43 protein-coding genes (2 of these 43 cut by a window edge) are annotated in these 57,671 nt (G+C 73.1%); 22 read left to right on the top strand and 21 right to left on the bottom strand.

Translation table 11 applies throughout. The features are described 5' to 3' along the window. From MLV88_RS09855 to MLV88_RS09830, 6 genes are all read left to right on the top strand, one after another. Window positions 1-1,759 carry the 3' portion of a TonB-dependent receptor domain-containing protein gene (locus MLV88_RS09855; protein WP_242334384.1) on the top strand. The gene continues 830 nt to the left of window position 1, outside the view, so 1,759 of the gene's 2,589 nt are visible here — the last part of the coding sequence; the start codon falls outside the window, past its left edge; the stop codon is at window positions 1,757-1,759. Between the two features lie 8 nt (window positions 1,760-1,767). Further along, the gene (locus MLV88_RS09850) at window positions 1,768-2,880 is read left to right on the top strand and encodes a hypothetical protein (protein ID WP_243337370.1); all 1,113 of its coding nucleotides are present in this window, start codon (window positions 1,768-1,770) and stop codon (window positions 2,878-2,880) included. Window positions 2,881-2,945: 65 nt separating this feature from the next. After that, window positions 2,946-3,236, top strand: a complete 291-nt coding sequence (locus MLV88_RS09845) for an ArsR/SmtB family transcription factor (RefSeq protein WP_242334377.1) — start codon at window positions 2,946-2,948, stop codon at window positions 3,234-3,236. After that, window positions 3,233-3,619 carry a VOC family protein gene (locus MLV88_RS09840; RefSeq protein WP_242334374.1) on the top strand — a complete coding sequence of 129 codons (387 nt, stop codon included), beginning with the start codon at window positions 3,233-3,235 and terminating at the stop codon, window positions 3,617-3,619. Before MLV88_RS09845 ends, MLV88_RS09840 begins: the two co-directional genes overlap by 4 nt. Window positions 3,620-3,877: 258 nt before the next feature. After that, the gene (locus tag MLV88_RS09835) at window positions 3,878-5,551 is read left to right on the top strand and encodes an HNH endonuclease (RefSeq protein WP_242334368.1); all 1,674 of its coding nucleotides are present in this window, start codon (window positions 3,878-3,880) and stop codon (window positions 5,549-5,551) included. Window positions 5,552-5,683: 132 nt separating this feature from the next. After that, window positions 5,684-6,685 carry a cupin domain-containing protein gene (locus MLV88_RS09830; RefSeq protein ID WP_242370761.1) on the top strand — a complete coding sequence of 334 codons (1,002 nt, stop codon included), beginning with the start codon at window positions 5,684-5,686 and terminating at the stop codon, window positions 6,683-6,685. A gap of 367 nt (window positions 6,686-7,052) precedes the next feature. Here MLV88_RS09830 and tpx read toward each other — a convergent pair whose 3' ends face one another. Beyond that, window positions 7,053-7,556, bottom strand: a complete 504-nt coding sequence (gene tpx, locus MLV88_RS09825) for a thiol peroxidase (protein ID WP_243337368.1) — start codon at window positions 7,554-7,556, stop codon at window positions 7,053-7,055. A gap of 174 nt (window positions 7,557-7,730) precedes the next feature. On the opposite strand from tpx, the gene MLV88_RS09820 reads away from it, so the two are divergent. Then, the gene (locus MLV88_RS09820) at window positions 7,731-11,162 is read left to right on the top strand and encodes an aminotransferase class V-fold PLP-dependent enzyme (protein WP_243337366.1); all 3,432 of its coding nucleotides are present in this window, start codon (window positions 7,731-7,733) and stop codon (window positions 11,160-11,162) included. 20 nt (window positions 11,163-11,182) lie between these two features. Here the strand turns inward: MLV88_RS09820 and MLV88_RS09815 are convergent, their stop codons facing one another. Continuing rightward, window positions 11,183-13,294 carry an ATP-binding domain-containing protein gene (locus tag MLV88_RS09815; protein ID WP_242352569.1) on the bottom strand — a complete coding sequence of 704 codons (2,112 nt, stop codon included), beginning with the start codon at window positions 13,292-13,294 and terminating at the stop codon, window positions 11,183-11,185. A 172-nt stretch (window positions 13,295-13,466) separates the two neighbouring features. On the opposite strand from MLV88_RS09815, the gene fdh reads away from it, so the two are divergent. From fdh to MLV88_RS09775, 8 genes are all read left to right on the top strand, one after another. Then, the gene (gene fdh / locus MLV88_RS09810) at window positions 13,467-16,751 is read left to right on the top strand and encodes a formate dehydrogenase (protein WP_243337364.1); all 3,285 of its coding nucleotides are present in this window, start codon (window positions 13,467-13,469) and stop codon (window positions 16,749-16,751) included. A gap of 2 nt (window positions 16,752-16,753) precedes the next feature. Beyond that, complete coding sequence (locus tag MLV88_RS09805) at window positions 16,754-17,686, top strand: 4Fe-4S dicluster domain-containing protein (protein WP_243337362.1); 933 nt, start codon at window positions 16,754-16,756, stop codon at window positions 17,684-17,686. Between the two features lie 53 nt (window positions 17,687-17,739). Further along, window positions 17,740-18,852 (top strand): NrfD/PsrC family molybdoenzyme membrane anchor subunit, encoded by a 1,113-nt coding sequence (nrfD, locus tag MLV88_RS09800; RefSeq protein WP_243337360.1) that lies wholly within the window; start codon window positions 17,740-17,742, stop codon window positions 18,850-18,852. Beyond that, window positions 18,836-19,894 carry a GTP 3',8-cyclase MoaA gene (moaA, locus tag MLV88_RS09795; RefSeq protein WP_242334344.1) on the top strand — a complete coding sequence of 353 codons (1,059 nt, stop codon included), beginning with the start codon at window positions 18,836-18,838 and terminating at the stop codon, window positions 19,892-19,894. Before nrfD (MLV88_RS09800) ends, moaA begins: the two co-directional genes overlap by 17 nt. A gap of 23 nt (window positions 19,895-19,917) precedes the next feature. Continuing rightward, window positions 19,918-21,258, top strand: a complete 1,341-nt coding sequence (locus MLV88_RS09790) for an OFA family MFS transporter (RefSeq protein ID WP_243337357.1) — start codon at window positions 19,918-19,920, stop codon at window positions 21,256-21,258. A gap of 155 nt (window positions 21,259-21,413) precedes the next feature. Continuing rightward, entirely contained in the window at window positions 21,414-22,388 is a 975-nt protein-coding gene (locus tag MLV88_RS09785) for a hypothetical protein (RefSeq protein WP_243337356.1), read from the top strand. Between the two features lie 22 nt (window positions 22,389-22,410). Next, entirely contained in the window at window positions 22,411-23,757 is a 1,347-nt protein-coding gene (locus MLV88_RS09780; protein WP_243337354.1) for a hypothetical protein, read from the top strand. Window positions 23,758-23,841: 84 nt separating this feature from the next. After that, a complete protein-coding gene (locus tag MLV88_RS09775) occupies window positions 23,842-26,706 on the top strand; it encodes a DUF748 domain-containing protein (RefSeq protein ID WP_242360106.1) in 2,865 nt (954 codons plus the stop codon). Window positions 26,707-26,757: 51 nt separating this feature from the next. Here the strand turns inward: MLV88_RS09775 and MLV88_RS09770 are convergent, their stop codons facing one another. Next, on the bottom strand, window positions 26,758-27,924 hold the full coding sequence (locus tag MLV88_RS09770; RefSeq protein WP_242334329.1) for a metallophosphoesterase: 1,167 nt from the start codon (window positions 27,922-27,924) through the stop codon (window positions 26,758-26,760). 181 nt (window positions 27,925-28,105) lie between these two features. Between MLV88_RS09770 and MLV88_RS09765 the strand changes: the two genes are divergently transcribed. Further along, window positions 28,106-28,984, top strand: a complete 879-nt coding sequence (locus MLV88_RS09765) for a DMT family transporter (protein ID WP_242334326.1) — start codon at window positions 28,106-28,108, stop codon at window positions 28,982-28,984. Between the two features lie 95 nt (window positions 28,985-29,079). On the opposite strand, the gene MLV88_RS09760 is transcribed toward MLV88_RS09765, so the two are convergent. From MLV88_RS09760 to MLV88_RS09740, 5 genes are all read right to left on the bottom strand, one after another. Beyond that, entirely contained in the window at window positions 29,080-29,505 is a 426-nt protein-coding gene (locus MLV88_RS09760) for a hypothetical protein (protein WP_242334323.1), read from the bottom strand. A 575-nt stretch (window positions 29,506-30,080) separates the two neighbouring features. Further along, complete coding sequence (locus tag MLV88_RS09755) at window positions 30,081-31,565, bottom strand: glutamate synthase subunit beta (RefSeq protein WP_242334320.1); 1,485 nt, start codon at window positions 31,563-31,565, stop codon at window positions 30,081-30,083. Between the two features lie 11 nt (window positions 31,566-31,576). Continuing rightward, a complete protein-coding gene (gene gltB, locus MLV88_RS09750) occupies window positions 31,577-36,187 on the bottom strand; it encodes a glutamate synthase large subunit (protein ID WP_242334318.1) in 4,611 nt (1,536 codons plus the stop codon). Between the two features lie 437 nt (window positions 36,188-36,624). Next, window positions 36,625-37,284 (bottom strand): hypothetical protein, encoded by a 660-nt coding sequence (locus tag MLV88_RS09745; protein WP_243337353.1) that lies wholly within the window; start codon window positions 37,282-37,284, stop codon window positions 36,625-36,627. Window positions 37,285-37,397: 113 nt separating this feature from the next. Beyond that, window positions 37,398-38,774, bottom strand: coding sequence for a sigma-54-dependent transcriptional regulator (locus MLV88_RS09740; protein WP_242334312.1), 1,377 nt, complete (start codon window positions 38,772-38,774; stop codon window positions 37,398-37,400). Window positions 38,775-39,038: 264 nt separating this feature from the next. Here MLV88_RS09740 and MLV88_RS09735 point away from each other — a divergent pair, with 264 nt between their 5' ends. Then, entirely contained in the window at window positions 39,039-39,569 is a 531-nt protein-coding gene (locus MLV88_RS09735) for an O-acetyl-ADP-ribose deacetylase (RefSeq protein ID WP_242334309.1), read from the top strand. Window positions 39,570-39,608: 39 nt separating this feature from the next. Here MLV88_RS09735 and MLV88_RS09730 read toward each other — a convergent pair whose 3' ends face one another. Genes MLV88_RS09730 through MLV88_RS09675 form a run of 12 tightly spaced genes read right to left on the bottom strand, consistent with a single transcriptional unit; the run spans window position 39,609 to window position 51,985 of the window. Next, window positions 39,609-40,007, bottom strand: coding sequence for a cytochrome C oxidase subunit IV family protein (locus tag MLV88_RS09730; protein ID WP_242334307.1), 399 nt, complete (start codon window positions 40,005-40,007; stop codon window positions 39,609-39,611). Window positions 40,008-40,016: 9 nt separating this feature from the next. Next, entirely contained in the window at window positions 40,017-40,652 is a 636-nt protein-coding gene (locus MLV88_RS09725) for a cytochrome c oxidase subunit 3 family protein (RefSeq protein WP_242334304.1), read from the bottom strand. Continuing rightward, window positions 40,642-42,309, bottom strand: coding sequence for a cytochrome c oxidase subunit I (locus MLV88_RS09720; RefSeq protein ID WP_242334301.1), 1,668 nt, complete (start codon window positions 42,307-42,309; stop codon window positions 40,642-40,644). Before MLV88_RS09720 ends, MLV88_RS09725 begins: the two co-directional genes overlap by 11 nt. Continuing rightward, window positions 42,284-43,339 carry a cytochrome c oxidase subunit II gene (coxB, locus tag MLV88_RS09715; RefSeq protein ID WP_242334298.1) on the bottom strand — a complete coding sequence of 352 codons (1,056 nt, stop codon included), beginning with the start codon at window positions 43,337-43,339 and terminating at the stop codon, window positions 42,284-42,286. The genes MLV88_RS09720 and coxB overlap by 26 nt, the downstream gene beginning before the upstream one ends. Beyond that, on the bottom strand, window positions 43,336-44,199 hold the full coding sequence (locus MLV88_RS09710; RefSeq protein ID WP_242334295.1) for an SCO family protein: 864 nt from the start codon (window positions 44,197-44,199) through the stop codon (window positions 43,336-43,338). The genes coxB and MLV88_RS09710 overlap by 4 nt, the downstream gene beginning before the upstream one ends. Continuing rightward, on the bottom strand, window positions 44,196-44,639 hold the full coding sequence (locus tag MLV88_RS09705) for a hypothetical protein (protein ID WP_242334293.1): 444 nt from the start codon (window positions 44,637-44,639) through the stop codon (window positions 44,196-44,198). Before MLV88_RS09705 ends, MLV88_RS09710 begins: the two co-directional genes overlap by 4 nt. Continuing rightward, complete coding sequence (locus MLV88_RS09700; RefSeq protein WP_242334290.1) at window positions 44,636-45,820, bottom strand: hypothetical protein; 1,185 nt, start codon at window positions 45,818-45,820, stop codon at window positions 44,636-44,638. Before MLV88_RS09700 ends, MLV88_RS09705 begins: the two co-directional genes overlap by 4 nt. Then, entirely contained in the window at window positions 45,817-46,389 is a 573-nt protein-coding gene (locus tag MLV88_RS09695) for a c-type cytochrome (protein ID WP_242334287.1), read from the bottom strand. The genes MLV88_RS09700 and MLV88_RS09695 overlap by 4 nt, the downstream gene beginning before the upstream one ends. 1 nt (window position 46,390) lies before the next feature. Beyond that, window positions 46,391-46,918, bottom strand: a complete 528-nt coding sequence (locus tag MLV88_RS09690; protein WP_242334284.1) for a DUF3341 domain-containing protein — start codon at window positions 46,916-46,918, stop codon at window positions 46,391-46,393. Beyond that, complete coding sequence (nrfD, locus tag MLV88_RS09685) at window positions 46,915-48,327, bottom strand: NrfD/PsrC family molybdoenzyme membrane anchor subunit (RefSeq protein ID WP_242334282.1); 1,413 nt, start codon at window positions 48,325-48,327, stop codon at window positions 46,915-46,917. The genes MLV88_RS09690 and nrfD (MLV88_RS09685) overlap by 4 nt, the downstream gene beginning before the upstream one ends. Beyond that, entirely contained in the window at window positions 48,324-51,347 is a 3,024-nt protein-coding gene (locus MLV88_RS09680; protein ID WP_242334279.1) for a TAT-variant-translocated molybdopterin oxidoreductase, read from the bottom strand. The genes nrfD (MLV88_RS09685) and MLV88_RS09680 overlap by 4 nt, the downstream gene beginning before the upstream one ends. Then, window positions 51,335-51,985 carry a cytochrome c3 family protein gene (locus tag MLV88_RS09675; RefSeq protein ID WP_242334276.1) on the bottom strand — a complete coding sequence of 217 codons (651 nt, stop codon included), beginning with the start codon at window positions 51,983-51,985 and terminating at the stop codon, window positions 51,335-51,337. Before MLV88_RS09675 ends, MLV88_RS09680 begins: the two co-directional genes overlap by 13 nt. Before the next feature lie 295 nt (window positions 51,986-52,280). Here MLV88_RS09675 and MLV88_RS09670 point away from each other — a divergent pair, with 295 nt between their 5' ends. The 5 genes from MLV88_RS09670 to clpA all read left to right on the top strand — a co-directional run bounded on the left by MLV88_RS09670 (window position 52,281) and on the right by clpA (window position 57,570). Then, a complete protein-coding gene (locus tag MLV88_RS09670; protein ID WP_242334273.1) occupies window positions 52,281-53,150 on the top strand; it encodes a sigma-70 family RNA polymerase sigma factor in 870 nt (289 codons plus the stop codon). 95 nt (window positions 53,151-53,245) lie between these two features. Beyond that, on the top strand, window positions 53,246-53,890 hold the full coding sequence (locus tag MLV88_RS09665; RefSeq protein ID WP_242334270.1) for a hypothetical protein: 645 nt from the start codon (window positions 53,246-53,248) through the stop codon (window positions 53,888-53,890). 89 nt (window positions 53,891-53,979) lie between these two features. Further along, complete coding sequence (aat, locus tag MLV88_RS09660) at window positions 53,980-54,687, top strand: leucyl/phenylalanyl-tRNA--protein transferase (protein WP_242334267.1); 708 nt, start codon at window positions 53,980-53,982, stop codon at window positions 54,685-54,687. A gap of 257 nt (window positions 54,688-54,944) precedes the next feature. After that, window positions 54,945-55,271 (top strand): ATP-dependent Clp protease adaptor ClpS, encoded by a 327-nt coding sequence (locus tag MLV88_RS09655; protein ID WP_242334264.1) that lies wholly within the window; start codon window positions 54,945-54,947, stop codon window positions 55,269-55,271. A gap of 10 nt (window positions 55,272-55,281) precedes the next feature. Then, entirely contained in the window at window positions 55,282-57,570 is a 2,289-nt protein-coding gene (gene clpA, locus MLV88_RS09650) for an ATP-dependent Clp protease ATP-binding subunit ClpA (RefSeq protein WP_243337351.1), read from the top strand. A 21-nt stretch (window positions 57,571-57,591) separates the two neighbouring features. Here clpA and MLV88_RS09645 read toward each other — a convergent pair whose 3' ends face one another. Beyond that, on the bottom strand, window positions 57,592-57,671 hold the 3' portion of the coding sequence (locus MLV88_RS09645; protein WP_243337350.1) for a methyl-accepting chemotaxis protein. Its footprint extends 1,783 nt past the window's final position; the window shows 80 of its 1,863 coding nt (coding positions 1,784-1,863); the start codon falls outside the window, past its right edge; the stop codon is at window positions 57,592-57,594.

The raw sequence follows: 57,671 nt of genomic DNA, 5'->3' as shown, positions 1-57,671 counted from the left end.
CGACACCCGCGTGTACGTGGACGGCGAGGAGGTGCCCGCGGTGTTCCACTTCGGCGGGCTCACCAGCGTCTACTCGTCCGAGCTCCTGAAGGACGTGGAGTTCGAGGCGGGCAACTTCGGCGTCCGCTCGGGGCGGGCGATCGGCGGCCGCGTGAACCTCGTCACGCGCGATCCCGGCGAGCGGACCCACACGCTCGCGGACGTGAACCTGTACCACGCGACCGCGCTCTACGAGGGCCGGCCGCGCGAGGATCTCGGGATCGCCATCGCGGCCCGGCGCTCCTACGCGGACGCGGTGGTGACCCGCGCGCTCGAGTCGATGGACGACGCGCCGGGCGTGAGCACCGCGCCCCGCTACTACGACCTGCAGGCGAAGGCCGCGTGGAAGGCGACCGCCGACGACACCGTCCGTCTCGACGTGTTCGGCTCGGACGACCGGATGGTCCTCACGGGCGTCGAGGACGATCAGTCGCTCGAGGACCTCGACTTCCTCGAGTACGGCACCCGCTTCTACCGGGCCGGGCTCCGCTGGGATCACCGCGCGAGCGAGGCGACCCGGCTCAGGCTCGCGCTCGGCGGTGGCTGGCAGGACATGGACATCGACGCCGACGAGCTGTTCCGGATGCGCCAGGAGCTCTGGAGCACGCACTTTCGCGCCGAGGTGAACCACGAGCTCACGCCGCGGGTGAAGCTCGTCACGGGCGTGGACGGGCAGTGGTATCCGCGGGTCAGGATCGAGGTGGACGCGCCGCCGATCCTCCCGCCCGGTCAGGTCCCGAACCCGAACGCCGAGACCCGCCGCTACGCCGCCACCATCGACGGGCTCGAGGCGGGCGCGTTCGTCGAGGCGACCCTCGAGCCGGTCGACGGGCTCTTCGTCGTCCCGGGCGTGCGCGCGGACGTGCACCGCGCGCTCGCGAACCTCTCCTGGGTGGACCCGCGCCTCGCGGTCCGCTGGCAGCTCAGGCCCGGGACCGCGCTCAAGGGCGCGGTCGGCCTCTATCACCAGGCGCCGCCGTTCCCGTACGTCACGGAGGAGTTCGGCAACCCCGACCTCCGCGAGGAGGGCGCCTGGCAGTACTCGCTCGGCGCGGAGCAGCGGCTCCTGCCGCGGCTGCTCCTCGACGCGCAGCTCTACTACAAGCGCCTGTTCGACCTCGCCCTCCCCTCCGACGCCGTGATCACCCGGGATGGCCAGCTCGTCTCCGAGCGCTACCGGAGCGCGGGGACGGGGCGGTCCTACGGCGCGGAGCTGCTCCTGCGCTGGGATCCCGACGGCCGGTTCTTCGGCTGGATCTCCTACTCGCTCTCGCGCGCGGAGCGGGGCGAGTCCGTCGCGGGCGGCCGGCTCGACAGCGAGGGAGACGCCTACGACCAGCCGCACAACGTGGTCGCGGTGGGCACCGTCGAGCTGCCCGAGGTCTGGCGGGGCCTCTCCGCCGGGTTCCGCGCCCGCTACACGAGCGGAAACCCCTACGAGCCGGTCCGCGCCGCCGTGTACGACGCCGACGCCGACCGCTACCAGCCGATCCAGACCGGCGCGCTCACCGGGCGCATGCCCCCGTTCTTCCAGCTCGACCTCCGCGTCGACAAGAAGTGGACGGCCCGCACCTGGACGTTCGCGGCCTACCTGGAGGTCCAGAACGTCACCAACCGTGAGAACCCCGAGGCCGCCGCGTACAGCTTCGACTACTCGCGGCGCGGCTGGTACTCCGGCCTCCCGCTCTTCCCCTCCTTCGGCCTGCGCGCCGAGTACTAGGACCGCCCATGAACCGCACGCTCGCCGCCCTCGTCCCCGTCCTCGCGCTCACGGCCGCCTGCGGGCCGGACTTCGATCCCGCCTCCGAGGTGCAGGGGTTCCGCGTGCTCGCGGTCCGCGCCGAGCCGCCCGAGATCGCCCCGCCCTCCGACGGCTCGGCCCCCGCCCGCGCGGACTTCGGGACGCTCGTCGTGGATCCGGCCCTCGTCGCGGACCAGGCCCGGCGCGCGGTGGTGCTCCACGTCGCCTGCACCCCGGCGCCGGGAGACCCGGGCCCCTCCCCCTGCACCCTGTTCTCCGAGCTGGCGGATCCCTCGACGCTGCTCGCGGGCGCCGATCTCGCGGCGGCCTGCGCCGCCCCGGGCGTCGGCGTCGCGGGAGGGATCTCCTTCGCCGGCCTCGAGGCGTGCGGACGCGACGGCTGCGGCCCGCTGGCGGTGAGGCGGGATCCCGCCGACCCGGGCTCCGCGGTGGCGCTGCCCGGGGCTGCCTACGAGCTCCCCGCGGACTACACGCTGTCGGCGCTGCCCGCGTCGTCTCCCGAGCGCGTCCTCGGCCTGGAGGTCACCGACCTCGCCCTCGCGCTCGACGCGACGCCGGACGAGCTCGCGCCTGCGAGCGCGGTGGGGAGCGACTGCGAGCTCCTCGGCGCCGTCGCCGCCCGCTTCGAGGCGGAGTGGTCGCGCCGCCCCCACGTCGCGGCGCTGAAGCGGATCCGGGTCCGCGGTCCGGCGGCGCCCTCCGCGCCCAACCACAACCCCGTCCTGTCAGGCGTGGCGCTCGAGGGCGCGGCGCTCCCGGCGCCCGGTGAGACGCCCGCGGCCGTGCCGCCGAGCGCGAAGGTGCCGCTCCTGCCGCTCCTGCCGGCGGGCTTCGAGGAGCTGCGCGAGACCTACGTCGAGAGCGACGCGGCGGGCCAGCCCATCGCGACGCGGAAGGAGGACTGGACCTTCTCCTGGTTCACGAGCGCGGGCGAGCTCGAGAAGCTGCACACGAACCACCCCGACGAGGCGGCGGAGCTCACCACGCCGGCAGCCGGGGCTCCCACGGTGTGGGTGGTCGCGCGCGATCTCGTCGGTGGCGTGACGTGGCGCGCGGGCTCGCTCGCCGTGACGCCGTGAGGGGGTCGGCCCGCCGGGCGTCTCGAGGTTGACAGGCAAGTCGTAGCTTGCCTATGTTCCGCCGGGTGGCCGACGTGTTCGAAGCGCTCGCCGCCCCGACGAGGCGGGCGATCCTCGACGAGCTCACCGATCGGGACGGTCAGTCGCTGTTCGAGCTGTGCACGCGGCTGACGATGAAGCACGGGCTCGCGATGTCGAGGCAGGCGATCTCGCAGCACCTCGAGGTGCTCGAGGCGGCCGGCCTCGTGACCACGCGGCGTGAAGGCAGGTGCAAGCTCCATCACCTCGACACCGCACCGCTGCGGAGTATCTTCGAGCGGTGGCCGGTCGAGGGGCTGAAAGGGACCCGGCGATGAAAATCAACCTGACGAGCGTCCTGGTCGATGACCAGGAGAAGGCCCTGAGGTTCTACACGGAGGTCCTCGGGTTCGTGAAGAAGACCGAGATCCCGCTGGGCGAGGTGCGCTGGCTCACCGTCGTGTCGCCCGAAGCCCCGGATGGCCCCGAGCTCGTGCTGGAGCCGGACGGGCACCCCGCGGCGCGCCCGTTCAAGCGGGCCCTGGTGGAGGACGGCATCCCGTTCACCTCGTTCGCCGTAGAGGACGTGCGTGCCGAGTACGAGCGGCTCCGCTCGGCAGGCGTTCGTTTCGTCCAGCCGCCCACCGAGATGGGCCCGGTGACGATCGCGGTGCTCGACGACACCTGCGGGAACCTCATCCAGATCGCCAGCCAGAAGTAGGTCGGCCCGGAAGCGGGTTCAAATCCGCGTTACCTGCGGTCCGTGGGTCGGGGAGGTGCCTCCCGCGTCCAGTGGCCCGCCTCCGGGCGCGAGGTCCCGCCACGTGGGGGCGGCGCGCTGGAGCCGGGGTGGGTGGAAGGCTCGGCGTCGGTCGTCGTGGTCGGGGTCGCGGTCGGGGTCGCGGTCACGTCTGATATTCACCCACCGTCGCGCTGGAGTCCGCCCGACCGTCAGACACAGATGGTATGGGTTCACTCGATGGACGTCGTGCCCCTGAGCCCTCCCGCTCCTCTCGCGATCGCCTCGGCGGCCGCGCTGGACGCGCTCGCGGCGGAGGCGTGGCTGCTCGAGCCGCCGCCGCCGCACGAGCGGAAGGGCATCCTGCGGGACGAGGCGGCGCTCCTCATCGACCGGCTCCTCAGCCGCGTCGCGCGTGGGCACGGCGCGCTCGAGATCGCCATCGGCCGCGGGCTCGCGGCGCTCGCCGACCGGGACGGTGCGATGCGGTTCGGGTACGCGAGCGTCGGTGACTACGCGCGCGAGCGGCTGGGCATCGCGGCCAGCACGGCGCAGAAGCTCGTGAGGCTCGCGCGGGCGCTCCGCGACCGCCCGCTCCTCGCCGACGCGGTCCGGCGCGGCGAGGTGAGCGCGCGCAAGGCCGAGACGGTCCTCCCCGTTGCCCGCGGTGAGGCGGAGGCGCGCTGGGTCTCGATCGCCCGCACCGAGACGGTGCGCGCGCTCGCGGCGGCGGTGCGGGCCGAAGCAGCCGCCGAGGCGAAGGCGGACGAGGAGCCGCGGGAGCGCGTGTCCCTCCAGCTCACGCCCGCGGGTCGCGCGAAGCTCGACGAGGCGATGGCGCTCGCGGGCAAGGTTCTCGGAGCGACCGCGCCGAGGTGGCAGCGGCTCGAGGCGATCTGCGAGGAGTTCCTCGGCGCCCATCCCGTGGAAGCGCTCTCGGACGGCGGGGACGAGGTCACGGACGAAGGCGTCCTGCGCGGGCCGGCCGCAGAATGGTTCGAGGCGGCGAGGGCGGGGCTCGAGGAGGAGTATGGCCGCTGGGCGTTCCTCGGAGCGGTCGCTCCGGTCGAGGCGGAGGTGAGCGCCGAGCTCGACGGCGGCGCGGACGTGCGCGTCGACGAGGAGCTGAGGCGGCTCGCGGCGATGCGCGATCGCTGGGACGCGCTCGTCGGGCACCTCGGCCTGCTGCTCCGGACGCTGCGACTGTGGCGCGACATGGGTTTCGCCTCGTTCGGCCACTACTGCGAGGAGCGGCTCGGAATGGCTACGCGCACGGTGCAGCAGCGGGTCCAGCTGGAGCGTAGGCTCTACGCGCTCCCCGCGCTCGAGCAGGCGATGCGCGACGGGCGCGTGTCCTACGAGCAGGCGCGGCTCGTGGCGGAGGTCGCGGACGATCTCACCACCGAGGACTGGATCCGCCGGGCGGAGGGTACGACCTGCATCGCGCTGCGCCGGGAGATCGAGGCGGAGCAGGAGGCGCAGATGTGCGCGCGGGCCGAGCTCGACCTGCGCGTGCCTCGGCGGGTCGGGCGCCTCCTCGACGAAGCGTTCCGGGCGGCCCGCGCAGCGGCCGACCGCTGGCTCACGCCCGCGGAGTGCCTCGAGCGGATGGCGGAGCACTTCATCTCGACCTGGAAACCCGCGCTCGCGGAGCGGAGCACGCCGCAGCGGCGGGCCCTCGCGCGCGACGGCGGACTCTGCCAGGTGCCGGGTTGCAGCCGGGCGGCCGTGCACGCGCACCACGTCGTCTATCGCTCGCGCGGCGGCGGTGACGACCCGGCGAACCTCGCATCGCTCTGCGCCGCCCACCACCTGCGGGGAGTACACGGTGGGCTCGTCGAGGTTCGCGGCGTAGCGCCGGACCGGCTCACGTGGCGGCTCGGCGCGCGGGATCCGACGCGGTCCCTGGACTGAGCTCCGTCGAGTGAGCGTCCATCGAGCGGCGGTGGGTGGGTCGGAGCAGCTCGATGTCGGGACCCACCGCCATGCCGCCGTGCACCCGCTTCGTCCCCTGGCGTCGCAGCCGTGCCGCGCTACGCTGCGGTCATGTCCGATGCATCCCTTCCCCGCACTCTCGTCCGCGCCAGCGAGCGCGGACAGGCCGAGTCGAGCGGCCACCCGTACAACCCGCGCTCGGAGATCCACGGCTGGATGATCTCCCGCGCCGCCGGCCTCGGCCGGATCGCGGTGAACCTCGCGTGGCTCCCTCCCGGCAAGGAGTCCGCCATCTTCCACGTCCACCACCGCGAGGAGGAATGGGTCTTCGTCCTCGAGGGGCGGGGCGTGATCGAGCTCGACGACGCCGAGCACGAGGTCGGCCCGGGCGACTTCGTGGCCCTCCCGCCGGGCGTGGCGCACCACGTCCGCAACGCCTCCGCCGATGAGCGGCTCCTCCTGCTCGAGGGCGGGGAGATCATCCCGGACGTCGAGGTGGCGGACTTCCCGCGCCTGCGACGCCGGATGGTCCGCCTCGGCAATCGTTTCGCGGTCTACCCCATGGACGCGGAGATCGAGTTCTTCCCGGGAGTGAAGGAGCTGCCGCGCGAGCTGGTCGGCCTCCCGCCGCCGGGAGAGCGGCCGCGCCTGCTCGTCCGCGCCGGCGAGCGCGGCGAGGCGCGCGTCTACCACCACCCGCAGAACCCGCGCTCGGAGGTCGGGCTCACCTGGCTCTCCCGCCCCGCGCTGAAGCGCATCTCGGCAGGCGTCGCCGCGGTGCCCGCCGGCAGGGAGTCCTTCGTGAAGCACGTGCACCGGCACGACGAGGAGTGGATGTACGTCCTCTCCGGGAGCGGCGTCGCGGTGATCGGCGACCGCGAGGAGCCCATCGGCCCCGGCGACTTCCTCGGCTTCCCCGCCGGCGACCCGGCACACAACGTTCGCGCCTCGCCGGAGGGCGAGCTCGTCTACCTGCTCGGCGGAGACGCCTGGTCGCGGAGCACGATCGAGATCGTCGACTTCCCGGAGCTCGGCTTGCGGAAGACGTTCGTGGGGACGCGCAGCTCCCTGACCTTCCCGCTGGACGCGGCGGTCGAGAGCAAGGGCACTTAGGACGGGCCACGGCGGACAAGGCGGGGGTCGGGTCGGGGTCGGGAAGTCACCTCCGGTATTCACCGCCAGTCGCTCCATCACCGCCGAGGACTGGAGCCGCCGGGCGGAGGGCAGGACCTGCATCGCGCTGCGCCGGAGATCGAGGCGGAGCCGCGCCGCCCACCACCTGCGGGGCGTGCACGGTGGGTTCGTCGAGATCCACGGCGCGGCGCCCGACCGGCTCACGTGGCGGCTCGGCTGCGGGCCATCATGAAGTCGCACACCGAGGCGAGCGCCTACGGCGCGCCGCAGGGCCTCGGCTGAGACGCCACGAGGCCAGCGGGTCGCCCCGCTGGCCTCGTGCCCGCTGCCTCGACGACGACGCCGTCTAGCCCTGCGCGGCCTTCAGGGCCGGGTCGTAGTCGGGCTCCTGCCCGATCTCCGGCACGAGCTGGCGGTAGATCACCTTGTCGTCCGCGTCGAGCACCACGACCGCGCGGCCGCAGAGGCCCGCGAGCGGGCCGTCCGTGAGGAGGATGCCGTAGTCCTGTCCGAACTTCTTGTCACGCATGAGCGAGAGCGTGACGACGTTCTGCAGCCCCTCGGTCGTGCAGAACCGCTTCGCCGCGAACGGAAGGTCCGCGGAGACGACGAGCACCACCGTGTTCGGGAGCTGACCCGCCTTCTCGTTGAACTTGCGGGTCGAGGTGGCGCAGACGGCCGTGTCGAGGCTCGGGACGATGTTCAGGATCTTGCGCTTGCCCTTGAAGTCGGCGAGCGAGACGTCCTTCAGATCGCCCCCCGTGAGCTTGAAGTCGGGCGCCTTGGCGCCGACGGCCGGCAGCTCGCCGCTGGTGTGGATCGGGTTCCCCTTGAGCGTCACCTGGGCCATGAATCCTCCGTTCGAGTTCGCGCGGTTTTAACCCACGCCCACCCGGAGCGCCGGGATTGTGGCCGCTCGTCCCCAGCGGGGACACACTCACCGTCGCGCCACCCGGCCGCACCCGGCGAGGCGGCTGGCCGCTACCCGACTCAGGCCGCATCCATCTCCGGACCGGAGGCGGAGATGGGAGCACCCGAGGCACGGGAGGCCAGCACGCGCGGGGCGCGCGGCGGCGTCCGGGTCCGCGACGGGCTGTGCGGCATCTGCCCCGCGGGCTGCTGGGTGCGCGCCCACGTGGAGGGGGACCGGCTCGTCGGGGTGGAGCCGCTCCCGGATCACCCGCTCGGCATGCTCTGCACGATCGGGCGCCACTCGCCCGAGATCGTCCACTCGCCCGACCGGGTGAACCGCCCCCTCCGCCGCACTGGCCCCAAGGGCAGGTACGACTTCGAGCCCATCTCCTGGGACGCCGCGTACGCGCTCCTGGCAGGCCGGCTCGCCAGCATCAAGCGGGAGCACGGCGCCGAGGCGACCGCGGTCTACACCGGCCGGGGCGCGTTCGAGCTCTCGCTCTGCGACGTGTTCCAGCCGGCCGGCGTGGCCGTCTCGTCCGCCTCGAGCGTCCTCTTCCCGTTCGGCTCGCCCAACGCGCTCGGGGTGGGGGCGCTCTGCTACGTCGCGTTCGCGATGATCGCGCCGCACGTCACCATGGGCGCGATGCTGCTCGGGCTCGACGCCGACCTCGACCAGGCCGAGCTCGTCGTGCTGTGGGGAGCGAACCCGGCCACCGACTCGCCGCCGACGGCGCACCACCAGGTCGTGCGCGCCCGCCAGCGCGGCGCCCAGGTCATCGCCATCGACCCGCGCCGGAACGACACCGCGCGGGCCGTCGACGCGGAGTGGATCCCGATCCGCCCCGGCACCGACGGCGCGCTCGCGCTCGCCCTCATCGAGGTGCTCCTCGAGGAGGAGCTCCACGACGAGGAGTTCGCGCGCGACTGGACCGTGGGGTTCGAGGACCTCGCGCGGCTCGCCCAGCACTACCGGCCCGAGCGCGTCGAGGGGATCACCGGTGTGCCCGCCGCCACCATCCGCAGCCTCGCGCGCCGCATCGCGGCCGCCCGCGGCGCGTGCCCCGTCACCTACACCGGCCTCGAGTACTCCGGGAACGGCGTGCAGGCGATCCGCGCGCTCCTCACGCTGTGGGGCCTCGCGGGACAGCTCGACGTCCCGGGCGGCCTCGTCTTCCGCATGCGGGACGGCGCGTTCCCGCAGAACCGCCGCCACCTCCAGCCGAACCCCGCCGTGGGGAAGGCGCTCGGGCGCGAGCGCTTCCCCCTCTACACGCGCTACCGCGGCGAGTCCCACGCGATCGCCCTGCCCCGCTCGGTGCTCGAGGGCGATCCCTACCGGATCCGGGCGCTCGTCGTGCACGGTGCGTCGATCCTCACCGCGTGGCCGGACCCGGACCTGTGGCGCCGGACCCTCGCCGGCCTCGACTTCCTCGTCTGCGTCGATCGCTTCCTCACCGCGGACGCGGCGTTCGCGGACCTCGTCCTGCCGGCGGCGACGGGGTACGAGATCACCTCGTACATGCGGTACGGCCCGCTCTTCAAGATCCGCGAGCCGCTCGTGCCGCCCGTCGGCGAGGCGCGCAACGACTTCCTCATCATGGCCGGGCTCGCCGACCGGCTCGGCTACGGGCACCTCTACCCGCAGACGGAGGAGGCGCTCCTGCGCCACGCGCTCGAGGGGACGGGCTTCACGCTCGAGGCGGTGCGGGCCGCGGGGGGAGAGGCGCGGGTGCCCGCCCCGTTCCTCCAGTATCGCAAGTGGGAGAAGGGCCTCCTCCGGCCCGACGGCGAGCCCGGGTTCGACACGCCCTCCGGCAAGTTCGAGATCGCCTCGTCGATCCTGGCCGAGCACGGCTACGAGCCCCTGCCGGTCTACGTCGAGCCGCCGGAGAGCCCGGCGAGCCGGCCCGATCTCGCGGGCAGCCACCCGCTCGTCTTCAACTCAGGCGCGCGCGGTTTCCACGACTTCCGCAGCCAGCACCACGGCGTGCCCGGCCTCGCGGCGCGCGCGCCCGAGCCGCTCGCGACGCTCAGCGCGGAGGACGCCGCCGCGCGCGGGATCGCGAGCGGGGATCCGGTCTGGGTCGAGACGCCGCGCGGGCGCGCCCCCTTCCGCGCGCACGTGACCACGGACCTCGTCCCGGGCGCCATCGACGCGAGCATGGGAGGCGGCGGGCCGCTGGGGAGCGAGTCCTGGCGCGCCTGCAACGTGAACGCCCTCACGGACCTCGCCCAGTGCGATCCGATCTCGGGCTTCCCCGTCTACAAGGCGCTCCTCTGCGAGGTGCGCCGCGCCGACGGGGCGGCGGCCGCGGAGCCGGCGGAGGGCGCGCCCGAGCGCGACGCGCCGAGGGGACCGCGGATCGAGGCGGCCCCGCTCCGCCCCATCTACCTCGACCATGCGGCGACCACCCCCGTCGCGCCGGCGGTCGCCGAGGCGATGGCGCCGTTCCTCGCGGGCGCGTTCGGGAACCCCTCGAGCGTCCACCCCCGCGGCGCCGAGGCGCGCGCCGCCGTCGAGGACGCGCGCCGCAAGGTGGCCCGCGCGCTCGAGTGCACGGCGCGGCGCGTGGTGTTCACGGGATCGGGCTCCGAGTCGGACAACCTCGCGGTGAAGGGCGCCGCGTGGGCGTGCCGCGCGCGCGGCCGCCACGTCGTCACCTCCGCCATCGAGCACCCCGCCGTGCTGGAGGCCTGCCGCGCCCTCGTGCCTCACGGGTTCGAGCTCACCGTGGTGCCGGTCGAGCGCGACGGGCACGTCTCGCCGGAGCGGGTCCTCGGCGCCCTCCGCGACGACACCGTGCTCGTCTCGCTCATGCTCGTGAACAACGAGGTGGGCACGATCCAGCCGGTCGCGGCGCTCGCGCCGGCGGTGCGGGCACGCGGCGCGCTCCTCCACGCGGACGCGGTCCAGGCGCTCGGCAAGGTCGCCCTCGACGTGGAGGCGCTCGGGGTGGACCTCCTCACGGTCTCGGCGCACAAGATCCACGGCCCGAAGGGCGTGGGCGCGCTCTACGTCCGCGCCGGCGTCTCGCTCGAGCCGCTCGTGCACGGCGGCGGGCAGGAGCACGGGCTGCGGGCGGGCACCGAGAACGTCGCGGGCGTCGTCGGGTTCGGGCGCGCCTGCGAGCTCGCGATGCAGCGACTCGGCGGCGGCGAGATGGACCGGCTCGCGGCGCTCCGCGAGCGCCTCGAGCCGGGCCTCCTGAGGCTCCTGCCGGAGGCGCGGCGGAACGGGGACGGGGCGCGCATCGCGACCACCCTCGACGTCACGCTGCCCGGGATCCGGGGCGAGTCGCTCGTGCTCGCGCTGGGCCGCCGCGCCGTGCACCTCTCCTCCGGCTCGGCCTGCCACTCCGGCGATCCAGAGCCGTCGCGCACCCTCCTCGCCATGGGCCTCACGCCCGAGGAGGCGCACTGCTCGGTGCGCTTCTCGCTCGGGGCGGGGCAGACCGAGGCGGACGTTGACGAGGCGCTGGCGCGGATCGCCGAGACGCTCGCCGCCTCGCGCGCGGCGGTGCGGTTCCTCGCGTGCCGGTGAGGCCGGGCCGCGCAGGCGCTTCAGGCCGGTGGGAGGGCGCGCAGGAGCGGCGACGGCGTGCCCGGCGCGGCGATCCAGAGCTGGTGCGCCGCGCGCGTGACGGCGACGTGCAGCCGGCGGCGCGCCTCGTCCGCGTCGGGGTAGGCGCGGACCGAGGCGTCGGGCACGACCACGTAGTCGAACTCGAGCCCCTTCACGCTCGCCACGTCGGTGACGTCCACGCCCGGCCGGAACGAGAACCGGCCGTCGATCGCCAGGCGGGCCTCGGGCATGTCGGAGAGGAGGCGGTGGAACGCGCGCGCGACCTCGGCCGAGTGTGCGACGACCGCCACGGACGCGTCCGGCTCGCGCTCGACGAGATCACGGATCGCCCCCACCAGGAACAGCTGCGCGTGGGCCTCCGTCGGGAAGTCGAACCGCGACACGGGCGCGCCGTCGCGGCCCGCGCGCGGCGGAGAGGGCGGCGCGAGCGGGCCGAGGATGGCGTGGGCGGCCTCCGCGATGGGGCGCGGGCAGCGGTAGGTGGTCTCGAGCTTGACCGTCGCGGCGCGCTCCGCGCCGATCGCCGCGAGCGCCTGCGGCCAGCCGGCGTAGGAGGAGAACGTCTGCTGCGCGTCGTCGCCGGCGAGGGTCACGCTGCGGCCGTCGAGGTGGCGGCCGAGCACGGAGAGCTCGAACAGCGAGACGTCCTCCGCCTCGTCCACCACGAGGTGCGCGAGCGACCTGCCGCCTCCAGCGCCGGCGAGGGTGGCGAGGAACAGGAGGATGGGGAGATCCTCCGGGTCGAGCGTCCCGGCGATCGCCTCGGGCGTGTCCTCGGAGAGGCCCAGGCCGTCGAGCGTCTCGCGCCGGTCGGGATCGACGCCCGCGACGAGCTCGTCGGTCGGCGGCGCGAGCTGCAGCCGCGTGTGCCGGACCGTCTCCTCGATGGCCGTGGTGGGGAGATCCCCCTGCGCCGCCCGGATTACGCCGGCGAGGAACGCCGGGTCCACGCACAGATCGCCGAGCTCCTGGCGCAGCTTCGCGAGCGAGGGCCGCGCGCCGGCGAGCCGCGGGCGGCGGCGGAGCGTCTCGTACAGCGCGGGGTGGCGCTTGAGCCGCGAGACGAGCGACGGCGTGTCGGCGCACAGGCGCGGCGGCGGGGCGCGGAAGACGCTCTGGAACGCGCCGCGCGACCAGGAGTCCAGCGTCCGGACCGCCGCCCGATCGAGGCCGAGCGGCTCGAGGAGCCGCGCCGCGAGCTGCGCGAGGCCGAGCTCCGGCACCACCACCTGCATCCGCGAGGGCGGGAAGCGCCGCGGGTCCTCGAAGGCGATGCGCGCGAGCCGGTGCAGGGCGACGGTGGTCTTGCCGCTCCCGGCGCTGCCGATGACGAGCAGCGGCCGGTCCGGGGGCGCGGAGACCGCCTCGAACTGATCGGGGTCGAGCAGGGCGGTGATGTCCGGGGCGGAGACCCTCCCGCGCGCGCCCGCGCCGGTCCCGAGGGCTCCGGCGCGCGCCGCCTTGCCCGCGCCGCCCCCGAGCGCGGCGCCCTGCACGGCGAGCCGCCGCCACACGCCGTCGGCGCCGCGCGCGACGGTCAGCTCTCCCGCGGAGACGCGGGTGAGCACGCCGCGCTCCACCACCACCACGCGGCGCGCCTCCACCACCCCCGCCGCGACGCGGCCGGGGAACGCCTCCTCGAACTCCTCGCCTTCGCGGTAGCGGTAGAAGATCGCGGCGACCGGCGCGTAGCGCCAGTCCACCACGCGCACCCCCGCCCCGCGATCCACGAACGTGTGCCGGCCGAGGCAGTAGTCCCGGACCTCGCCCCCCTCGCGCACCCGCAGGTGCGCGAAGTACGGCGCGCTCGGATCTGGGAACCCGTCCGGCCGCTGGCGCTCGAGCACGGCGCGAACGAGTCCCATCTCCTGGAACACGGTCGGCAGGTCCTTGGAGGTGGACTCGAGCGCCTCGTCGCGGAGCTCCCGGAGGCGTCCGGCGAGGTCGCTCTCCGCCCGTACGGACGCGCGCGCGCCGAGCGCCCCGTGCACCGCCGCGAGGAGGGATTCCTCCTCCGCCACGATGTCCTGTGCGCGGGCGTCGAGGGCGTCGGACGCCGGGGGGATCGCCTGTGGAGTCCGGATCGGCAAGGGGCGGTCCTTCTAACGCGGCGCCAGGGCGATCGCACGCTGGTTCGGCGGCGGCGCATCCTACCCTCGACCCTGACGCCGGCGCGCGCAAGGCGCGGTGCGACGAGGTCGCGGGCGCGCGCTGGCGTCGCGCCCCGAGCGTGTCCACCGTCTCCACTCGGGGGAATACCCGATGCCCAAGCTACCCGTGCTCTCCGAGTGGCCCGTCGCTCGCCAGCTCGTCTCCGGGGACACCTCTGGCCTCGGCGCGAGCGCCATGAGCGAGCGGACGCGCGAGCTCGTGCCTCGCACCGCCTCGGCGGATCGCGTGGTCCGCTCCATCTGCCCTTACTGCGCGGTCGGCTGCGGCCAGCTCGTCTACGTGAAGGACGAGCGGATCGTCGACATCGAGGGCGATCCCGACTCGCCCATGTCCCAGGGCTGCCTGTGCCCCAAGGGCGCCGCGACCTTCCAGCTCGTCACCGGCTCGCACCGCGAGCAGCACGTCCTGTACCGCCGCCCCGGCGGCAGGGAGTGGGAGCGCATCCCGCTCGCGCGGGCGATGGACATGGTGGCCGAGCGCGTGAAGCGCTCGCGCGACGAGACGTTCGAGGAGCGCATCGAGGATCCCGGTGCGAAGCACCACGGCGCGCGGGTGCGGCGCACGCTGGGCGTCGCGCACCTCGGCGGCGCGACCCTCGACAACGAGGAGAACTACCTCCTCAAGAAGCTCTACACCGCGCTCGGCGTCGTGCAGGTGGAGAACCAGGCCCGGATCTGACACAGCTCCACGGTCCCCGGTCTGGGGATCTCCTTCGGACGCGGCGGCGCGACGACCTTCCCCGGCGACCTGCAGAACGCCGACTGGGTGGTCGTGCAGGGCTCGAACATGGCGGAGTGTCACCCGGTCGCCTTCCGCTGGGTGATGGAGGCGAAGAACCGCGGCGCGACGATCATCCACGTGGACCCGCGCTTCACGCGCACGAGCGCGGTCGCCGACCTGCACGTCCCCATCCGCCCGGGCTCCGACATCGCCTTCCTCGGGGGCCTGGTGCGCCACGTCATCGAGAACGAGCGCTGGTTCAAGGAGTACGTCCTCCACTACACGAACGCCTCGACGCTCGTCGGCGAGCGCTTCCGGGACACCGAGGACCTGGAGGGGCTCTTCAGCGGGTTCGACTCGAAGTCGAACTCGTACGACCCGGAGACCTGGTCGTACGACGGCGTCGACGGGGTGGTGCCCGCCGCCGGCCACAAGGAGGTCTACGCCGAGAAGGGCGCGGGGAAGGAGTCGCTGCACGGCGCGAACATCCTCGAGCGGAAGACCGACCCGACGCTGCAGGACCCGCGCTGCGTGTTCCAGATCCTGAAGCGTCACTTCTCCCGCTACACGCCCGAGGTCGTCGCCGAGACGTGCGGCATCCCCGAGCCGCTCTTCCTCGAGGTGGCGGAGACGCTGTGCCGGAACTCGGGGCGCGAGCGCACCGGCGCGTTCTGCTACGCGGTCGGCTGGACGCAGCACTCCGTGGGCGTCCAGTACATCCGCACCGCGTCGATCCTCCAGCTCCTCCTCGGCAACATCGGGCGCCCCGGCGGCGGCATCATGGCGCTCCGCGGGCACGCCTCCATCCAGGGATCGACCGACATCCCGACGCTGTTCGACCTGCTCCCCGGCTACCTGCCGATGCCCCACTCGCTCCTGCCCGACCGCGGGCTCGAGCAGTACGTGAAGAACAACCGCTCGCCCTCGGGCTGGTGGAGCGAGATGCCGAAGTACGTCGTCTCGCTCCTCAAGGCGTGGTTCGGCGACGCGGCCACGCGGGAGAACGACTGGGGGTTCGATCTCCTGCCCCGCCTCTCCGGCAACCACTCGCACATGACGACCGTCTCCGAGATGGCGGACGGCAAGGTGAAGGGGTACCTCGTCGTGGGCGAGAACCCGACGGTCGGCTCCATGCATGGGAGCCTGCACCGCAAGGGCCTGCGCAAGCTCGACTGGCTCGTCGTGCGCGACTTCGCCCTCACCGAGACCGCCGAGTTCTGGCGGACGGCGCCGGAGATCGCGCGCGGGGAGGTCCGGACCGAGGACATCCAGACGGAGGTGTTCTTCTTCCCCGCCGCCGCGCACACCGAGAAGGACGGCTCGTTCACCAACACGCAGCGCTGCCTGCAGTGGCACCACCGGGCCATCGAGCCGCCCGGCGATTGCCGCAGCGATCTCTGGTTCGTGTACCACCTCGGCAAGCGCCTTAAGCGCCTCTACGCGGACGCGCCGGGGCCGAACGCCGAGGCCATCCGGGCGCTCACCTGGGACTACCCGACGAAGGGGAAGGACGAGGATCCCGACGCCGAGGCCGTCCTGCGCGAGGTGAACGGCTTCACGATCAGGGACGGGAGGCCGGTGGCGGGCTTCAAGGAGCTCACCGACGACGGCGCGACCGCGTGCGGCTGCTGGATCTACTCCGGGTGCTACAAGGACGGCGTGAACCAGCCCGCCCGGCGGCGGCCCCAGTCCGAGCAGCACTGGGTCGCGCCGGAGTGGGGCTGGTCCTGGCCCGCGAACCGCCGCATCCTCTACAACCGCGCCTCGGCCGATCCCGAGGGGCGCCCCTGGTCCGAGCGGAAGCGCTACGTCTGGTGGGACGCCGAGAAGGGCGCGTGGTCCGGCTACGACGTCCCGGACTTCATCCCCGACCGGCCGCCCTCGTACCGGCCGCCGCCGGGGGCCGAGGGGCTCGCCACGCTCTCGGGCGACGATCCCTTCATCATGCAGGCCGACGGCAAGGGCTGGCTCTTCGCGCCCTCCGGCCTGCTCGACGGCCCGCTCCCGACCCACTACGAGCCGGAGGAGTCGGTCCTCGAGAACCCGCTCTACCCGCAGCAGTGCAACCCGGCGCGGATGGAGTGGCACCGGGCCGACAACCCCTACCACCGCGCGTTCGGCGACCCGCGCTTCCCGTACGTCGTCACGACCTACCGCCTCACCGAGCACCACACCGCCGGCGGGATGAGCCGCTGGCTCTCGTGGCTCTCCGAGCTGCAGCCCGAGATGTTCTGCGAGATCTCGCGGGAGCTCGCGGCGGAGAAGGGGCTCGCGAACGGGCGCTGGGCCACGATCACGACGGCGCGGGGGGAGATCGAGTGCCGCGTGCTCGTGACGGAGCGCATGAAGCCGCTCCGGGTGAAGGGGCGGACGCTCCACACGATCGGCCTCCCCTACCACTGGAGCTACGTCGGGCGCGTGCGCGGCGACCCGGCGAACGAGCTCATCCCGTTCGTGGCCGACCCGAACGTCTCCATCCAGGAGTCCAAGGCGCTCACCGCGAACATCCGCGCGGGCCGCCACTCCCTCGGGCGCCGCTCCGCAACTGACGGGCTCGAGCTCCGGCAACCGGAGCCCCCGCGCGCCCCGCCGCCCCGCGATCTGCCGGGGATCCGGACCGCGCACCGCCACCCTCCGACCGAGCCGAGGAAGTAGCCATGCAGCGGATGGGCTTCTTCACCGACACCACGCTCTGCATCGGGTGCAAGGCCTGCGAGGTCGCGTGCAAGCAGTGGAACCAGCTCCCCGACGATGGCTTCCACTTCACCGGCATGAGCTACGACAACACCGGCATGCTCGGCGCCTCCACCTGGCGCCACGTCGCGTTCGTGGAGCGCGCGGCGGAGCTGCCGGGCCAGGGGAGCCCGCGCGACGGCGTCGAGGGCGGCGCGCGCGCGTTCGGTGAGCTGTTCCCCGCGGGCCAGCCGGGGCCGACGAGCCTGCTCGGGCACGACATCCAGCCGACGCACCTCGAGACGCCGGTCGCGCTCGGGCCCACCGAGCGCGCGCTCGGGAAGTTCTCCTGGCTGATGCTCTCCGACGTCTGCAAGCACTGCGAGCGCGCCGGCTGCCTCGAGGCCTGCCCCACCGGCGCGATCGTGCGCACCGAGTTCGGCTCGGTCTACGTCCAGCCGGACGTCTGCAACGGGTGCGGGTACTGCGTCTCCGCCTGCCCGTTCGGCGTCGTCGACCGGCGCGAGGAGGACGGTCGCGCGTGGAAGTGCACGCTCTGCTACGACCGGCTGAAGGGCGGGATGGTCCCGGCGTGCGCGAAGGCCTGCCCGACCGCCTCCATCCAGTTCGGCGAGCTCGAGGACCTGCGCGCGCGGGCCCGCCGGTGCGTGGAGCAACTGCACGCGCGCGGCGTGGCCGAGGCCCACCTCTACGGCGAGGACGCCGCGAGCCAGCCCGGGACCGAGGGGCTGCACGCGTTCTTCCTGCTGTGCGATCGCCCCGAGGTCTACAACCTGCCGCCCGACCCGGTGGTGCCCACCGCGAAGGTGGTGCGGTCGTGGCGGTCGATGGCCGCGGGCGTGCTCTCGCTCGCGGCGCTCGCCATGGGCGCGGTGTTCTCGGCGCGGAGGGCGTGATGGACGCGATGGATCCGCTGAGACGGGCTTCGACGCTCCGAGACGGACGCAACGTGGATCCGCAGGTGGGGCGCCTCACCGGCGAGGCCTCCGGGCAGCGCGCGGCGGCCGCGCTCGCGCGCGCGGACCGCGCGGCGGAGCGGACCGCCTCCCTCCCGGAGGAGGAGGTGGAGGGGCCGAGCTACCACGGGCTGCCCGTGCTGAAGGAGCCGGTGTGGAGGTGGATGATCCCCGCGTACTTCTACACGGGCGGCCTCGCGGGGGCGTGCGGGGTGCTCGGCGCGGCGGCGCAGCTCGCCGGCGGGCGCGGCACCTTTCCCCTCGTGCGGCGCTGCCGGACGCTCGCGGTGGGCGGGGCGGTCGCGAGCGCGGGGCTGCTCATCGCCGACCTGGGCCGGCCGGCGCGGTTCATCGCCATGATGCGCGTGTTCCGTCCGACCTCGCCGATGAACATGGGCACCTGGGTGCTCGCCTCGTTCGGCGCGCTCAGCGGCGCGGCGGCGCTGCCGGCGCTCCTCCCGTCGTCCCGCGCGCTCCGGCGCGCCGGCGACGCCGCGGGGCTCGCGGCCGGGGCGCTGGGCCTCCCGCTCGTCGGCTACACCGGCGTCCTGCTCGCGAACACCGCGGTGCCGGTGTGGCAGGAGACGCGCAACACGCTGCCGATGCTGTTCGCCTTCTCCGGCGCGGTGAGCGCCGGCGCGGCGCTGGACCTCTGGCCGCCCGCGGGGCCGGGGGCGGAGATGGCGCAGCGGTTCGGGCTCGTCGCGAAGGGCGCCGAGATCGCGCTCTCGCGGGCGCTGCACCGGGAGGCCGGCTTCGAGCGGGTGGAGCGGCCGCTCCGGCGCGGCGCGGCAGGCGCCCTCCTTCGCGGCGCGCGCATCCTGCTCGGCGCCTCGGCGGTCGTGGACCTCGTGCGCCGCCGCTCGCCCGCGCTGCGGATCGCCTCGGGCGCCCTCGGCACGCTGGGGACGCTCGCGCTCCGCTTCGGGGTGCTGGCCGCGGGACGTGCCTCCGCCCGGGATCCCCACGCGACGTTCGAGCTGCAGCGCGCCGGGCGCGGCGCCGCGGAGCTGACTAGGAAGGGGGAGGCGCCCGGACGGATGCCCGCACCGAGCGGGATCGACGCGACGGGTGAGGAATCGGTGGAACATGGAGCGATTCCCTGAGCCCGTCGTCCCGGCCACCGCCGCGCGCCCGGCCCCTGCGGAGCGCGTGAACGCCGCCGCCTGCCGTCCGCGGGGCTCGCTCGTCGACGCGCAGGGCCGGACCATCCGCTACCTGCGCGTCGCGCTCACCGACCGCTGCAACTTCCGCTGCACCTACTGCTCGCCGGCGGCGTACGAGCCGCCGGACGCCCTCCTCTCCCGCGCGGAGCTGGCCCGGCTGTTCCGGCTCTTCGCCGCGCTCGGCGTGCGCCGCATCCGGCTCACCGGCGGCGAGCCGACGCTGCGCAGGGACGTCGTCGAGATCGTCGCGGACGCCGCCGCGACGCCGGGGATCGAGGACGTCGCGATCACCACGAACGGCCACCGGCTCGCAGAGCTCGTCGAGCCGCTCCACGCGGCGGGGCTCGGCGCGCTCAACGTGTCCCTCGACACGCTCGCGCCGGAGCGGCTCCGCGGCGTCTCGGGCCAGGCGGCGCGGCTGGACCGCATCCTCGCCGGCATCGACGCCGCGGCGGGCCGGTTCCGCTCGCTGAAGCTCAACACCGTGGTGATGCCGGGCGTGAACGAGGACGAGCTCGGGTCGCTCGTGCGCTACGCCTGGGACCGCGGCGCCCTCCCTCGGTTCATCGAGCAGATGCCGTTCGGCGGGGGCGCGCCCGTGCCGCTCGCGGAGGTTCGCCGGCGGCTCGAGGAGGCGGGCTTCTCGCTCGCCCCCGACCTCTTCCGCGGCTGGGGTCCGGCCCGCCACATGCGCGCCCGCGACCGCGACGGGCGCGAGGGGCTCGTCGGCTTCATCGGCGCGATGACCGAGAACTTCTGCGAGGACTGCAACCGGGCGAGGATCGCGGCCGACGGCGGGTTCCAGGCCTGCCTGGGGGGCGAGGATCGGGTACAGCTCAAGGATCGGATGCGGGCGGGCGACGGGGACGAGGCGCTCGCCGACGCCGTGGCGGGCGCGCTGGGGAGGAAGGCGCCGCGTCATCACATGGAGGAGGCAGGCGCCGGGCTCGTGCTGCTGGCAATGCGCGGCATCGGGGGCTAGGCGCTCCGCCGGAGGGAGACGTCATGACGTCGAATCGGTGGCTCATCGCCGCAGCGGGCACGGTCGCGATGGCGTGCCTCGGCACGGTGTACTCCTGGAGCCTGTTCACCCAGCCGCTCATCGCGGCCTTCCGCTGGTCCAACACGACCACCACCTGGACGTTCGCGCTCGCCATCCTGTTCCTCGGGATCGGGGCGGTGATCGGCGGGCGCTGGCAGGACGCGAAGGGACCACGCCCGGTGGCGGTGACCGGCCTCGTCCTGTGGGGGCTCGGCAACGTGCTCGCCGGGCTCGGCACGACCGCGCTCGGCGCGCCGTGGATCTACTTCACCTACGGCGTCATCGGCGGGCTCGGCCTCGGCCTCGGCTACGTGACGCCGGTCGCCGCGGTGACGAAGTGGTTCCCGGACCGCCGCGGGCTCGGCAGCGGCATGGTGGTGATGGGCTTCGGCCTGGGCGCGTTCTTCTACAACAACGTCCTCAAGGCGATCCCGGCGTTCGCCGGCGCGTCGCGCGAGGCGGGGCGCGTGCTCGCCGCGCGGGCCGCAGGGGCGAGCGACGCGGTGCTCTCCGCCGGGGCGACCGGCACGCTCATGCGGACGTTCATCGTGTCGGGCGTCGTCTTCGCGATCCTCGGCGGGCTCTGCGCGCTCGTGATCCGGAACCCGCCGCCCGCCGCGGTGGCCGCGGCCGCGGCCTCGCCCGCCGTGGCCTCCCGCGCCACGCGCGACTACCCGCCCTCGGAGGCGCTCCGGACCCCGCAGTTCTGGGCGCTCTGGATGATGCTCTTCCTGAACGTCACCGCCGGCATCCTCTTCATCTCGAACGCGGTGCCGATCATGCGCGAGCTCACGGGGACCTCGCCCGAGACGGCGCTCGCGATCTACGGCTTCATCGCGCTCTTCAACGGGCTCGGCCGGTTCTTCTGGGGCGCCGTCTCCGACCGCATCGGGCGGAACGCCGCCTACCTCCTCATCTACGGGTCGCAGGTCGTCATCTTCTTCGTGGTGGGCGGCATCCACGCCCTGCCGGTGGTGGCGATCCTGTTCGCGGTGGTGCTGCTCGACTACGGCGGCGGGTTCGGGACGATGCCGTCGTTCACGGCCGACTACTTCGGCACGAAGTACATGGGCGTGAACTACGGGTGGATCCTGCTGGCGTGGGGCGTCGGGGGCGTCGTCGGCCCGATCTTCGTCGCGCTCGTGAAGGACGCGACCGGATCGTTCTCCGGCGCGCTGCCCGTCATCGCGGTGGTGCTGCTCGTCGCGGCGATCCTGCCCATCGTGACCCGGCGCCCCGGCGCGGAGCGCGAGGGCGCGGGCCGCTGGGCGCACCTGTTCCCGAACCGGCGCGTCCACGCCTGAGCGCCGCTCGCGCCTCGCTCGACCGCCGCTGCCCCCGGCGCGGGGGGAGGAGGAGCCTCGACCTGGCGGGCGCCGCCCGCCCGCTGCCCCCGCCGTCCGGCCCGGCTCGCACGGCACCGTCGCGGTCACCACCTTTACGCGACGGAGGGAGACGAATGGCATCTTCTTGGACTCGAAGTGCGTATGTCGCGGCTGGCGCGGCGGCCCTGCTCGCCGCGGCTTGCCAGCGGGGCGACGACCAGAGGAAGGCGAGCAGCCGCGGAGACACCGGCGGCGCGGTCGCCTCGCAGGAGCAGGCCGAGAAGGCGACCGAGTCGTCCGCAAAGACGCAGAAGAAGGCGGCCGACGCGCAGAAGCAGGTGGCCGACGCGCAGAAGGACGTGCGCGAGAAGGAGCAGGAGCTCCAGAAGGCGCGGGCGAAGGAGCAGAAGGAGCTCGGTGCGGCGCAGGGCGCGCAGCAGCAGGCCCGGCAGTCGAACCAGCAGGCCGCGCAGGCGACCGCGAACGCCCAGCAGCAGGCGGCGCAGGAGCACGAGCAGCTCGCGAAGAGCGAGCAGGAGCGCGCGCAGCAGTCGGCCCAGCAGCCCACCGGAGCCCAGCCGCAGCCTCCGCCGGCGAGCCCCGCGGGCGGGGCGGCCGCCGAGCGCACCGCGAGCGGCACCGTCGTGAGCGCGAGCGCGCAGGAGGTCGTCGTGCGCCAGGGCGGCGCCGAGCCGGACATCAAGCTCCGCGTCGGCCCGGATACACCGGTCCTCATCGACGGCCAGCAGCGCACCGTGAGCGACCTGAAGGAAGGGACGCAGGTCCGGGCCGCGTTCACCGAGCAGGGCGGCGCGCCGCAGGCGCTCCGGATCGAGGTGCAGGGAGGCGCGGGCGGACAGCAGGGCAGCTCGCAGCAGGGCGTCCCCCCGCCGCCGCGCTGCGCGGGGGGGGGGCCGCCGGGGGGGGCCCCGCCTTTGGGGCGCGGCCCCCGCCGCGTTTTTGGGGGCACGCTCGAGACCCGACCCTCGACGACCGCGACCCCGACCGCGACGATCCCGTCCGCTGAAACCTCCTTCCGCCCCCCGCATCCAATCCCTCGACTGCCACCCGCTGCCGCGCCCCGCGGCTCGGGCGGCTTTGGGCGCTGAGCCGCGCCTGGAGGAGAGATCCATGAGACGTGCCCTCGCCGCAGCCGTCCCGCTCGCAGCCCTCGCCCTGTACCTCTCCTTCCCGAAGGCAGCCGGACCGCAGCCCGCCCGCAGCAGCCATCACCCCGCGCGCCCCGCGGCGGAGGACCCGATCCTCGATCACGCCGACCGGCTGCTCGACGAGGGCCGGCGCGTCTTCCGCGACGAGACGTTCGGCGACGAGGACTTCTGGGGTGGGCAGCTCCGGCTGCACGAGGCCATCGCGGGGCAGGCGAACGGGGGCGTGGGGCCGGGCCTCTCCCCGCGCGCAGCGCTCTCGCTCGGGCTCAAGGTGGACGCCGGCGCCGTGCCGCCGGCGACGGCGGAGGCCGTGCGCAGGGGCGAGGTGAACCTCGACGATCCCGCCGTGACCGTGGCGCTGCTCCGCGCGGACGCGGTCCTCGGCGTGAAGGGCCAGTTCGACGACGCGGGCACGCTCCGCTCGGTGGGGATCACCTGCGCGCTGTGCCACTCGACCGTCGACGACTCCTTCGCGACGGGCATCGGCCGGCGGCTCGACGGCTGGCCCAACCGCGACCTCGACGTGGGCGCGATCGTCGCGAGCGCGCCCACGCTGGCGCCGTTCGCGGCGCTCCTCGGGACGGACGAGGACACGGTCCGCACGGTGCTGCGGAGCTGGGGGCCGGGCCGCTACGACGCGGAGCTCGCCCTCGACGGCAAGGCGTTCCGCCCGGACGGCAAGACCGGCGCGACGCTCCTGCCCGCCGCGTTCGGGCTCGCCGGGGTGAACCTGCACACGTACACGGGCTTCGGCTCGGTGACGTACTGGAACGCGTTCGTCGCGAACACGCAGATGCACGGCAAGGGCATGTTCTTCGACCCGCGCCTCGCCGACGCGACGCGCTTCCCGATCGCCGCGAAGGCGGGCTTCGCGGACGTGCGCTCGACGGACGACCGCATCACGCCGAGGCTCGCGGCGCTGCACTTCTACCAGCTCGCGATCCCGGCCCCGAAGCCGCCGGAGGGCTCGTTCGACGCCGACGCCGCCGCGCGGGGGAAGGCGGTCTTCGAGGGCAAGGGGAAGTGCGCCACCTGCCACGTCCCGCCGCTCTACACCGAGCCCGGCTTCGCGATGCACACCGCGGCGGAGCTCGGGATCGACGACTTCCAGGCGAGCCGCTCGCCGGAGCAGCGCTTCTACCGCACGACGCCTCTCGCCGGCCTCTTCACCCGCGCCAAGGGCGGCTACTACCACGACGGCCGGTTCCCGACGCTCGAGTCGGTCGTGGCGCACTACGCGGACACGCTCGGCCTCGAGCTCACGCCCGACGAGCGCGCCGACCTCGTGCAGTTCCTGCGATCGCTGTGAGGCGCGCCGGATCGCCGCGGCTCGGCCGCGCCGCGCCGAGCGGGGCCATTGCGCGTCGCGGGCCTCCGATGGTTAAAAGGCGCCATGGTAGCCCCTTCTCCCACCCCCGCCCGGCGGCGGCGGCTCCTCCGAGCCGCCGTCGTCGTCGCCGCGATCTTCGTCGCCTACACCGCCCTCGGCTTTCTCGCCGCACCCGCCCTCCTCCGGCGCGTCCTCGTGAAGGAGGGCTCGGCCGCGCTGCACCGCCAGGTCACCGTCGCGAAGGTGGGCGTGAACCCGCTCGCCCTCTCGATCACGATCGAGGGGCTCGCGGTCGCGCATCCGGACGGAACGCCGTTCGCCGGCTGGGAGTCGCTCTACGTGCGGCTCGCGCCGCAGCGGCTCGTGCTCGGTGAGGTGGGCCTCGCGGAGATCCGCCTCGTGAAGCCGTCCCTGAACGTCGGCCTCGATCGCAAGGGTGCGCTGACGTTCCAGGACCTGCTCGAGCCGGAGGCCCCGCCGGCGGCACCCGCCGCGCCCGCGAAGTCCGGGGGTGGACCTCGCGTCTCCATCGGCCGGCTCGCGGTGGAGGAGGCGCGCGTGGTGTTCCGCGACGCGACCCGCAGCCCCGCGTTCGACACCATCCTCGGCCCCGTCACGATCCGGCTCGACTCGTTCCGGACGCGGGGCGGGGGAGACAGCCCCTACGCCTTCACCGGCACGACGGAGTCCGGCGAGACGTTCAGCTGGACGGGCACGGTGCGGACGGAGCCGCTTCGTTCGGCGGGGACGCTGGCGTTCGAGGGGATCCACCTCCCCAAGTACGCGCCGTACATCCAGGACGAGCTCCCGGCGGATCTGCACGACGGGCGCCTCGCCTTCGAGACGCGCTACGAGCTCGAGTGGGGCACCGCCCGGCGCGTCCTCGCGCTCGCCGGCGGCAAGCTGACGGTGGACCGGCTCGCCATGGGGCCGCGCGGGGTGGCCGAACCTGCCGTGAAGCTGTCGCGCATCGAGGTGTCCGGGATCGAGGTGGACGCGCTGGCACAGCGAGCGAAGATCGACGAGGTCTCGCTCCGCGGCGGCAAGGTGCGCGTGCTGCGCGAGGCCGACGGGAGCCTGGAGCTCTCGCGGATGGCCCCGCCCCCGTCTCCGCCGTCCCCGTGGAAGTGGTCGATCGGCGCGCTGGCGGTCTCCGGGCTCGCCCTGGACCTCCAGGACCGCACCCCGTCGCGGCCGGTCGCCCTGCCCCTCACCGACGTGGCGCTCCGGATCGAGCGGCTCCGGCCCGAAGCGGACGCGACCTGGCCCGTCTCGCTGTCGCTCGTCTGGAACGGGCGCGGCCGGCTCGCCGTGAAGGGGCCGGTCCAGCCGTTCGGGAGCAAGGGGAAGCTCGAGGTGGACGCGGCCGAGCTCGACCTCGTGCCGCTCCAGCCCTACCTCGAGCCCGACGTCACTGCGCGGCTCACCGGCGGGCGCGCCGGCGCCCGGGCGACCGTGGACTTCGACGCGTCCGGGAAGGCGCCGCGCTGGACCTTCGCCGGCGACGTCCGGCTCGACGGGCTCGCGGTGGCCGAGAGGGGCAACGAGGACCTCCTGCGCTGGCGATCCCTCGAGGTCACCGGGATCGACGCCGCGTCCACGCCGCCGCGCGCCTCCGTGCGGCTCGTCCGCCTCGTGGAGCCGCGGGTGAAGGCGTACGTCTGGGAGGACGGCGCGACGAGCTTCGCGCGCGCCCTCCGCGCGGCGCCAGCGCCCGCGCCGGGGAAGCCGCCTCCCCCGCCCGGCCCGGAGTGGCGGACGGCGATCGGAGCGGTCCAGGTGGTGCGCGGGCGCGCCGCCTTCGTCGATCGCTCCGTGAGCCCGCCCGCGATCGTGAACGTCACCGGCGCCGACGCGGCGGTGGCGAAGCTCTCCTCGGATCCGCGGGTGCGGTCCACCGTGGACGTGAAGCTGCAGGTGGAGGGCGCGTCCCCCGTGCGCATCTCGGGCACGCTCAACCCGCTGCAGAAGGAGGCGTTCACCGAGCTCGTCGTCGCCTCGCAAGGCGTGGACCTGTCGCCCTTCGCGACCTACTCGGGCAAGTTCCTCGGCTACGGCATCCAGAAGGGCAAGCTCGACCTCGACCTCCGCTACAAGATCGAGAACCGGAACCTCGCCTCCACGAACGTCGTCAGGGTGAACCAGTTCACGCTCGGCGACCCCACGAACAGCCCCGACGCGACGAAGATCCCGGTGCGGCTCGCGCTCGCGCTCCTCCAGGATCGCGACGGGGTCATCCTCCTCGACGTCCCGATCGAGGGGAACCTCGACGACCCGAACTTCCACCTCGGCAAGGTGATCTGGCGGACGGTCCTGAACGTGCTCGTGAAGGTCGCGACCTCGCCCTTCAGCGCGCTCGCCGCCCTCGCCGGAGGCGATCACGCGGACCTCTCGCTGGTGGAGTTCGCCCCCGGCGCCGCCGAGGCCTTGCCGAGCGCCCAGGAGCGGTTCGGGCTCCTCGCGAGGTCGCTCGCGCAGCGGCCGGCCCTCGGGCTCGAGCTGGAGGGCTCCGCCGATCCCGACCAGGACGGCCCCGCGCTGCGGCGCGCCGCCCTGGAGCGGTCGCTCCGGCGCGCGAAGGCTGCGTCCATGCGGCCGCCTCCGCCGTCCGCGGACGAGGTGACGCTCTCGCCCGAGGAGCGGGCCCGGCTGGTGCGCGCCGCGTACGACGCCGCCTTCCCCGCCGCGCCGCGGAAGTCCGGCGAGGCTGCGGCCGCGCCGCCCTCGCCGCAGGAGATGGAGGAGCGCCTCGCCGCCGCGGTCGAGGTGCCGGCCGAGGCGTACCGCTCGCTCTCGGCGGAGCGGGCGCAGCGCGCGCGGGAGGCGCTGCTCGCGGCCGGGATCGACCAGGGCCGCCTCTTCCTGACGCAGGGCGGAGAGCGCGCGGAGAAGGAGAAGGGCGCGCGCGTGTACTTCACCGTGAGGTGAGGGACGCCGCCCCGCGGCGCCGCCCGGGAGCTCGCTCCTCCGTTGGCGAGCTCACGCCCGAGGAGCGCGGCGGGCTCGCACGGGGCCGGGGGTCGCCGTGACCGGGTTGCAGGCGTACGGCTCGCAATGCCCGCGGCCGACGGCCCGGCAGCAGTAGAGGCTCCGGCGATCCCGCCCGACGAGCCTCATCTCCCAGCCGGCGGCGTTCACCTCGAGCACCCCGAAGCCCCACCGCTGCGACCAGTACAGCGACCGGCCGCCCGCGAAGGGCCCGGCGAACGGCTTGGGGTGCGTCGAGGAGGTCGAGGCGGCGATGAACTCGTCGTGACCGCGCGCCGTGCGGAGGTGCTGCAGGTCGTGGGCGTGACCGGCGAGCCACCCCGAGATGCGGTCCCCCATCGCGTCCTCGAGCTGCCGCACCCTGCGCACATACTCCGGCTGGCGGACCATGGCGGCGCGGTTCCGCGGGTCGCCCGCGACGTCGGCGTAGTAGTGCCCCACCACGAAGCAGTGACGCTCGCCTCCGCAGCCCGCGGACGCGCGGCGGACGAAGTCGAGCTCGTCCTCCCACCGGAACCCGCCGTAGTCGCCCGCGAGGAGCAGCGTGTCGATCACGATGAGCCGCGCCGGCCCGCGCTCGACGACGTAGTGCCTCCCGGGCATCCTCCAGTGCGGACCCTGGTGCTGCACCTCGAGGCACGCCTTCACGCGCTGCTCGGTGGCGGGCGGCCCGCGGAGCTCGCGGCGGCACGGCCCGTCCACCCTCACGTCGTGGTTCCCGATCGCGAGGTACACCGGGACGGGCTCGCCGCCGCGCGAGAGCCCCTCGAGGCGGCGCTCGAACGACCGCGCGAAGCGCCCGTCCGCGCCGATGTCCTGCCCGGGGCGCACCGTGTTCCCGTCCGCCTCGAAGGCGCAGCTCGCGGCGTTGCGGACGCGCGGGTCGGGGCCGCAGGCGTAGAGGTTGTCGCCGACGTGGATCGCGAGGTCGAACGGAGCGGCGGCGTTCTCCGCCAGCATCGCGCGCGCGACGGCGCCCTGCTGGGGGGTGACCGCCCCGAAGTCCCCGAAGAAGAGGATGCGGATCGCCGGGGGCTCGAGCGGCGCGGCCGCCGGGAGCACCTTCACCGCGCGCCGCTCGACCCTGTCCTCACGCGAGGAGACGCACGCGACGGAGGCGAGGACCGCGACGACCACGAGGGCGACTCGCGCACGCATGGAGAACAGTGACGTAGCGGAACGGCGCGCCGCGCGCACGCCCGGCGGGCGCCGCTTCCGGGGCGGAGGCGAACGCAGCGGCGCACGCGCGCGTCCGGGCGGCGCGTTATGGTCGCCCGGCCGTCCCTCTTCCTGGAGGCCAGAGTTGCAGGAACCCAGCGATCCGGCCGATCGGGCCCGCATGAGGGCGCCCGCCGCGCCTGGCGCGGCTCGACCGCCGCCTGCCGCGGTCGCCCTGCTCACCGCGGCCGCGCTGGGCTGCTTCGCTGCGAACTCGCTCCTCGCCCGCGCGGCGCTGCGGGGGTCGCTCGCGGACCCGGCGAGCTTCACGGGCCTCCGGATCGTCTCCGGCGCGGCCTTCCTCGTCGCCCTCGCCGCGGCGCGTGGCGGGCGGCGGGGCAGCGGAAGCTGGGCCTCGGCCGCCATCCTGGTCGTCTACGCGGCGCCGTTCTCGTTCGCGTACGTCCGCCTCCCGACCGGCGCGGGGGCGCTGCTCCTGTTCGCGGCCGTGCAGGTGACGATGATCGGCCTCGCCGTCGCCCAGGGAGCTCGCCCCGCGCCGCGGCAGTGGGCGGGGGTGACGATCGCGCTCGGCGGGCTCGCCGCGCTGACGCGACCGGGCGCGCACGGCGTCGAGACGGCGGGCGCGGCCCTGATGATCGTCGCGGGCGCGGCGTGGGGCGTCTACAGCCTGCGCGGCCGATCGGCCCGCGATCCGCTCGCCACGACGGCCGACAACTTCGCCCGGGCGGCGGCGCTCGCGCTGCCGCTCGCGGCGGCGGCCCTCGGGGCGTGGGGCTCGCGGCTCACGGCGGCCGGCGCGGCGCTCGCCGTCGCCTCCGGCGCGCTCGCGTCCGGCGGCGGCTACACGCTCTGGTACGCGGTCGTGCCGGCGCTCGGCGCGACGCGTGCGGCCGCCCTCCAGCTCGGCGTGCCGGTGCTCGCGGCGGTGGGCGGCGTGGCGCTGCTCGGCGAGCGCCTCACGCCGCGGCTCGTCCTCTCCGCGGCCGCGATCCTGGCCGGGATCGCGCTCACCCTCGTGCCGCGGCGTCGCCGCTAGCGCAGCCTCCATGAACCCTCCAGCCAGGGGCAGGGCGCCCGCCAGAGGCCGCCCGCCCGACGGGCGGCGCGGCCCCCAGGCATTCCCACGCGCCGCTAGTACGTGCCGGAGAACCTCGTGCAGACGTTGTGCTCCTCGTCGCACACCTTGACGTTGGTGAACACCACCGACATCGGAGGCGAGCAGTCCGGCTGGAACGTGGGGGTGAGCTCGAGGAAGAAGACCGCCTTCCCGTTCTGGACCGGGAAGTCGCCCTCCGCCGAGAAGGCTTCCTTGTTGTCCGCCTTGGGGTGGTGATCGCCAGGATTGATGCACGCGGCATCGGCGCTCAGCACGATGTGAACCTGGGTCTCGCTCCCGAGACCGGCCTCTTTCCCGTCTGCGATCAGCGTGTCCCCGTCTCGCTCGACGGTCACGCTCACGAAGTGCGGGCTCCCGGCCCGGGCGATCCCTGGCCCGAGGACAGCCAGCGCGACGACCGCAAACCCGAGCCACTGCCCGACCATTCCCTTCACGCGCATACGACCTCCTCCCGCGCGCTGAAACGTCGCGCGCGAACCTTCCTGCGTTGCCGGCGCGGGGTCGCTCCGACGCGCGCGGCGCAGGAATGGCGATTGGCAATAGCTGGTGGTCGATGAGACTGTGCGTCGAGGCGCACGCATTGAGAAGGAGTCTCGGCGTGCGTTCGCCCATTTCTGATGGGTCGGCCCGCATCGTGGAATCTGAGACGTGTGCCTTCGACGGGGCAGGCACGCCCGGCGCTCGAGCCGCGTCGACGCCGCGGCCCTGCGGCCGAGCGCGTCGCGTGCGCCCGCGGCACTGCGAGCTCGGCGTGGCAGCGCGCGGGACCTCGGCGCGGGAGCCGCTCGGCTCGGATGACCGGCTCGCGCCGAGTTCATCTTACGGTGAACGCCGTACGATCCCCGCGGGACGGCCCGAGCTCGAGCAGAAGCTCGAAGCCTCCCTCACCGCGGAGGAGCGGCGCACGCGGTCGCCGCCGCGCCGCGGCGGCGCGTGGGCGCGCCCTCACTGCGCGCGCGAGCGAGCCGCGCGTCGTCGGGCCACGGCCGCGCCCGGCGAACGCGCGCCGCGACGGCTACGGAAGCACCGTCTCCCCGTACGACAGGTAGCGGTCGACGCCCTGCGCCGCCTCCCGCCCCTCGCGGATCGCCCAGACCACGAGCGACTGGCCGCGCGACATGTCGCCCGCCGCGAACACGCCGGGGACGCTCGTCATCTTGCTCTCGTCCGTCCAGACGTTGCCGCGGTCGTCGAGCTTCACGCCCAGCTGCTGCAGCATGGGCTTCTCCGGCCCCACGAACCCGAGGGCGAGGAGCACGAGGTCGGCCGGGACGACGCGCTCCGAGCCGGCGACCTCCCGAGGGCCGAACCGGCCGTCCGGTCCCTTCGTCCACTCGACGTCCACGACGTGCAGCTCCTTCACCCTGCCCTGCGCGTCGCCGACGAAGCGCTTCGTCAGCGCCTGGAAGCGGCGCGGGTCGGCACCCCAGAGCTCCTTCGCCTCCTCCTGGCCGTAGTCGAGCTTGAGGACCTTGGGCCACTGCGGCCACGGGTTGTCGGCCGCGCGCTCGAGCGGGGGCTGCGGGAGGATCTCGAGCTGCACGACGCTCCGCGCCCCGTGGCGGATCGACGTGCCGACGCAGTCCGTGCCGGTGTCGCCGCCGCCGATGACGACGACGTCCCGGCCCTTCGCCGAGATGAACCGCCCGTCCGCGTGGCGCGAGTCGAGCAGCGACTTCGTGTTGGCGTGGAGGAACTCCATCGCGAGGTGGATGCCCTCGAGGTTCCGCCCCTCGACCGGGAGATCGCGCGCCTGCGTCGCGCCGCCCGCGAGGACCACCGCGTCGAAGTCCTTGAGGAGCCGCTGCGCGGGGATGTGCTTGCCGATCTCGGTCTCGGTGACGAAGCGGACGCCCTCGTCCGCGATGAGCTGCACCCGCCGCTCCACCACCGCCTTGTCGAGCTTCATGTTCGGGATGCCGTACATGAGGAGCCCGCCGGCGCGGTCGGCGCGCTCGAACACCGTGACGGTGTGCCCCGCCTTGTTGAGCTGCTGGGCGGCCGCGAGGCCCGCCGGGCCGGAGCCGATGACGGCGACGCGCTTCCCGGTGCGCGCGGCCGGCGGCTGCGGCTTCACCCAGCCCTCGGCGAAGGCGCGCTCGACGATCTCGTGCTCGATGAGCTTGATCGTGACGGGCGGCTCGTTGATGCCGAGCGTGCAGCTCCCCTCGCAGGGCGCCGGGCAGACGCGCCCGGTGAACTCGGGGAAGTTGTTCGTCTTGGCGAGCCGGATGTAAGCCTCCTGCCACTGCCCGCGGTAGACGAGGTCGTTCCACTCCGGGATGAGGTTGTTCACCGGGCACCCGGCCGCCATCCCGGCGATGAGCGTGCCGGTGTGGCAGAAGGGGATCCCGCAGTCCATGCAGCGCGCGCCCTGTTGCCGGAGGGTCTCCTCCGCGTACGGCGGGTGCGCCTCGCTCCAGTCCCCGATCCGCTCGCGCGGCGGCCGCTCGTGCTTCGGCTCCCGCGGGTACTCCATGAATCCAGTCGGCTTTCCCATCGCTGTCTTCCCTAGTTCCCGCCGACGCGCGCCTCGTCGTGCGCGTTCTCCTCGAAGGCCGCCATCTCCGCTTCCTCGGCCGAGAGCCCCTTCTCGCGCATCCTCGCCTGGGCCTCGACGACGCGCCGGTAGTCGTTCGGCAGCACGCGCACGAGCCGCTTCGCCGTGTCCGTCCACCGCTCGAGCAGGCGCCGCGCGTGCGCGCTGCCGGTCCACTCGGCGTGCTTCTCGACGAGCGCCCGCACCGCGGCGAGCTCCTCCTCGTCCTCGATGCGCGCGAGCCCCACCATCTGCCTGTTGCAGCGGCTCCCGAACTGACCGTCCGCGTCGAGGACGTAGGCGACGCCGCCGGACATCCCGGCCGCGAAGTTCCGGCCGGTCGGCCCGAGCACGACGACGCGGCCGCCGGTCATGTACTCGCAGCCGTGATCGCCGACGCCCTCGACCACCGCCTGCAGGCCGGAGTTGCGCACGCAGAAGCGCTCGCCGGCGAGGCCGCGCACGTACGCCTCGCCGCCCGTCGCGCCGTAGAAGGCGACGTTGCCGATGATGATGTTCTCCTCCGGGACGAACGTCGCCTCGCGCGGCGGGTGGACCACGATCTTGCCGCCCGAGATGCCCTTGCCGACGTAGTCGTTCGCGTCGCCCTCGAGGACGAGCGTCATCCCGCGCGGGATGAACGCGCCGAACGACTGGCCCGCCGACCCCTGGAAGTGGAGCTGGATCGTGTCCTCGGGGAGGCCCGCGGCCCCGTGGCGCCGGGTGACCTCGCTGCCCGTCATCGTGCCGACGACCCGCATGGTGTTGCGGATGGGCAGGGTCGCGCGGACGGGCTTCCTCTCCTCGAGCGCGGGGCGCGCGAGGTCGAGGAGCGTCGTCGCGTCGAGCGTCTGCTCGATGCCGTGATCCTGCGGGATCTGGCAGGTGCGCCCGTAGCTGCGGGGCACCGTGGGCTTGAAGAGGATGCGGCTGAAGTCGAGGTTGCGGGCCTTCCAGTGGTCCACCGCGCGGCGCAGCTCGATCCGCTCGGACCGGCCGACCATCTCGTCGATGGTGCGGTAGCCGAGCTCGGCCATGAGCTCGCGCACCTCCTGCGCCACGAAGCGCATGAAGGTGACCACGTGGTCCGGGTCGCCGGTGAACTTGGCGCGCAGCTTCGGGTCCTGCGTCGCGACGCCCACCGGGCAGGTGTTGAGGTGGCAGGCGCGCATCATGATGCAGCCGAGGACGACGAGCGGCGCGGTCGCGAAGCCGAACTCCTCGGCGCCGAGGAGCGCGCCGACGACCACGTCGCGCCCCGTCTTGAGCTGCCCGTCCACCTCCACCACGATGCGGGAGCGGAGGTCGTTCATCACGAGGACCTGGTGCGTCTCGGCGAGGCCGAGCTCCCAGGGGATGCCCGCGTGCTTGATCGAGGTGAGCGGCGAGGCGCCCGTGCCGCCGTCGTGGCCGGAGACGAGCACCACGTCGGCGTGCGCCTTGGCGACGCCCGCGGCGATGGTGCCCACGCCGACCTCGGCCACGAGCTTCACCGAGACGCGCGCGCGGTGGTTCGCGTTCTTGAGGTCGTGGATGAGCTGGGCGAGGTCCTCGATCGAGTAGATGTCGTGGTGCGGCGGCGGCGAGATGAGGCCGACGCCCGGCGTCGCGTGGCGCACCTTGGCGATCCACGGGTAGACCTTCGAGCCGGGCAGCTGGCCGCCCTCGCCCGGCTTCGCGCCCTGGGCCATCTTGATCTGCAGCTCGCGCGCGTTCACGAGGTACTCGCTCGTGACGCCGAACCGGCCCGAGGCGACCTGCTTGATGGCGCTGTTCTTGGAGTCCCCGCCCGGCTCACGCGCGTAGCGGGAAGGATCCTCGCCGCCCTCGCCGGTGTTCGACTTGCCGCCGATGCGGTTCATCGCGACGGCGAGCGCCTCGTGCGCCTCCTTCGAGATCGAGCCGTAGCTCATCGCGCCGGTCTTGAAGCGGCGCATGATCGACTCGACGGGCTCCACCTCGTCGATGGGCACCGGCTTCGGGCCGGGCACGAGGTCCATGAGGCCGCGGAGCGTGTTGAGGTGCCTCGCCTGGTGATCGACGAGCGAGGTGTACTCCTTGAAGAGCGCGTAGCTCTTCGAGCGGCACGCGTACTGGAGCTTGTGCACCGTCTCCGGGTTGAAGAGGTGGTGCTCCCCGTTCGCGCGCCACTTGTACTGGCCGCCCGCGGGGAGGCTCGTGTGGAAGATGGGTCGCTTCGGGGGGAAGCCGCGCTCGTTGCGGAGCCGCGCCTCCTTCGCGACGACGTCGATGCCGACGCCGCCGACGCGGGTGGAGGTCCAGGTGAAGTACTCGTCGATGAAGTCCTGGTTCAGGCCCACCGCCTCGAACACCTGGGCGCCGTGGTAGCTCTGGATGGTGGAGATCCCCATCTTGGAGATCACCTTCACGATCCCCTTGCTCACGGCCTTCACGTACTTCTTCTCGGCCTCCGCGGCCGGGCCGGGGATGAGCCCCAGGTTCACCTGGTCGTGGATGGTCTCGAAGGCGAGGTAGGGGTTCACCGCGGACGCGCCGAAGCCCACGAGCAGCGCGAAGTGGTGCACCTCGCGCGGCTCGCCCGTCTCGAGGACGAGGCCGATGCGCGTGCGGGTGCCCTCGCGGATGAGGTGGTGGTGCACCGCCGAGACGGCGAGGAGCGAGGGGATCGGCGCGTCCTCGGCGTCGTGGCCGCGATCGGAGAGGACGATGAGGTTGTAGCCCTCGGCGATGCACTCCGAGGCCTTGAAGCGCAGGTCCTCGAGCGCCTTGCGCAGCCCCGCGCCGCCGTCCTTGGCGCGGAACAGGATGGGGAGCGTGATGGCGCGGAGGCCCTTCGATCCCGGCCCGCCGTCGAGCGCGCGGATCTTCTCGAGCTCCTCGTTGCGCAGCACGGGGGTCGGCAGGGAGAGCTGCCGGCAGGCGTCGGGACCGGGCTCGAGGAGGTTCCCCTCCGGCCCCACGGCGGTCTCCACCGCCATGATGATCTCCTCGCGGATGGCGTCGACCGGCGGGTTCGTCACCTGCGCGAAGAGCTGCTTGAAGTAGGCGAAGAGCGGCTGCGGCTTCTCCGAGAGCACCGCGAGCGGCGCGTCGTTGCCCATGGAGCCGAGGGGCTCGGTGCCGTCGGTCGCCATCGGCGTGACGATCATCTTCACGTCCTCGGCGGTGTAGCCGAAGACCTCCTGGCGGCGGAGGACCGTCTCGTGATCCGGCTCGATGACGTGCTGCGGCCTCGGCAGCTCGTCGAGGCGCACCGCGAAGCGCTCGATCCACTCGCGGTACGGATGCTGCCTGGCGATCCGCTCCTTCAGCTCGTCGTCCGCGACGATGCGCCCCTCGGAGGTGTCGACGAGGAAGATGCGCCCGGGCTGGAGCCGGCCCTTGCGGAGGACGCGGTCGGGGGGGATGTCGAGGACGCCGACCTCGGACGCCATGACGACGAGGTCGTCCTTCGTCACGTAGTAGCGCGAGGGGCGGAGCCCGTTGCGATCGAGGAGCGCGCCGACGCGGACGCCGTCGGTGAAGGCGATCGACGCCGGCCCGTCCCACGGCTCCATGAGGCAGGAGTGGAACTCGTAGAACGCGCGCTTCGTGGCGCTCATCGACTCGTGCCGGTTCCAGGGCTCCGGCATCATCATCATCATCGCGTGCGGGAGCTCGCGGCCCGAGAGCGTGAGCAGCTCGAGCACGTTGTCGAACATGGCCGAGTCGGAGCCCTCGGTGTCGACCACGGTGAGGACCTTCTGCAGGTCCTCGCCGAGGAGCGACGAGCGCATCATCGACTGGCGCGCGTGCATCCAGTTGATGTTGCCGCGCAGCGTGTTGATCTCGCCGTTGTGCGAGATGTAGCGGTACGGGTGGGCGCGCGACCACGACGGGAAGGTGTTCGTCGAGAAGCGCGAGTGGACCATCGCGATCGCGGTGACGAGCGCGGAGCGCGACAGGTCCGGGTAGAACGCGCGGAGCTGCGGCGCGTTCAGCATGCCCTTGTAGACGACGGTCTTGTGGGACAGGGACGGCACGTAGAAGTGCGTGCGCCCGGGGATCGCGGAGCGCGAGACCTTCTTCTCGACCAGCCGGCGGATGACGTACAGCTTCCGCTCGAAGCTCATCGCGTCGGGGCAGTTCGAGCCGCGGCCGACGAAGATCTGCCGGACGACGGGCTGGCTCGCGCGCGCGGTGGGCCCCAGGGTGGAGTCGTCGGTGGGGACGTCGCGCCAGCCCAGCACCTGCTGGCCCTCCTCGCGCACCACGGCCTCGAAGATCCGCGCGCACTCGGCGCTGCCCGCCGGGTTCGGCGGCAGGAAGACCATGCCCGCGGCGTAGTGGCCCGGCCGCGGCAGGCGGACCCCGAGCGGCTCGCACTCGGCCGCGAGGAACGCGTGGGGGAGCTGGAAGAGGATGCCCGCGCCGTCGCCGGTGTTCTTCTCGGCGCCGACGGCGCCGCGGTGCTCGAGGTTCACGAGCACCTCGAGGGCCTTCGAGAGGATGTCGTGCGAGGGGCGGCCTTTGATGTCGACCACGAAGCCGAAGCCGCAGGCGTCGTGCTCGTGCTGGGGGTCGTAGAGGCCCTGCTTCCCTGGATACCCGGTCTCGATCATTCTCACTTCACCCTTTGCGAAACGCCTTCACGCCGCGGCAACCGCGGCGCCTCCGCTCGATCGGATCTCCGGATCGCGATGCACACCGTGCGCCGCCTCCGCTCCACTCGGGGCGCGGGGAGCGACCGGCGAGCCGTGCGGCTACGGCACGCTGCACGAGCAAGAAAATCGAGTGTCGCCAAGGGGAAGCGTCTCAGTCAATACCGGCCCGCCCCGATCGGCGCACTGCCCGAGATCCGGGCGCGCTGCTGCTCGTTCGACGTGCAGACAGGCGACGGGGCTGCCCGTCGACTGGGCACCCCCGTCGCGCCTGCTCGATCATCGGGCCCGGGCCCGCTGCCAGGGGCGAGCCTGCCCGGCCGCCGGGCAGCGCCGCGCGCTGCCGCCCGCCCGTCCGCCCTACGCCGCTCCGGTGAAGCCGCGAGTCTTCCGGCAGACTACCCGCGGGGCCCGCGGCCCCGGCGCGCCTGCGCGGGCGGCGCCTCCGCGAGGATGCCGCGCTCGCCGTTCGCCGGGTAGCGCGCTGCGACGCGAGGCTCGGCGCCGTCGAGGTTCTCCTGATCGCGCGGGCGAAGGAGCAGCTCGACGGTGGACGTCCCCTCGGGGACGTCCTTGGCGAGGAGGAAGCCCGTCCCGTCGTTGCCCGGGAGCACGGAGCCGAGCGCCTTCGTCTGGCCGCCCTTCGTGCGCGCGGCGACCACGTACTCCTGGCCCTCGGGCGGCGCCGCGAGGCCGTAGAAGTACACGCGCACCGCCTTCTCGGACGGGTGGGCGAAGGCGATCCCGCTCTCCTGCGCCTTCGGGTTCACGCCGTAGAAGAGCGCCGCCGCGGCGCCCGCGGAGCGCTGGAGGCCCTCCTCGGCGCGCGCGTCGGTGAGGAGCTTGTCCCGCTGCTCGACGGTCTTGTGGAGCTCGGCGACCTCCTGCTGCGCCGCCTTCGCCTCGCGCTCCACCGAGCCCGCCTTCGAGACCTGCATGATGCCGTACCCCGCGAGCGCGAAGACGCCGACGATCACGGGGATGATGAAGAGCCAGAGCTTGCCCTTGGAGCCCTTGCTCTCGAGGACGCTGCCAAATTCGATCCGGTCGGAAGCCATTCCCTAAGGTAGGGCCCGGGCTTCGGGGAGGGCGACTCGTCCGGGCGCGACGAGGTCGCTCAGGAGAGCGCTCCTCCGTTCGGCCGCAGGGGCGGGGTGGCGCGGAGCGGCGGTCAGCTGCCGAGCGCGAGGTCGTGCGGCACGCGGCCCGACCGGTACTCCTTCAGCCGGTACTGGATCTTGCGGATCGAGACGCCGAGGATCTCCGCCGCGCGCGCGGTGGAGCCGCCCACCTGCTCGAGCGTGCGGAGGATCGCCTCCCGCTCGATCTCGAACAGCGACGCGCCGGGGATGAGCGCGATGGCGCCGGCCTCGTCGACGCGGCCCCCCTGGAGCACCGGGGAGAGGTCCTCGGCGGCGATCTCCGTGCCCTGCGTCCGCGAGAGCGCGCGCTCCACCACCGAGGCGAGCTCGCGCACGTTGCCCGGCCAGTCGTAGCCGAAGAGCGCGGACAGCGCGCCGGGCGTCAGCCCGGTGATCCGCCTGCCCGCCGCGAAGGAGGAGGTCTCGAGGAAGTGCTGCACGAGCGCGGGGATGTCGCTCTTGCGCGCGCGGAGCGGCGGCAGCGCCAGGGACACGACGTTCAGCCGGTAGTAGAGGTCGTCGCGGAAGCTGCCCGCCCGGATCTCCTCCGCGAGGTCGTGCTGCGTCCCGGCGACGAGCCGGACGTCCACGTGGATCGTCGTGCGCCCGCCGACGCGCTCGAGCTCGCCCTGCTGGAGCACGCGCAGGAGCTTCACCTGGAGCGCGGCGGGGAGCCGGCCGACCTCATCGAGGTAGAGGGTCCCGCCGTCGGCGTCCTCGAGCCGGCCGGGGCGCCGCTCGTCGGCGTCGCCGAACGCGCCGGCCTCGTGGCCGAACAGGTCCGCCTCGAGCAGCGCCTCGGAGCGCGCCGCGCAGTTGACGCGCACGAACGGCCGCTCGCGGCGCGGAGACCACTCGTGGAGCGCCTGCGCGACCTGCGCCTTCCCCGAGCCCACCTCGCCCTGCACGAGGACGGCGGCCTTGGTCGGCGCGACGCGGCGGAGCACCTCGACGAGCGCGGTCAGCTCGGGGGCGGAGCCGACGATCGAGGCGCGCGCACGGGCGCGCTCGCGGAGCGCCGCGCGGTCCCGGCGCAGGCGCCGCCGCTCGAGCGCCTTCTCGATCACGATCACCGTCTGCGTCGGATCGAGCGGTCGGACGAGGTAGCTGTCGGCGCCGGCGCGCATCGCCGCGACCGCGGCGTCGAGCCGGTCGAGCGGCGTGGAGACGACGACCGACGCGTCCGAGCGGGAGGCGCGCAGGCGGCCGACCATCGCGGCGCCGTCGCAGCCGGGCAGCGTCGCGTCGGTCAGGACCGCACCCGGACCGAAGGTGGGGACGAGCGCAAGCGCGCCCTCCGCGGTCGACGCCTCGACGGCGTCGAACCCGCGCTCGAACAGGGCGGCACGGAGCGACGCCCCCTCGAGCGGGTTGGCGTCGATGACGAGAATGCGATCGCGAGGCATGAAACCGGTCGAACGCCGTAGCAAGCTCCGTACCCGGGTTTTGCGGGTTTTTTCGTGCAGGAATTGCGGGGACGCGGGGCGCGCTCCCGGCGCCGCGCGAGGGCTCGCCCGTCTTCAACCTCGCGCCACCGCTCACGAATCCACTCGGCGTCGCCCCTCGGATCCGCCCGCTCGGGCGCCGCGCCGCGGCGCACGCCGGGCGGGGGATCACCCGGGCCCGGGAGGTCACCTGCCTCCGCGTCCGGCATCCGCTACGAAGCACCGATGGACCGGACCTGGGCGAGCGGGCGGATCACGGTGGTGCAAGGCGACATCACGCAGCTCGCGGTGGACGCGATCGTGAACGCGGCCAACGCGTCGCTCCTCGGCGGCGGCGGCGTGGACGGCGCGATCCACCGGGCGGCGGGCCCCGGCCTCCTCGAGGAGTGCCGCGCGCTCGGCGGCGCGCGCACCGGCGAGGCGAAGCTCACCGGCGGCCACCGACTTCGGGCGCGCCACGTCATCCACGCGGTCGGGCCGGTGTGGACGGGCGGCGGCGCGGGCGAGGACGCGCTCCTCGCCCGGTGCTACCGCGAGTCGATGCGGCTCGCGGCCGAGCACGGGGTGCGCTCGATCGCGTTCCCGGCCATCTCCACCGGCGCGTACGGCTTCCCGCTCGAGCGCGCCACGCGGATCGCGGTGGCGGAGGTCGTGGCCGCGCTCGCCGCGCCGCTGCCGGAGCGGGTGGTGTTCTGCTGCTTCTCCGCGGCCGACCGCGAGGTGTACGAGCGGGTCCTGGCCGCGGCCGGGACCTGACCCGTGATTCACCCTTCGTGACAGCCCCCTGGTCGGAGATCAATGCGTCCGCGAGGTCGGCGGCGGGGCGTAGTCGGGCGCGGGCAGGGCGCCCTCGCTGCCGGGCGGCTTCGAGAGCGGGTAGCGCGTCGCGTAGTCGCTGAGCGTGAGCCCCACGAGGAGGGCCACGAACACGAGCGAGGTGACGAACACGAGCCGGTTCGCGCCCTGCTGGTCGTACAGGTGCATGAAGAACAGCGCCACGAGCGCCCCCTTCGCGATCGCGATGGCGAGGGCGACGAGGACGTGGAGCGGGCCGGGCAGGTGCACCTTGGCGAGGGCCCAGGTGGAGACGGTGAGGACGAGGAGCACGATCCACACCGCCACGTACCGGCTCACGTGCGAGTGGTGCGGGGCGCCGTGGTGCTCGACGGTCGAGGCGTTGCCGTGGGCGGCCATGAGCGGCTCCTAGACGAGGTAGATGAGCGGGAAGACGAAGATCCAGATGAGGTCGACGAGGTGCCAGTACAGCGCCCCGAGCTCCACGGGCACGTGGTACTCGGCGGCGTAGGCGCCCCGGCCGGCCCGCCAGCCGATCACCGCGAGCACGGTCATGCCGATCACGACGTGGATCGCGTGCAGCCCGGTGATGAGGAAGTAGAGCGCGAAGAAGATCGGGCCGCCCGGCCCCTGCACCGCGTCGCTCGCGTAGTAGCGTCCCGGCAGCTCGCCGGCGTGGAAGTGGTGCGTGTACTCGACCGCCTTGAGGCCGAGGAACGCGAGCGCGAGCAGGATCGAGAGGCCGAACAGGAGGCGCGTGCCTCGCCCGTCGCCGCGCGTCGCCCGCTCGAGCCCCATCGCGACGGTGAACGAGCTCGTGACGAGCACGAGCGTGTTCACGAAGCCGATCCAGGTCTCGAGGCCGCGGCTCGCCTCGCGGAAGGCCTCCGGGTACAGGTACCGGTACACCCCGTACCCGGCGAACAGGGCCGTGAACAGCAGCACCTCCGTGGCGAGGAACAGCCACATGCCGAGCCGCGCGGCGTAGGTCTGCTTCTCGAGGCTCTCGAAGTGGTGCGCGAGGTAGGTCGTGTTAGCTGGCATGCTTCGGCTCGGGCGTCGCGGCCGGCGGAGTCTCGACGCCGGGCAGGTCGTACTCGTGCGGGCCGTGCGTGTAGACCGGCGTCGTCTCGTAGTTCTCCGGCGGCGGCGGCGAAGGGGTGTTCCACTCGAAGCCCCGCGAGTTCCACGGGTTCGCGCCGGCCACCGGGCCCCACTTCAGCGCGACGAGCGTGTAGACGAGCACGATGACGAGCCCCATCGCGAGCACGGACGCGCCCGCCGTCGAGGCGACGTTCAGGGGCCAGAACTTCTCCGGGTAGGAGAAGTAGCGCCGCGGCATCCCCTCGTTGCCGAGCAGGAACTGCGGGATGAAGGTGAAGTTGAACCCGAGGATGATCATGACCGCGGCGACGAGGCCCCAGCCCTCGGGCAGGCGCTTCCCCGCGATCTTCGGGAACCAGTAGTGGAGCGCCGCCAGGAACGCCATGAGCGTCGCGCCGACCATGATGAAGTGGAAGTGCGCGACGATGAAGTAGGTGTCGTGCCAGTGGACGTCGAGCGACACCGTGGCGAGCGCGATGCCCGTCATGCCCCCGAACACCAGGAAGAACAGGAAGCCGACGAAGTAGGCGAACGGCGTGGCGAACAGGATCGACCCCTTGTACAGGGTCGCCGTCCAGTTGAAGACCTTGATGGCCGTGAAGATGCCCACGAACATCGAGAGCACCCCGAACACGCCGCCGTTGAAGGCGGACTGCCCGGACACGAACATGTGGTGGCCCCAGGTGAAGAAGCCGACGAAGGCGATGCCGAGCGAGGAGTAGGCGACGGCCTTGTAGCCGAAGATGTTCTTGCGCGAGAAGGCGCAGACCACCTCGGAGATCACGGCCATGGCGGGCAGCACCATGATGTAGACGGCGGGGTGCGAGTAGAACCAGAAGAAGTGCTGGAAGAGCACCGGGTCGCCGCCGCGCGCCGGATCGAAGATGCCCCAGCCGAACGCGTGCTCCACGGCCACCAGCAGGAGCGACATGCCCAGCACCGGCGTGGCGAGGATCTGGATCACCGAGGTCGCGTAGATCGACCACACGAACAGCGGCAGGCGCGTCCAGGTCAGGCCGGGCGCCCGCATGGTGTGCGTGGTGACGATGAAGTTGAGGCCGGTGAGGATCGACGAGAAGCCCAGGATGAACGCGCCGAGGAGCACCGGCACGACCTTGGTGATCGTGGTGGTGGAGTACGGCGTGTAGAACGTCCAGCCGGTGTCCGCCCCGCCCTGCACCATCCCGAAGAGCGCGATCACCGCGCCGGCGAGGTACACGTAGAAGCTGAGCAGGTTTAGCCTCGGGAACGCCACGTCCTTCGCGCCGATCATGAGCGGCACGAGGAAGTTCCCGAAGCCGCTCGGGATGGCGGGGATCATGAAGAGGAAGATCATGACCACGCCGTGGAGCGTGAACATGCGGTTGTAGGTCTGCGCGCTCATGATCGTCGGGCCGGGCGTGAGCAGCTCGATCCGGATGAGGAGCGCGAAGATCCCGCCGATCGCGAACGCGATCGTGGTGGCGACGAGGAACATCACCCCGATCCGCTTGTGATCCTGGGTGAGCAGCCAGGACCTGAGGCCGGTCTCGGGCGAGTTCAGGTAGTTCCGGGGGTTCCACACCGGGACTTCACTGCGGGCGAGGGATGGATTCATAGACCGGGCCTTCCGACGGACCGGAGCGGACCGCCTGCGTCTTGAGGGTCTTGATGTACTCGACGACCGCCGCGACCTCGGGCGGAGAGAGCTTGCCCTGGTAGGTGGGCATCACGTTCTGGTAGCCGGCGACGATGTCCGCCGCGGGGTCCATCATCGATTTCGTGAGGTAGCCCTCGTCCGCGACGACGCTCTTGCCGTCCTTGAGCTTCTCCTGGCGGAGGTAGAGGTCCACCCAGGTCGGGCCGATGTGCCGCGTGCCGTCCACGCTGTGGCACTTCATGCACCCCTGCTCCGAGGCGATCCGGCGCCCCTCCTCGGCGACGTTGGCGGCGGGCAGCGCCCGCTCCCCCGACGGCCCCGCGTCCTGGGCGACGGCGTTCGCCCCCCGGCGCTGCTCCGCGATCCAGGTGTCGAACTCCTCCTGCGGCATGACGACGAGCTCGCCGAGCATGGCGGAGTGGCCCAGGCCGCAGTACTCGGCGCAGAAGATCTCGTAGCGCCCGGGCTTCTCCGCCTTGAACCACGACTGCGTGTAGCGGCCCGGGAGCGCGTCCATCTTCACCCGCAGCGCGGGGACGTAGAACGAGTGGATCACGTCACGCGAGGTGATGAGGAGCCGCACCGGGCGCCCCACCGGGACGCGCAGCGTGTCGATCGCGTTCGGCCCGCCCGGATAGGCGAACTTCCACATCCACTTCTTGCCCTGGACGTAGACGTCCATCGCGTCCTTGGGCGGGAGCGACAGCTTCGCGTACTGCGGGAAGCCGATCGCGAACCACACGAGGAACAGACCGAGCGGCAGGCCCACGAAGACGACCTCGTGGATCGTGCGCGGGGCGACGTGCGGGGTGAGATCGGTGTCCGCGCGGCGGCGGTACCGGACGAAGAAGAAGATCGCGGTCGCGAACACGCCCGCGGCGGCGATCATCGTGGTGATGATGATGAAGTAGTGGAGCCCGTCGACCTGGCGCGCGTAGTCCGACGCCTGCTCGGGGAGGAACAGCATCCTGCGGAGGAGCTCGTTCATGCCGTGCGCCTCGCCTTGCCCCGGCGCTCGCGCCAGACGAGGCCGCCGATGAGGCCCGACAGCGCGAGGAGCACCGCGAGGCCCCCCGCGCGCACGAAGCCCCACGCGTACGGCTCGTACTTCCGCGACGCGGGGTCGTAGCGGTAACAGGTGAGGAGGAACTTGTCGAAGCTGGTGCCGACCTTCCCGTCCGCCGCCTCCACGACGGCGAGCCGGAAGTCCTTCGCCGGATACTCGATGCCGTACAGGTAGCGCGAGACGGTGCCGTCCGGCCCGAGCACGAAGACCGCGGCGATGTGCGCCCACTCCTTCGTCTGCGGGTCGTACTTGTAGCGGAAGCCCACCGCCTCGGCGAGCTGGCGGGAGGCGGCCTCGGTGCCGACGAGGAAGGGCCACACCGGCTCGGACTCCGCGCGCCCCAGGGACTGGAGGTAGCCGCGGCGCCGCTCCGCCGCCTGCGCCGGCTTCTCCTTCGGGTCGAACGACACCGTCACCGCCTCGTAGTCCTTGCCGAGCACGAGCCCGTTCTCGCGCATGGTCTTGGCCATCCCGGAGAGGATGAGCCCGCAGAGCATGGGGCAGTCGTAGTAGACGAGCGTGAGCACCACGGGGCGGTGGCCACGGAACGCGTCGCCGAGCCGGAAGGGGCGGCCGTTCCCGTCGGTGAGCTCGAGGTCGAGCGGCACGCGGTTCCCGAGCCGCTCGTCGACGCCGACCTCCTCCAGGATCGCGGGGGGCTGGTCGGTCGGCGGACCCTTCGGGTCCGGGCGATTCCAGAACTGCGCCGCGGCGGGGCTCGGCCTCGAGGCGAGCGTGGCCAGCGCGGCGAGCGCGGCGAGCCGGGCGGTGCGCCGGATCATGGCTGCCCTCCCGGCGGCGGCGCCTCGCCCTTCGGCGCCTGCGCGGGCCGGACGCCCTTCGCGACGAGGTCCATCGCGCGGTCGATGGGGATGTGCACCACGCCGCCGTCGCGGTCGACCCAGCCGTACGACCCGAGCTTCTCGAGCCGCCGGGCCCGATCGCGCGTGCCGCGCACCGCGACGTCGAAGATCTGCTGCTCGACCATCCCGATCTTCGACTGGCCGAGCTCGGCGGGGATCGTGGGGGGCGGCTGCTCGCTCTGGCGCAGGCGCAGGTAGCTCACCGCCGCGAGCGAGGCGAAGAAGAAGACGACGAGCGCGCCGACGCCGACCGCGACCACCTTGCCGCTCGAGATCCGGTCCTCCTCCGACCGGACCCCGTGGCCGTGACCGCCCTCGTGCGCGTGGGCGTGCGTGGGATCGATGTGCGGATCGTTCATTGCGGCAGGTACCTCAGCGAGTCCTCGAGGTAGGGGTCGCGCACCGGCACCGGGGAGGCGCCGCGCAGGCGGAAGAGCGTGAACGCGACCGCCGCGCCGCCGACCCCCACGAACGCCGCGAGGTCCCAGAGCGACGGCCGCGGGCCGGCGGGGTCGAGGTGCGGCATGACGAGCCAGTAGAGGTCGACCCAGTGCACGAGGAGCAGCCAGCCCGCCACGAGCGAGAGCGCCCGGGGGGTCCGCTTCAGGTCGCGCGAGAGGAGCAGGAAGAACGGGACGACGAAGTGGAACAGCGCGAGGAAGATCCCCACCCACTTCCACCCGCCGTCGATCCGGAGGATGTACCAGGGCACCTCCTCCGGGACGTTCGCGATCCAGATGAGCATGAACTGGGAGAAGGCCACGTAGGCCCAGAAGGCGGTGAAGGCGAGCAGGAACTTCCCGAGCGAGTGGAAGTGCTCGAGGCTCATGTGGTGCCCGAACGCGGTCGGATCGGGCCGCGAGAGCGTGGCGGCGATGATCGTGACCGCGAAGGCCGCCATGAAGCTGCCGGCGAACCAGTACACGCCGAAGATCGTCGAGAAGAAGCGCGGGTCGAGCGACATCATCCAGTCGAACGACGCGAAGGTGAGCGTCAGCGCGAGGAACGGGAGCGAGCCCGCGCCGAGGCGGCGCTGCCACCGCGTGAGCGTCGCGCCCCCGGCGCTGTCCTGGCGGATCGACCAGCTCCGCAGCAGGTGCGCGACGACGATCCAGAACACGAAGTAGACGGCGGCGCGCCCGAGGAAGAAGCCCGCGTTCAGGTAGGGGAGCTTGTGGTGGACGGCGTGCGCCATCTCCGGCGCCAGCGTCTCCGGCGGCGCCATCCACACGAAGAGGTGCTTCATCCCGAGCGCGATGGGGACGAACAGCACGGCGAAGAGGGGCAGCGCGGCGGGCACGGTCTCGACGAAGCGCCGCAGCACCACCGGCCAGCGCGCGTTCGACGCGTGGAACGCGCCGAGCAGGATGAGCGCGCCGAGCGCGATGCCGAGCCAGTAGACGAACGCGACGAGGTACGCGAAGAGCGCGCGGCGCGGGTCCACGAGGCCGCCCACCGCGGTGAGCGCCAGGCCCGCGACGGCGGCGACGAGGGCTGGGGCCATGAGGCGCCGGCCGCCCTGGTACGGGGTGAGCGTCATCGCCCCTCCTTCTCGAGGCGCTCGCGCGCCTCCGGCGGGACCTGCTCCATGGCGGCGTGCTGGGAGAGCTGGAGGGCGCGCACGTAGGCGACGACCGCCCACCGGTCCTGCACCGAGAGCTCCGCGGCGTACGAGGGCATGAGGCCGAACCCCTCCGAGATGACCTGGTAGATGTAGCCGTCCGCGAGGTCGCGGAACTGGTGCAGCGAGGGCGGCTTCCTGAGCGACATGTTGAGCGCGACCTGACTCTCGCCGTCGCCGAGCACGCCGTGGCAGGTCGCGCAGATCACGTCGAACCGGGCCCGGCCGCGCGCGAGCTGCTCGGCCGTGGCCGCGACGGGCGACACCGCGAGCGGCCGGCCGTCGGGGCCCCGGCCGGTCGCGACGGCGGGCTCGATCGGCGCCCGGTGCGGCACGGTGCCGGGCGGCGGGGTGCGCATGGCGAGGCCGTCCGGGTAGTACTTGCTCGCCTTGTAGGCCTTCACCTTGGGCTGATCCCACATCGGATCGAGCCGCGGGCAGGCGGCGAGCAGGAGGAGCAGGGGGGCGGCGAGGCGCGCGGTCTTCATCTCACTTCGCCTCCGGCACGATCGACACGTTGCGCGCGCCGAACCGGCGCAGCTCCTGCGCGACGGGCTCGGCGTCCTTCCCCTCCACCTCCGCCGAGAGCCACAGGCCGTCGATGGACGCGGAGCGGAACGCCTCCACCTCGAACACCGGGTGGTGCGTGCGCGGGAAGCCGAAGTAGCCGGCGAGGAGCCCGACGAAGATGGCGAGGGAGGCGAAGAGGACGCCGAGCTCGAAGGTGACCGGGATGAACGCGGGCGCGCTGTGCGGCGGGCGGTTGCCCACGTTGAGCGGCCAGTCGTGACCGACCGTGTACCACTGCAGCAGGTAGCCCGTGATGGCGCCGGCGAGGCCGCCCACGAGGGCGACGATCGGCACGGTGGAGCGCTTCAGGCCGAGGGCGTGATCCGCCTCGTGGAGCGGGTACGGAGAGTGGATGTCGAGGCTCTCGTGCCCGTGGGCGCGGAGCGCGCGGGCGGCGTCGTAGAGCGGCTGCTCGCGCTCGAACTCACCGAGGACGTAGGCCTTCATCCTTCCTCCTCCGAGCCGGGGTGGGCGTTGTCGCCGTAGTGCTCGAGCTCGCGGCGGAGCTCCTTCACCTCGAAGAGCGGGATGGCGGGCAGGAACCGGAGGAACAGCAGGAACAGCACGCCGAACATGCAGATGGAGCCGAGGAAGAGGCCCCAGTCCACCCAGGTCGGGTAATACATGCCCCACGACGAGGGGATGAAGTCGCGGTGGAGCGACACGGCGATGATGACGAACCGCTCCGCCCACATGCCGACGTTGACGAGGATGGCGACGAGGAAGAGCACGTACTCGTTCCGCCGCATCGACGGGAACCAGAGGATCTGCGGGGCGACCACGTTGCAGAACATCTGCGCGATGAAGATGCCCCTGTACGGCCCCTGGAACCGGTTCAGGAAGGCGAAGGCCTCGGACGCGCTGCCCGAGTACCAGGCCATGAACCACTCCATCATGTAGCCGTAGAACACCATGAGGCCGGTCGCGAGGATCACCTTCGCCATGTTGTCGAGGTGACGCTCGGTGACGACGTGCTGGTACCCGAGCAGCCGCCGCGCCGGGATCATGAGCGTCAGCACCATCGCGAAGCCGCTGAAGATGGCGCCGGCCACGAAGTAGGGCGGGAAGATGGTGGTGTGCCAGCCCGGCAGCTGCGAGATGGCGAAGTCGAAGGACACGATGGTGTGGACGGAGACGACGAGCGGCGTGGAGAGCCCGGCGAGGAGCAGGTAGCCGATGCGGTAGTGCCGCCAGTGGCGCGCCGAGCCGCGCCAGCCGAAGCTCATGATCCCGTAGACGATGCGGCGCCCGCGGGTCTTCGCGGCGTCGCGCAGGGTCGCGAGATCGGGGATGAGGCCGAGGTACCAGAAGAGGAACGAGACCGTCGCGTAGGTCGAGATCGCGAACACGTCCCAGGGCAGCGCGCTCTTGAAGTTCGGCCAGATCAGGTTCGTGGACGGGTACGGGATGAGCCACCAGAAGAGCCACGGCCGCCCGAGGTGGATGACCGGGTAGACGCCCGCCATCGCCACCGCGAAGAGCGTCATCGCCTCCGCGAAGCGGTTGATGGAGGTGCGCCACTTCTGCTGGAACAGGAGGAGGATCGCGCTGATGAGCGTGCCGGCGTGGCCGATGCCGATCCACCAGACGAAGTTCGTGATGTCGAACGCCCAGGCGACGGGGATGTTGTTGCCCCAGGCGCCGATGCCCACGAACAGGGTCGTGACGAGCGACAGGGTCCAGAACCCGACCCCGCCGAGGAGCGCGAAGAGGAGCAGCAGCCAGCCCTTGCGCGTCGGGCCGAGGACGGGGGAGAGGAGGCTCTCGGTCAACGCCCGATCGTCCGGGCGGCCCACGAGGACCGGCGCGCCCTCGAGCGCGTGGGCGTCTTGGATCGTCTTCTCGGCGGTGCTCATGCGAGCTCGGGGTTGGGGTTGCGGAGCTTGACGAGGTAGGCGGTGCGCGGCCGGGTGCCCAGCTCGTGGAGCAGGTCGTACCGGCGCGCGTCGGCGTGCTTGCGCGACACGCGCGAGCGCGCGTCGTTGAGGTTGCCGAACACGATCGCCTCCGAGGGGCAGGCCTGGGCGCAGGCCGGCACGACCTCGTCCGGCCCGATCTTCCGCCCGCCCACGCGCGCGTCGATGCGCGCCCGCTGGATGCGCTGGGTGCAGTAGGTGCACTTCTCCATGACGCCGCGGGCCCGCACGGTGACGTCCGGGTTCATCAGCATCTGGAGCGTCGGCGCCATGTCCCCGTGGTAGTCGAGGAAGTTGAAGCGGCGCACCTTGTACGGACAGTTGTTCGAGCAGTACCGCGTGCCGACGCAGCGGTTGTAGACCATCTCGTTCAGGCCCTCGTCCGAGTGGACGGTGGCGTTCACGGGGCAGACGTACTCGCAGGGCGCCATCTCGCAGTGCACGCACGCGAGCGGCTGCGTGACCGACTGTGGATCCTCCGCCGGCCCCTCGAAGTAGCGATCGACCCGGATCCAGTGCATCTCGCGGCTGCGGAGCACCTGCTCCTTGCCGACCACCGGGATGTTGTTCTCGGCCTGGCACGCCGCCGTGCACGCCGAGCAGCCGATGCACTTCGACAGGTCGATCGCCATCCCCCAGCGGTAGTCCTTCTCCGAGTAGTCGACCGGCTGGAGGATGGTCGGCGCCTCGCCGCGGTGCTCGTCGAGCTCGGCCTTCGCGCGGGGGAGCTCCTCGTGATCGAGCGCGAGCGCGATGGCGCGGCCCTCCATCGAGAAGTGACCCTGCGTGATGGCGAGCTCGGTCGTCTTGCCGGTCTTCTTCAGCGTGGCGCCGCCGGCGTACCAGGGGGCGTCGCTCGTGCGGAGCGCGTAGGCGTCGAAGCCCGCGCCCTGGCCGACCGCCCCGGCGACCCGCTGGCCGTAGCCGAGCGCGACCGTGACCGCGTCGTCGGCGTGGCCGGGGACGACGAGCACCGGCGCGACCACCGCGCGGCCGCCGCGGGCGAGCTCGACGAGCTCGCCCGACTCGAGCCCGAGCCGCCTGGCGGTCGCGGGCGAGAGGTGGGCGGCGTTCTCCCAGGTGAGCTTGGTGATGGGATCCGGCAGCTCCTGCAGCCAGGCGTTCTCGAGGAAGCGGCCGTCCCAGACCTTGTAGTCGGGCGCGAAGCCGAGCTCGATGCCGCCCGCGGGGGCGGGGAGCTTCCCGAGCGCGTCCGCGACGCGGGCGGGGTCGACCTTCGCGTCCTCCGGGCGGCCGGCGCTCTCCGTGAGGAGGCCGGCCGCGAGCCACTCGTCCCAGGTCCTGTCGAAGGGATCCGGCGGGCGGGGCCGGTTGGTGTCGGCCGGGTTCGAGGCGGCGGCGGGGCCGGAGAGCGGCAGCGGGGCCGGCGGCGCCCCGGAGCGGCTGCGCCAGCCGTCGCGCACGAGGCGCCAGGCGCCGCGCTCGCCCTCGCCGAGGAACGCGGCGAAGAGGTCCACCTCGGTCGTGCTCTCGTGGAGCGGCGAGATGAGCGGCTGCACGACCGTGACGGTGCCGTCCCGCGAGCGGAGATCGCCCCAGGACTCGAGCGGGTGGCTCGCCGCGAGCCGCCAGCTCGCCGCCCGCACCGTCTCGTCGTCGCGGAGCGCGAGGACCATCGAGTTCTTCACCTTGCCGAACACCTTGCGCAGCTCGAGGTCGGCGGGCGCGGTGTGGAGCGGGTTCCAGGCGGTCACGACGAGCGTGTCGACCTTGCCGGCCTGCACCTCGGCGGCGAGCGCGCGGAGCGCATCCGGGCCGGCCTGGGGATCGACCAGCACGGGCGCGCGCCAGCGCACGACGGGCCCGACGTTCCCGAGCGCCTCGTTCATCGCGGCGGCGAGCGCGTGGACCGCCGGCGGCTGCCGCGCACCCGCGACGATGAGCGAGCGCCCGCGGGCGCCGGCGAGATCCTTCGCGACGGCCCTGGCGGCCCGGGCATGCTCGCCCTCGGCGCGCGCGCCGAGCGGCGCGAGTCCCGCCACGCCCGCCTGGGCGAGCTCCGCGGCGACCGCCCGCGCGAACGCCGCGACCTCGGCGCCGCGCATGCGGAACCGGTGGTCGGCCATGCCCCCCGTCACCGAGAAGCGCGGCTCGGCCACGTAGAGCCGGTTCATGCGCTCGCCCTCGCGGCGCGAGGCGAACTCGCGCGCGCTGCGCAGGTGCTCGCCCTCGGTGGCGAGGAAGTCGGAGTCGAGCGACAGGATCACGTCCGCCTTCGCGACCTCGAAGGTGGCGTCGAGCGGGCGGCCGAGCGCGATGGCGGCGCCGGCGCGCTGCGCCGCGTCCCCGCCCGCCGGCGCCCACGTGTCGAAGCGCGCCTTCGGGAAGCGCTCGAGGAGCCGGCGGCGCAGGTCGGCGACGGTCGGCGAGCTCGTCGGGGCGACGAGGAAGCGCAGCCGCGCACCGCCGTCCTTGTCGTGCTCGCGGGCGAGCGCCGCGATCTCCTGGAGGACCGCCGACCACGCGAGCGCGCGGCCGCCGCGCGTGAACCCCGCGAGGCGCGCCGGATCGTAGAGGTCGAGCACCATCGCCTGGGTGATTGCGTCGGTGCCGCCGAGGCTCGCCGGGTGCAGGCGGTTCCCCTCGACCTTGACCGGCCGGCCCTCGAACGCCTGCACGACGAGCCCGACGGCGTAGCCCTCGTCGCTCCGCGCCGTCGCGTAGCCCACGGGGACGCTCGGCGTCACCGCCTCCGGCTTGCGCACGTAGGGCACGAGCTTCTCGCGCGGCGGCTTGCAGGCGAGGCCGGCGAACGCCGCGGAGGCGCCGAGGATCTGGAGGAAGCCGCGCCGGGAGAACCCCGCGGGCGTCTCGGCGGCGCCCTCCGGGAACTCGCCGGGCTCGGCGTCCGCTCGCCCCGCGAGCTCGTCGATGCTCTTCCAGCGGCGCGTCTCGAGCGCCGTCTTCTGACCGTAGATGGGAAGCCCTAGCGATGGCATGTGTAGCAGCTCGTGCGGGGTTTCACGTCGTACTTCTTCGCCAGCTCTTTCCCGAGCGCGACGGGGTCGCCTTCCGGCTGCCACGTCATGTTCGTGACCTCCTCGAGCGGGCGGAGACGCGGGGTGGGGTTCCGGTGACAGTCGAGGCACCAGCCCATCGTGAGTGGAGCGACCTGCTCGATCGCCGGCATCAGGTCGACGCGTCCGTGGCACTCGACGCAGCCGACCCCCTTGTTCACGTGGATGGCGTGGTTGAAGTAGACGAAGCCCGGGAGGCGGTGGACCCGCACCCATTCGATCGGCTTGTTGGCGAACCAGCTCGAGCGCACCAGGTCGAGCAGCGGGCTCTTGTTCCAGACCTGCGAGTGGCAGTTGAGGCAGAGCTCGGTGGGCGGGATGCCCGCGCTGGCGGCCTTGTCGACGGTCGTGTGGCAGTAGCGGCAGTCGATGAGGTCGTCCTGCACGTGGTGGCGGTGGTCGAACTGCACCGGCTGGCCCACCTGCTCCGCCTGCCCGGTGCCCGCCGGGATGCGGGCGAACACCATCAACGCGCCCACCGTCCCGGCCGCACCGGCGAAGAGGATCGCGATGACGATGCGGAAGATGCCGTTGGATCTGGGAGAAAAGAGTGCGCTCATCGCATGGCGCGCGGGCCCCTTGGACGTCGTGCAGGTACGACCGGGCCCGCGCTGGGGCGTAAATTGTCTTGGATCAAATATCGACGGAAGGTCTCGGAAGGGGCGAGGGGCTCGGGTTCTTGCCCGGTCGCAAGCCCGCGCGGGACGCGCCGCACCCGCCGGTGCGCGGGCCGTTCCGTGCGGGAGGGACGACGCCCGCTGCCGCCGCCGCGGCGGGCTGCAGGGAGCGGACGGAGGCCGCAGCGACGACGCGGTGCTTGTTCCATCGACCGCTCCGAGTTACGACCCACCCCTCATGGACCCCAAGGACACCGAGCTGCTCGAGCGCGCCCGCGAGGGCGACCGCCGGGCGCTGGAGGCGCTCCTGTCACGGCATCAACGGAGCGTGTATCGCTTCGGGCTGAAGATGTGCCGTGACGAGGAGGACGCAAAGGACGTCTTGCAGGAGACCCTCCTTGCGGTCGCACGAAACGTGAAGGACTTCCGCGGCGCGTCCTCCGTCTCGACCTGGCTCTATACGATCGCGCGGAGCTTCTGCATCAAGAAGCGGCGGCGCTCGAAGTTCGCGCCGGAGCAGGAGGAGTCGCTCGAGGCGCGCGTCTCCGGGGAGGCGGCGCGCCAGGTGGTGGACCCGACGCGCCCGCCCGACGACGCGCTCGCGGGCCGGCAGATCGAGGCCGCGCTCGAGCAGGCCATCGCCGCGCTCGACCCCATGTACCGTGAGGTCCTCGTGCTCCGCGACGTCGAGGGGCTCACCGCCCCCGAGGTCGCCGAGGTCATGGGGCTCAGCGTGGAGGCGGTGAAGAGCCGCCTGCACCGCGCGCGGGTCGCGGTGCGCGAGGCCGTCGCGCCGCTGCTCGGGATCCCCGGCGCCGCCGCCCCGCCCGCCGCGGCAGGCAGGGCCGCCCCCGGCGAGCCCGCCGCGGAGCCCTGCCCGGACATCGTGGAGCTCTTCTCGAAGCACCTCGAGGGCGAGATCAGCGCCACGCTCTGCGCCGACATGGAGCGCCACCTCGCCCGCTGCCCGAGCTGCGACGCGCGCTGCCAGTCGCTCCAGCGGACGCTCGCGCTCTGCAAGGCCGCGCCGCACCCGGAGGTCCCCGCGGCCGTGCAGGCGTCCGTCCGGTCGGCGCTCGAGGAGTTTCTCTCGCTGCAGCGCCCGTGATCCGCCGCGTCCGGGGCGCGGCGGATGCGCTCGCGGACCCTGCGGTTTGCCGCCCTCCCCTCCTCACCCCATCTTTGGGGTCGGGAGGTGAGGGGATGCTCGACAAGGGGACACTCTTCGCGGCGGCGCTCGCCGTCGCGAGCCCGGCGCTCGCTCAGTCCGGGACGACGTACCAGCAGCCGTACACGCCGCCGCAGCAGCAGACGCAGCCGCAGCAGCCGCCGGCGCAGCAGCCGGCCCCGCCGCCCGCCCAGCAACCCGCGACCGGCGGAACCGCGGCGCCGGGGGGCGCCTCGCAGCAGGTGGTGGTGAACCCGCCGAGCGGGCAGTCGGGCGGGACGACCACCACGGTGACGCCGCCCCCGCCGCCGACCTCGACGACGGTGGTGACGCCGCCGGCCTCGCAGCCCGCGACCGAGGTCATCGTGGAGCGGCGCGAGCGGCCGAACCCGATGGCCACGGTCGCCACCGACGCGGCCTACGGCGGCGTCGCAGGCCTCCTCGTCGGCACGGGCGTGTCGCTCGTGAACGAGTGGGACAACTGGCAGCGCGACATGATGATCGGCGCGGGCGTGGGGCTGCTCGTCGGCGCGGCGGTGGGCGCCGTCCACGCGACGTACGACGCGCGCGAGGCGGACCGGCGCGAGCGGCGCGTCGCCGTGCGCGACGGCCTCGGCTCGACCGATCGCGACCCGGTCCTCGAGGCGCCGACCTACGTCGGCTGGGCGGGTCACTTCTAGGCGATAGCGAAGTAGGTGCCGGGGGGACGCGCGTAGGCGTCCCCCCGGCACGGCTGTCCGCGGGGCCCGCCTCGCACTACACTCGCGCCGTGTCGATCTACCGGCTCTCGCGCGAGGTCGCGTTCCCGGATCCGGAGCTCGCCGAGCCCGACGGGCTGCTGGCGGTCGGCGGCGACCTCTCGGCGGAGCGGCTCCTCACCGCCTACGCCACGGGCATCTTCCCGTGGTACGGCGACGACACGCCCATCCTCTGGTGGTCGCCCGACCCGCGTCTCGTGCTGGAGCCGGAGTGGCTGCACGTCTCCGCCTCGCTCGCGCGCACCCTGCGCCGCGGCCGCTACCGCGTCACGGCCGACCGCGCCTTCGAGGACGTGATCCGGCGCTGCGCCGCGCGCGAGCGGCCCGGGCAGTCCGGGACCTGGATCGTGCCGGAGATGGTCGAGGCCTACGTGCGCCTCCACCGGCTCGGCTTCGCCCATTCGTTCGAGGCGTGGGAGGGCGACGGGCTCGCGGGCGGGCTCTACGGCGTCTCGCTGGGCGCGGCCTTCTTCGGCGAGTCGATGTTCGCCGATCGGCCGGACGCCTCGAAGGTCGCGTTCGTCCGCTCGATCGAGTGGCTCGCGTCGTGGGGCGTGCGGCTCGTCGACTGCCAGGTGCGCACCGAGCACCTCTCGCGCTTCGGCGCGCGAGAGATCCCGCGCGCGGACTTCCTCGCGCGGCTGGCGCGGGCGCTCGAGAAGCCCACCCTGCGCGGGCGATGGGATCTCGAGGCGGCCGCTGGAACCGTCGGCTCGTGAGCGCGGGCCCGCCGCCCCCTATGCGAGCCCCTGATTCCGGAATGCCCGCCAGCCCCTCGGCCCGGCAAGCGTCCGGCCCGTCGCGCCCACGTGGCGCCGCCGCTCCCCTGCCCCTCCCCTCCCCGGAGCGCCCCCTGCGGGGGCGGAGCACCCCCGTGCCGCAGCGCGCGGAGCACGGGAACCGCGCGGCCGCGGGCCCTCCGCCGCGCGCGGTGGGCCCGCGCGGCGGGGAGGCCGTACGCTTAGAATGTGAGGCCATGGCAGAGCGGTCCCGCCCCGGGGGCGACACGGACGTCGTCGTCCCCCGGACGAAGGCGGAGAAGGAGACGAAGCGGCCGTCCCTGTACCGGGTACTCCTGCACAACGACGACTACACCACGCAGGAGTTCGTGGACTGGGTGCTCGTGACGGTGTTCCACCACGATCCCGAGAGCGCGCACCGCATCATGCTGAACGTTCACATGCACGGGGTGGGCGTCGCCGGTATCTATCCATTCGAGATCGCCGAGACGAAGGCGGAGAAGACGATGGAGCTCGCGCGCGAGGCGGAGTACCCGCTCCTCGTGACGGTCGAGCCGGAGTAGCGGAGCAGGCATGGTGACGGTGTCGAAGGAGCTGCAGCAGACGCTTCAGGCCGCGGTCGCGGAGGCGCGACGGAGACGCCACGAGTACGTGACGCTCGAGCACCTCCTGCACGCGATGACGCGCGACAAGGTGGCCTCCGAGGTGCTGCTCGCCTGCGGCGCCGACCTGAAGCTCCTCGAGCGCGAGCTCGAGGAGTACCTCGATCGCACGCTGGAGTCGCTCGGGACGTCGCAGGATCCCGAGCAGACCGCGGCGTTCCAGCGGGTCCTGCAGCGGGCGGCCTGGCACGTGCAGGGCTCCGGGCGCACCGAGCTCAACGCGGGCGACGTGCTCGTGGCGATCACGCGAGAGCGCGGCTCGCACGCGGTCTACCTCCTCGAGAAGCAGGGCGTCCGGCGCCTCGACATCCTCCAGTACATCTCGCACGGCATCGGCAAGGAGGGCGGCGGCGACGACGAGCCGCAGGACGAGGGGGGCGAGGAGTCCGGCGCGCCCCGCACGGTGAAGGATCCGTTCAAGACCTTCACGGTGAACCTCGTCGAGCGCGCGGCGCAGGGGCTCATCGACCCGCTCATCGGTCGCGACTCGGAGATCGAGCGCACCATCCAGGTCCTCTGCCGCCGGCGCAAGAACAACCCGGTGTTCGTGGGCGAGCCGGGCGTGGGCAAGACGGCGATCGTGGAGGGGCTCGCGCTCCGCATCCACGAGAAGAAGGTCCCGTCCGTCCTCGAGAAGGCGGCGATCTACTCGCTCGACATGGGCGCCCTCCTCGCGGGCACCAAGTTCCGCGGCGAGTTCGAGCAGCGGCTGAAGGGCGTCATCGCCGGCGTGAAGAAGACGCCGAACGCGATCCTGTTCATCGACGAGATCCACACCATCGTCGGCGCGGGCGCGACCACCGGCTCGTCCATGGACGCGTCGAACCTCCTGAAGCCCGCGCTCGCCTCCGGCGAGCTGCGCTGCATCGGCTCGACCACCTTCCACGACTACAAGCAGACGTTCGACCGCGACCACGCCCTCGCGCGGCGCTTCCAGAAGATCGAGATCTACGAGCCGAGCGTCGACGACACGATCCGCATCCTCAAGGGCCTGAAGAAGGTCTACGAGGAGCACCACGGCGTCGTGTTCACCCCCCGCTCCCTCCGCGCGGCGGCCGAGCTCTCGGCCAAGCACATCAACGACCGGCAGCTCCCGGACAAGGCCATCGACGTCCTCGACGAGGCCGGCGCGCGCGACCGGATGCGCGCGGAGGCGCGCCGTCGCCACCGCGTCACCGCCCGCGACGTGGAGCGGGTGGTCGCGAAGATCGCCAAGATCCCCGAGCGCACCGTGTCGGCGGACGACGAGACGCAGCTGCGCAACCTGGAGCCCGAGCTCAAGAAGGTCATCTACGGGCAGGACCCGGCGGTGGAGGCGATCGTCTCCGCCATCAAGCTGTCGCGCTCCGGGCTCGGCGCCCCCGAGCGGCCCATCGGCAACTTCCTCTTCTCCGGCCCGACCGGCGTCGGGAAGACCGAGCTCGCGAAGCAGCTCGCGCGGATCCTCGGCGTCGAGTTCCTGCGCTTCGACATGACGGAGTACCAGGAGAAGCACACCGTCTCCCGGCTCATCGGCGCGCCCCCCGGCTACGTCGGGTTCGACCAGGGCGGGCTCCTCACCGACGCGATCCGCAAGACGCCGTACGCGGTCCTGCTCCTCGACGAGATCGAGAAGGCTCACCCGGACATCTACAACCTGCTCCTGCAGGTGATGGATCACGCGACGCTCACCGACAACAACGGCCGCAAGGCCGACTTCCGGCACGTCATCCTCGTGATGACGACGAACGCGGGGGCACAGGAGCTCTCGGCCCGGCGCGTCGGGTTCGGCTCGGACCTGTCGGAGCCCGGCAACGCGCGGAACGCGATCGAGCGGACCTTCAGCCCGGAGTTCCGCAACCGCCTCGACGCGTGGGTGGCGTTCGACTCCCTGCCGGCGGAGGTGATCGCCCGCGTCGTCGACAAGATGGTGAAGGAGCTCGAGGCGCAGCTCGCCGAGCGCAAGGTGCACGTCGAGCTGAGCCTCGAGGGCCGCGCCTGGCTCGCGGAGCACGGCTTCGACCGCAAGATGGGCGCGCGGCCGATGGCCCGGCTCATCCAGAACGAGGTCAAGAAGCCGCTCGCCGAGAAGATCCTGTTCGGCGAGCTCCACGACGGCGGCACCGTCCGCGTGGAGGTGGAGCCGGACGGCTCGAAGCTCCGCCTCGTGGTGAATGCGGCGGTGCCGGCCCCGCGGGTGCCGGAGCCCGAGCCCGCCTGACCGCGCCGTCCGGCGCTTCGCTCAGGCGGCGCGGCGAGGCGCCGGCCGCGCTGCGGGCTCCTCGCCCGCCGAGCCCAGCCGGAAGAACGCGATCGCCGCCT

Source organism: Anaeromyxobacter soli (assembly GCF_022808855.1).
GTDB lineage: Bacteria > Myxococcota > Myxococcia > Myxococcales > Anaeromyxobacteraceae > Anaeromyxobacter > Anaeromyxobacter soli.
Note: the sequence above shows the minus strand (reverse complement) of the source record. Positions and strands in the feature narration are given on the sequence as shown.

Excerpts from the sequence above, each read along its gene's own strand:
- MLV88_RS09655 (WP_242334264.1), top strand. The coding sequence starts at position 54,945 with ATGGCAGAGCGGTCCCGCCCCGGGGGCGACACGGACGTCGTCGTCCCC.
- nrfD (WP_242334282.1), bottom strand. The coding sequence starts at position 48,327 with ATGAGCACCGCCGAGAAGACGATCCAAGACGCCCACGCGCTCGAGGGC.
- MLV88_RS09720 (WP_242334301.1), bottom strand. The coding sequence starts at position 42,309 with ATGAATCCATCCCTCGCCCGCAGTGAAGTCCCGGTGTGGAACCCCCGG.
- MLV88_RS09820 (WP_243337366.1), top strand. The coding sequence starts at position 7,731 with ATGGGAGCACCCGAGGCACGGGAGGCCAGCACGCGCGGGGCGCGCGGC.
- MLV88_RS09830 (WP_242370761.1), top strand. The coding sequence starts at position 5,684 with ATGTCCGATGCATCCCTTCCCCGCACTCTCGTCCGCGCCAGCGAGCGC.
- MLV88_RS09725 (WP_242334304.1), bottom strand. The coding sequence starts at position 40,652 with ATGCCAGCTAACACGACCTACCTCGCGCACCACTTCGAGAGCCTCGAG.
- MLV88_RS09675 (WP_242334276.1), bottom strand. The coding sequence starts at position 51,985 with ATGAGCGCACTCTTTTCTCCCAGATCCAACGGCATCTTCCGCATCGTC.
- MLV88_RS09760 (WP_242334323.1), bottom strand. The coding sequence starts at position 29,505 with ATGCGCGTGAAGGGAATGGTCGGGCAGTGGCTCGGGTTTGCGGTCGTC.
- MLV88_RS09670 (WP_242334273.1), top strand. The coding sequence starts at position 52,281 with ATGGACCCCAAGGACACCGAGCTGCTCGAGCGCGCCCGCGAGGGCGAC.
- MLV88_RS09765 (WP_242334326.1), top strand. The coding sequence starts at position 28,106 with ATGAGGGCGCCCGCCGCGCCTGGCGCGGCTCGACCGCCGCCTGCCGCG.
- MLV88_RS09705 (WP_242334293.1), bottom strand. The coding sequence starts at position 44,639 with ATGAACGATCCGCACATCGATCCCACGCACGCCCACGCGCACGAGGGC.
- MLV88_RS09695 (WP_242334287.1), bottom strand. The coding sequence starts at position 46,389 with ATGAAGACCGCGCGCCTCGCCGCCCCCCTGCTCCTCCTGCTCGCCGCC.
- MLV88_RS09690 (WP_242334284.1), bottom strand. The coding sequence starts at position 46,918 with ATGAAGGCCTACGTCCTCGGTGAGTTCGAGCGCGAGCAGCCGCTCTAC.
- tpx (WP_243337368.1), bottom strand. The coding sequence starts at position 7,556 with ATGGCCCAGGTGACGCTCAAGGGGAACCCGATCCACACCAGCGGCGAG.
- MLV88_RS09850 (WP_243337370.1), top strand. The coding sequence starts at position 1,768 with ATGAACCGCACGCTCGCCGCCCTCGTCCCCGTCCTCGCGCTCACGGCC.
- MLV88_RS09805 (WP_243337362.1), top strand. The coding sequence starts at position 16,754 with ATGCAGCGGATGGGCTTCTTCACCGACACCACGCTCTGCATCGGGTGC.
- MLV88_RS09710 (WP_242334295.1), bottom strand. The coding sequence starts at position 44,199 with ATGATCCGGCGCACCGCCCGGCTCGCCGCGCTCGCCGCGCTGGCCACG.
- MLV88_RS09840 (WP_242334374.1), top strand. The coding sequence starts at position 3,233 with ATGAAAATCAACCTGACGAGCGTCCTGGTCGATGACCAGGAGAAGGCC.
- MLV88_RS09735 (WP_242334309.1), top strand. The coding sequence starts at position 39,039 with ATGGACCGGACCTGGGCGAGCGGGCGGATCACGGTGGTGCAAGGCGAC.
- MLV88_RS09740 (WP_242334312.1), bottom strand. The coding sequence starts at position 38,774 with ATGCCTCGCGATCGCATTCTCGTCATCGACGCCAACCCGCTCGAGGGG.
- MLV88_RS09770 (WP_242334329.1), bottom strand. The coding sequence starts at position 27,924 with ATGCGTGCGCGAGTCGCCCTCGTGGTCGTCGCGGTCCTCGCCTCCGTC.
- MLV88_RS09745 (WP_243337353.1), bottom strand. The coding sequence starts at position 37,284 with ATGGCTTCCGACCGGATCGAATTTGGCAGCGTCCTCGAGAGCAAGGGC.
- MLV88_RS09665 (WP_242334270.1), top strand. The coding sequence starts at position 53,246 with ATGCTCGACAAGGGGACACTCTTCGCGGCGGCGCTCGCCGTCGCGAGC.
- gltB (WP_242334318.1), bottom strand. The coding sequence starts at position 36,187 with ATGATCGAGACCGGGTATCCAGGGAAGCAGGGCCTCTACGACCCCCAG.
- MLV88_RS09785 (WP_243337356.1), top strand. The coding sequence starts at position 21,414 with ATGGCATCTTCTTGGACTCGAAGTGCGTATGTCGCGGCTGGCGCGGCG.
- MLV88_RS09790 (WP_243337357.1), top strand. The coding sequence starts at position 19,918 with ATGACGTCGAATCGGTGGCTCATCGCCGCAGCGGGCACGGTCGCGATG.
- MLV88_RS09680 (WP_242334279.1), bottom strand. The coding sequence starts at position 51,347 with ATGCCATCGCTAGGGCTTCCCATCTACGGTCAGAAGACGGCGCTCGAG.
- clpA (WP_243337351.1), top strand. The coding sequence starts at position 55,282 with ATGGTGACGGTGTCGAAGGAGCTGCAGCAGACGCTTCAGGCCGCGGTC.
- MLV88_RS09755 (WP_242334320.1), bottom strand. The coding sequence starts at position 31,565 with ATGGGAAAGCCGACTGGATTCATGGAGTACCCGCGGGAGCCGAAGCAC.
- MLV88_RS09775 (WP_242360106.1), top strand. The coding sequence starts at position 23,842 with ATGGTAGCCCCTTCTCCCACCCCCGCCCGGCGGCGGCGGCTCCTCCGA.
- MLV88_RS09700 (WP_242334290.1), bottom strand. The coding sequence starts at position 45,820 with ATGACGCTCACCCCGTACCAGGGCGGCCGGCGCCTCATGGCCCCAGCC.
- coxB (WP_242334298.1), bottom strand. The coding sequence starts at position 43,339 with ATGAACGAGCTCCTCCGCAGGATGCTGTTCCTCCCCGAGCAGGCGTCG.
- MLV88_RS09730 (WP_242334307.1), bottom strand. The coding sequence starts at position 40,007 with ATGGCCGCCCACGGCAACGCCTCGACCGTCGAGCACCACGGCGCCCCG.
- MLV88_RS09835 (WP_242334368.1), top strand. The coding sequence starts at position 3,878 with ATGGACGTCGTGCCCCTGAGCCCTCCCGCTCCTCTCGCGATCGCCTCG.
- MLV88_RS09780 (WP_243337354.1), top strand. The coding sequence starts at position 22,411 with ATGAGACGTGCCCTCGCCGCAGCCGTCCCGCTCGCAGCCCTCGCCCTG.
- moaA (WP_242334344.1), top strand. The coding sequence starts at position 18,836 with ATGGAGCGATTCCCTGAGCCCGTCGTCCCGGCCACCGCCGCGCGCCCG.